General features: G+C 51.6%; 57 protein-coding genes (1 of these 57 running past the window's edge). 23 read left to right on the forward strand and 34 right to left on the reverse strand.

Annotated features, from left to right (window positions below):
- Window positions 1–474: electron transfer flavoprotein subunit alpha/FixB family protein (locus ACESSO_RS13260; RefSeq protein ID WP_373166000.1), on the forward strand; the 474-nt coding region annotated here is incomplete at its 5' end.
- A 260-nt stretch (window positions 475–734) separates the two neighbouring features.
- Here the strand turns inward: ACESSO_RS13260 and ACESSO_RS13265 are convergent.
- The 3 genes from ACESSO_RS13265 to ACESSO_RS13275 form a co-directional block, all read right to left on the reverse strand.
- Window positions 735–1,187: a YjbQ family protein gene (locus ACESSO_RS13265; protein WP_373166002.1), complete on the reverse strand. Its 453-nt coding sequence runs from the start codon at window positions 1,185–1,187 to the stop codon at window positions 735–737.
- A 15-nt stretch (window positions 1,188–1,202) separates the two neighbouring features.
- Window positions 1,203–2,060 carry a glucose-1-phosphate thymidylyltransferase RfbA gene (gene rfbA, locus ACESSO_RS13270; RefSeq protein WP_373166003.1) on the reverse strand — a complete coding sequence of 286 codons (858 nt, stop codon included), beginning with the start codon at window positions 2,058–2,060 and terminating at the stop codon, window positions 1,203–1,205.
- Between the two features lie 172 nt (window positions 2,061–2,232).
- Window positions 2,233–3,363, reverse strand: a complete 1,131-nt coding sequence (locus ACESSO_RS13275; protein ID WP_373166005.1) for a hypothetical protein — start codon at window positions 3,361–3,363, stop codon at window positions 2,233–2,235.
- Between the two features lie 256 nt (window positions 3,364–3,619).
- On the opposite strand from ACESSO_RS13275, the gene typA reads away from it, so the two are divergent.
- Window positions 3,620–5,446, forward strand: a complete 1,827-nt coding sequence (gene typA / locus ACESSO_RS13280; protein WP_373166006.1) for a translational GTPase TypA — start codon at window positions 3,620–3,622, stop codon at window positions 5,444–5,446.
- Window positions 5,447–5,477: 31 nt separating this feature from the next.
- The gene (locus ACESSO_RS13285) at window positions 5,478–5,864 is read left to right on the forward strand and encodes a RidA family protein (protein WP_373166007.1); all 387 of its coding nucleotides are present in this window, start codon (window positions 5,478–5,480) and stop codon (window positions 5,862–5,864) included.
- A gap of 56 nt (window positions 5,865–5,920) precedes the next feature.
- Here the strand turns inward: ACESSO_RS13285 and ACESSO_RS13290 are convergent, their stop codons facing one another.
- A complete protein-coding gene (locus ACESSO_RS13290) occupies window positions 5,921–6,481 on the reverse strand; it encodes a hypothetical protein (protein WP_373166008.1) in 561 nt (186 codons plus the stop codon).
- Window positions 6,482–6,605: 124 nt separating this feature from the next.
- Between ACESSO_RS13290 and ACESSO_RS13295 the strand changes: the two genes are divergently transcribed.
- On the forward strand, window positions 6,606–7,082 hold the full coding sequence (locus tag ACESSO_RS13295; RefSeq protein WP_373166009.1) for an RNA polymerase sigma factor: 477 nt from the start codon (window positions 6,606–6,608) through the stop codon (window positions 7,080–7,082).
- Complete coding sequence (locus tag ACESSO_RS13300) at window positions 7,072–8,130, forward strand: DUF4179 domain-containing protein (RefSeq protein ID WP_373166010.1); 1,059 nt, start codon at window positions 7,072–7,074, stop codon at window positions 8,128–8,130. The genes ACESSO_RS13295 and ACESSO_RS13300 overlap by 11 nt, the downstream gene beginning before the upstream one ends.
- Before the next feature lie 68 nt (window positions 8,131–8,198).
- On the opposite strand, the gene acpP is transcribed toward ACESSO_RS13300, so the two are convergent.
- From acpP to ACESSO_RS13350, 10 genes are all read right to left on the reverse strand, one after another.
- Window positions 8,199–8,426: an acyl carrier protein gene (acpP, locus tag ACESSO_RS13305; RefSeq protein WP_125115241.1), complete on the reverse strand. Its 228-nt coding sequence runs from the start codon at window positions 8,424–8,426 to the stop codon at window positions 8,199–8,201.
- Window positions 8,427–8,431: 5 nt separating this feature from the next.
- On the reverse strand, window positions 8,432–9,250 hold the full coding sequence (locus tag ACESSO_RS13310) for an acetyl-CoA carboxylase carboxyltransferase subunit alpha (RefSeq protein ID WP_373166011.1): 819 nt from the start codon (window positions 9,248–9,250) through the stop codon (window positions 8,432–8,434).
- Window positions 9,240–10,115 carry an acetyl-CoA carboxylase, carboxyltransferase subunit beta gene (accD, locus tag ACESSO_RS13315; protein ID WP_373166012.1) on the reverse strand — a complete coding sequence of 292 codons (876 nt, stop codon included), beginning with the start codon at window positions 10,113–10,115 and terminating at the stop codon, window positions 9,240–9,242. Before accD ends, ACESSO_RS13310 begins: the two co-directional genes overlap by 11 nt.
- 18 nt (window positions 10,116–10,133) lie before the next feature.
- Window positions 10,134–11,480, reverse strand: a complete 1,347-nt coding sequence (accC, locus tag ACESSO_RS13320) for an acetyl-CoA carboxylase biotin carboxylase subunit (protein ID WP_373166013.1) — start codon at window positions 11,478–11,480, stop codon at window positions 10,134–10,136.
- A 13-nt stretch (window positions 11,481–11,493) separates the two neighbouring features.
- Window positions 11,494–11,919, reverse strand: a complete 426-nt coding sequence (fabZ, locus tag ACESSO_RS13325) for a 3-hydroxyacyl-ACP dehydratase FabZ (protein WP_297275658.1) — start codon at window positions 11,917–11,919, stop codon at window positions 11,494–11,496.
- 95 nt (window positions 11,920–12,014) lie between these two features.
- The gene (gene accB / locus ACESSO_RS13330; RefSeq protein ID WP_373166014.1) at window positions 12,015–12,473 is read right to left on the reverse strand and encodes an acetyl-CoA carboxylase biotin carboxyl carrier protein; all 459 of its coding nucleotides are present in this window, start codon (window positions 12,471–12,473) and stop codon (window positions 12,015–12,017) included.
- A 3-nt stretch (window positions 12,474–12,476) separates the two neighbouring features.
- Complete coding sequence (fabF, locus tag ACESSO_RS13335; RefSeq protein ID WP_373166015.1) at window positions 12,477–13,709, reverse strand: beta-ketoacyl-ACP synthase II; 1,233 nt, start codon at window positions 13,707–13,709, stop codon at window positions 12,477–12,479.
- Between the two features lie 56 nt (window positions 13,710–13,765).
- On the reverse strand, window positions 13,766–14,494 hold the full coding sequence (gene fabG, locus ACESSO_RS13340; protein ID WP_373166016.1) for a 3-oxoacyl-[acyl-carrier-protein] reductase: 729 nt from the start codon (window positions 14,492–14,494) through the stop codon (window positions 13,766–13,768).
- A gap of 11 nt (window positions 14,495–14,505) precedes the next feature.
- On the reverse strand, window positions 14,506–15,453 hold the full coding sequence (gene fabK, locus ACESSO_RS13345; protein ID WP_373166017.1) for an enoyl-[acyl-carrier-protein] reductase FabK: 948 nt from the start codon (window positions 15,451–15,453) through the stop codon (window positions 14,506–14,508).
- Between the two features lie 13 nt (window positions 15,454–15,466).
- Window positions 15,467–16,456 carry a beta-ketoacyl-ACP synthase III gene (locus ACESSO_RS13350; protein WP_373166018.1) on the reverse strand — a complete coding sequence of 330 codons (990 nt, stop codon included), beginning with the start codon at window positions 16,454–16,456 and terminating at the stop codon, window positions 15,467–15,469.
- A 147-nt stretch (window positions 16,457–16,603) separates the two neighbouring features.
- Here ACESSO_RS13350 and fabD point away from each other — a divergent pair, with 147 nt between their 5' ends.
- The 7 genes from fabD to ACESSO_RS13385 all read left to right on the forward strand — a co-directional run bounded on the left by fabD (window position 16,604) and on the right by ACESSO_RS13385 (window position 22,417).
- Window positions 16,604–17,521, forward strand: a complete 918-nt coding sequence (gene fabD / locus ACESSO_RS13355; protein WP_302665877.1) for an ACP S-malonyltransferase — start codon at window positions 16,604–16,606, stop codon at window positions 17,519–17,521.
- Window positions 17,522–17,693: 172 nt separating this feature from the next.
- Entirely contained in the window at window positions 17,694–18,125 is a 432-nt protein-coding gene (locus ACESSO_RS13360) for a hypothetical protein (RefSeq protein WP_373166019.1), read from the forward strand.
- A gap of 31 nt (window positions 18,126–18,156) precedes the next feature.
- Window positions 18,157–18,639, forward strand: a complete 483-nt coding sequence (locus ACESSO_RS13365) for an RNA polymerase sigma factor (protein WP_373166020.1) — start codon at window positions 18,157–18,159, stop codon at window positions 18,637–18,639.
- Window positions 18,632–19,555, forward strand: a complete 924-nt coding sequence (locus ACESSO_RS13370) for a hypothetical protein (protein ID WP_373166021.1) — start codon at window positions 18,632–18,634, stop codon at window positions 19,553–19,555. Before ACESSO_RS13365 ends, ACESSO_RS13370 begins: the two co-directional genes overlap by 8 nt.
- A gap of 296 nt (window positions 19,556–19,851) precedes the next feature.
- Entirely contained in the window at window positions 19,852–20,877 is a 1,026-nt protein-coding gene (locus ACESSO_RS13375) for a methionine ABC transporter ATP-binding protein (protein WP_373166022.1), read from the forward strand.
- A complete protein-coding gene (locus ACESSO_RS13380) occupies window positions 20,864–21,517 on the forward strand; it encodes a methionine ABC transporter permease (protein WP_373166023.1) in 654 nt (217 codons plus the stop codon). The genes ACESSO_RS13375 and ACESSO_RS13380 overlap by 14 nt, the downstream gene beginning before the upstream one ends.
- Window positions 21,518–21,577: 60 nt before the next feature.
- Window positions 21,578–22,417: a MetQ/NlpA family ABC transporter substrate-binding protein gene (locus ACESSO_RS13385; RefSeq protein WP_373166024.1), complete on the forward strand. Its 840-nt coding sequence runs from the start codon at window positions 21,578–21,580 to the stop codon at window positions 22,415–22,417.
- A 70-nt stretch (window positions 22,418–22,487) separates the two neighbouring features.
- Here the strand turns inward: ACESSO_RS13385 and ACESSO_RS13390 are convergent, their stop codons facing one another.
- The 5 genes from ACESSO_RS13390 to ACESSO_RS13410 form a co-directional block, all read right to left on the reverse strand.
- Window positions 22,488–22,796: a hypothetical protein gene (locus ACESSO_RS13390; RefSeq protein ID WP_373166025.1), complete on the reverse strand. Its 309-nt coding sequence runs from the start codon at window positions 22,794–22,796 to the stop codon at window positions 22,488–22,490.
- On the reverse strand, window positions 22,699–23,856 hold the full coding sequence (locus ACESSO_RS13395; RefSeq protein ID WP_373166026.1) for a DUF2812 domain-containing protein: 1,158 nt from the start codon (window positions 23,854–23,856) through the stop codon (window positions 22,699–22,701). Before ACESSO_RS13395 ends, ACESSO_RS13390 begins: the two co-directional genes overlap by 98 nt.
- Window positions 23,853–24,176 carry a PadR family transcriptional regulator gene (locus ACESSO_RS13400; RefSeq protein WP_373166027.1) on the reverse strand — a complete coding sequence of 108 codons (324 nt, stop codon included), beginning with the start codon at window positions 24,174–24,176 and terminating at the stop codon, window positions 23,853–23,855. Before ACESSO_RS13400 ends, ACESSO_RS13395 begins: the two co-directional genes overlap by 4 nt.
- Before the next feature lie 122 nt (window positions 24,177–24,298).
- On the reverse strand, window positions 24,299–25,024 hold the full coding sequence (locus ACESSO_RS13405) for a TraX family protein (RefSeq protein ID WP_373166028.1): 726 nt from the start codon (window positions 25,022–25,024) through the stop codon (window positions 24,299–24,301).
- Between the two features lie 397 nt (window positions 25,025–25,421).
- Complete coding sequence (locus ACESSO_RS13410) at window positions 25,422–26,534, reverse strand: ABC transporter ATP-binding protein (RefSeq protein WP_373166029.1); 1,113 nt, start codon at window positions 26,532–26,534, stop codon at window positions 25,422–25,424.
- Window positions 26,535–26,651: 117 nt separating this feature from the next.
- Between ACESSO_RS13410 and ACESSO_RS13415 the strand changes: the two genes are divergently transcribed.
- Window positions 26,652–27,500, forward strand: a complete 849-nt coding sequence (locus tag ACESSO_RS13415) for a PocR ligand-binding domain-containing protein (protein ID WP_373166030.1) — start codon at window positions 26,652–26,654, stop codon at window positions 27,498–27,500.
- On the opposite strand, the gene ACESSO_RS13420 is transcribed toward ACESSO_RS13415, so the two are convergent.
- From ACESSO_RS13420 to ACESSO_RS13460, 9 genes are read right to left on the reverse strand one after another with little or no spacing between them, the layout of a single operon-like run.
- On the reverse strand, window positions 27,497–28,981 hold the full coding sequence (locus ACESSO_RS13420) for an L-fuculokinase (RefSeq protein WP_373166031.1): 1,485 nt from the start codon (window positions 28,979–28,981) through the stop codon (window positions 27,497–27,499). The two genes, ACESSO_RS13415 and ACESSO_RS13420, sit on opposite strands and share 4 nt — an antisense overlap.
- A gap of 10 nt (window positions 28,982–28,991) precedes the next feature.
- Window positions 28,992–29,852 carry a ketose-bisphosphate aldolase gene (locus tag ACESSO_RS13425; protein WP_373166032.1) on the reverse strand — a complete coding sequence of 287 codons (861 nt, stop codon included), beginning with the start codon at window positions 29,850–29,852 and terminating at the stop codon, window positions 28,992–28,994.
- Window positions 29,853–29,858: 6 nt separating this feature from the next.
- Window positions 29,859–30,869 carry an aldose 1-epimerase family protein gene (locus ACESSO_RS13430; RefSeq protein WP_373166033.1) on the reverse strand — a complete coding sequence of 337 codons (1,011 nt, stop codon included), beginning with the start codon at window positions 30,867–30,869 and terminating at the stop codon, window positions 29,859–29,861.
- 31 nt (window positions 30,870–30,900) lie between these two features.
- Window positions 30,901–32,292 carry an L-fucose/L-arabinose isomerase family protein gene (locus tag ACESSO_RS13435; protein WP_373166034.1) on the reverse strand — a complete coding sequence of 464 codons (1,392 nt, stop codon included), beginning with the start codon at window positions 32,290–32,292 and terminating at the stop codon, window positions 30,901–30,903.
- 21 nt (window positions 32,293–32,313) lie between these two features.
- Window positions 32,314–33,318: an aldo/keto reductase gene (locus tag ACESSO_RS13440; RefSeq protein ID WP_373166035.1), complete on the reverse strand. Its 1,005-nt coding sequence runs from the start codon at window positions 33,316–33,318 to the stop codon at window positions 32,314–32,316.
- Window positions 33,315–35,432: a glycoside hydrolase family 36 protein gene (locus tag ACESSO_RS13445; RefSeq protein ID WP_373166036.1), complete on the reverse strand. Its 2,118-nt coding sequence runs from the start codon at window positions 35,430–35,432 to the stop codon at window positions 33,315–33,317. Before ACESSO_RS13445 ends, ACESSO_RS13440 begins: the two co-directional genes overlap by 4 nt.
- Window positions 35,433–35,442: 10 nt before the next feature.
- On the reverse strand, window positions 35,443–36,270 hold the full coding sequence (locus ACESSO_RS13450; protein WP_373166037.1) for a carbohydrate ABC transporter permease: 828 nt from the start codon (window positions 36,268–36,270) through the stop codon (window positions 35,443–35,445).
- Between the two features lie 45 nt (window positions 36,271–36,315).
- Window positions 36,316–37,230: a carbohydrate ABC transporter permease gene (locus ACESSO_RS13455; protein ID WP_373166038.1), complete on the reverse strand. Its 915-nt coding sequence runs from the start codon at window positions 37,228–37,230 to the stop codon at window positions 36,316–36,318.
- A 28-nt stretch (window positions 37,231–37,258) separates the two neighbouring features.
- Entirely contained in the window at window positions 37,259–38,563 is a 1,305-nt protein-coding gene (locus ACESSO_RS13460; protein ID WP_373166039.1) for a sugar ABC transporter substrate-binding protein, read from the reverse strand.
- Window positions 38,564–39,015: 452 nt separating this feature from the next.
- On the opposite strand from ACESSO_RS13460, the gene ACESSO_RS13465 reads away from it, so the two are divergent.
- Window positions 39,016–40,644 carry a hypothetical protein gene (locus ACESSO_RS13465; protein WP_373166040.1) on the forward strand — a complete coding sequence of 543 codons (1,629 nt, stop codon included), beginning with the start codon at window positions 39,016–39,018 and terminating at the stop codon, window positions 40,642–40,644.
- A 217-nt stretch (window positions 40,645–40,861) separates the two neighbouring features.
- On the opposite strand, the gene ACESSO_RS13470 is transcribed toward ACESSO_RS13465, so the two are convergent.
- Entirely contained in the window at window positions 40,862–41,590 is a 729-nt protein-coding gene (locus tag ACESSO_RS13470) for a FadR/GntR family transcriptional regulator (protein ID WP_373166041.1), read from the reverse strand.
- A gap of 272 nt (window positions 41,591–41,862) precedes the next feature.
- On the opposite strand from ACESSO_RS13470, the gene ACESSO_RS13475 reads away from it, so the two are divergent.
- On the forward strand, window positions 41,863–43,185 hold the full coding sequence (locus ACESSO_RS13475; protein WP_373166042.1) for a GntP family permease: 1,323 nt from the start codon (window positions 41,863–41,865) through the stop codon (window positions 43,183–43,185).
- 16 nt (window positions 43,186–43,201) lie between these two features.
- A complete protein-coding gene (locus ACESSO_RS13480; RefSeq protein WP_373166043.1) occupies window positions 43,202–44,401 on the forward strand; it encodes a mandelate racemase/muconate lactonizing enzyme family protein in 1,200 nt (399 codons plus the stop codon).
- 179 nt (window positions 44,402–44,580) lie between these two features.
- On the opposite strand, the gene ACESSO_RS13485 is transcribed toward ACESSO_RS13480, so the two are convergent.
- The gene (locus ACESSO_RS13485) at window positions 44,581–45,384 is read right to left on the reverse strand and encodes a MurR/RpiR family transcriptional regulator (protein ID WP_373166044.1); all 804 of its coding nucleotides are present in this window, start codon (window positions 45,382–45,384) and stop codon (window positions 44,581–44,583) included.
- 341 nt (window positions 45,385–45,725) lie between these two features.
- On the opposite strand from ACESSO_RS13485, the gene ACESSO_RS13490 reads away from it, so the two are divergent.
- From ACESSO_RS13490 to ACESSO_RS13505, 4 genes are read left to right on the forward strand one after another with little or no spacing between them, the layout of a single operon-like run.
- A complete protein-coding gene (locus ACESSO_RS13490; protein ID WP_373166045.1) occupies window positions 45,726–47,033 on the forward strand; it encodes a PTS sugar transporter subunit IIC in 1,308 nt (435 codons plus the stop codon).
- Window positions 47,034–47,035: 2 nt separating this feature from the next.
- Window positions 47,036–48,436, forward strand: a complete 1,401-nt coding sequence (locus ACESSO_RS13495; protein ID WP_373166095.1) for a glycoside hydrolase family 1 protein — start codon at window positions 47,036–47,038, stop codon at window positions 48,434–48,436.
- A gap of 54 nt (window positions 48,437–48,490) precedes the next feature.
- Window positions 48,491–48,790: a PTS sugar transporter subunit IIB gene (locus ACESSO_RS13500; RefSeq protein WP_373166096.1), complete on the forward strand. Its 300-nt coding sequence runs from the start codon at window positions 48,491–48,493 to the stop codon at window positions 48,788–48,790.
- A 2-nt stretch (window positions 48,791–48,792) separates the two neighbouring features.
- Window positions 48,793–49,104: a PTS lactose/cellobiose transporter subunit IIA gene (locus tag ACESSO_RS13505; RefSeq protein ID WP_373166046.1), complete on the forward strand. Its 312-nt coding sequence runs from the start codon at window positions 48,793–48,795 to the stop codon at window positions 49,102–49,104.
- 145 nt (window positions 49,105–49,249) lie between these two features.
- Here ACESSO_RS13505 and ACESSO_RS13510 read toward each other — a convergent pair whose 3' ends face one another.
- From ACESSO_RS13510 to ACESSO_RS13525, 4 genes are read right to left on the reverse strand one after another with little or no spacing between them, the layout of a single operon-like run.
- Window positions 49,250–50,047, reverse strand: coding sequence for an HpcH/HpaI aldolase/citrate lyase family protein (locus tag ACESSO_RS13510; RefSeq protein WP_373166047.1), 798 nt, complete (start codon window positions 50,045–50,047; stop codon window positions 49,250–49,252).
- Between the two features lie 28 nt (window positions 50,048–50,075).
- On the reverse strand, window positions 50,076–51,707 hold the full coding sequence (locus tag ACESSO_RS13515; RefSeq protein ID WP_373166049.1) for an amidohydrolase family protein: 1,632 nt from the start codon (window positions 51,705–51,707) through the stop codon (window positions 50,076–50,078).
- A 1-nt stretch (window position 51,708) separates the two neighbouring features.
- Complete coding sequence (locus ACESSO_RS13520) at window positions 51,709–52,362, reverse strand: transcriptional regulator (protein ID WP_373166050.1); 654 nt, start codon at window positions 52,360–52,362, stop codon at window positions 51,709–51,711.
- Between the two features lie 19 nt (window positions 52,363–52,381).
- Entirely contained in the window at window positions 52,382–53,884 is a 1,503-nt protein-coding gene (locus ACESSO_RS13525) for a sodium:solute symporter (protein WP_373166051.1), read from the reverse strand.
- A gap of 264 nt (window positions 53,885–54,148) precedes the next feature.
- On the opposite strand from ACESSO_RS13525, the gene ACESSO_RS13530 reads away from it, so the two are divergent.
- The 3 genes from ACESSO_RS13530 to ACESSO_RS13540 form a co-directional block, all read left to right on the forward strand.
- Window positions 54,149–55,336: a D-TA family PLP-dependent enzyme gene (locus tag ACESSO_RS13530; RefSeq protein ID WP_373166052.1), complete on the forward strand. Its 1,188-nt coding sequence runs from the start codon at window positions 54,149–54,151 to the stop codon at window positions 55,334–55,336.
- 88 nt (window positions 55,337–55,424) lie between these two features.
- The gene (locus tag ACESSO_RS13535; protein WP_373166053.1) at window positions 55,425–55,895 is read left to right on the forward strand and encodes a RidA family protein; all 471 of its coding nucleotides are present in this window, start codon (window positions 55,425–55,427) and stop codon (window positions 55,893–55,895) included.
- 263 nt (window positions 55,896–56,158) lie between these two features.
- Window positions 56,159–57,257, forward strand: the 5' portion of a protein-coding gene (locus ACESSO_RS13540) for an MATE family efflux transporter (RefSeq protein ID WP_373166054.1). The gene runs 248 nt beyond the window's last position; only the first 1,099 of its 1,347 coding nucleotides appear in the window; its start codon is at window positions 56,159–56,161; the stop codon falls past the right edge of the window.

Below are 57,257 nucleotides of genomic sequence, written 5' to 3' on the forward strand. Positions count from 1 at the left end.
GTTGAGAAGGTTGACGTGCAGCTGTCCGATGCGGACCTGCAGACCAAGGTTCTGGAAGTAGTCAAGGAAGCCAAGGAGCTGGTTGACCTGACCGGCGCTGAAGTGGTCGTATCTGTCGGCCGCGGCATTTCCAAGGACGTTGAGACCGGTATCAAGCTGGCAGAAGAGCTGGCTGGCCTGTTCGGCGGCGTTGTTGGCGGTTCCCGTGCAGCAATCGACTCCGGCTGGCTGACGGCTGACCATCAGGTAGGTCAGACCGGCAAGACCGTACATCCGAAGCTGTATGTTGCGCTGGGCATCTCCGGTGCTATCCAGCACAAGGCCGGCATGCAGGATTCCGAGTGCATCGTAGCAGTCAACAAGGCTGACTCCGCTCCGATCTTCGACGTTGCCGACTACGGCATCTGCGGCGACCTGTTCAAGGTTGTTCCGATGATGATTGACGCTATCAAGGCGGCACAGGCTTCCAAGTAAAGCGCTCTCCCCCGCTGATCCCTCGGACAGCACTGATTGTACCTCCTATTCTCTGCCACGGGCCGGAGCATCCCGCGGTGTATATGATCCGCTGCAAAGCCACAGCAGATCCGGTGCTGTCTCCTTCCCGTTCAGTGTGGATTCTCTTTATAAAGGCCGCAGAGCAAATGCTCTGCGGCCTTTTTCTGCCTGTTCTCGTTTTTTACTAAGAAAATACAAAACCCGACAGCCATTCAGCTGCCGGGTTTACTTATACCGTTTTACTCACCCATCACTTGAAAAACAATATCCCGCGTGCGGTCGCGGGTATCGCACTCGACCAGCGTCAGGTTCTGCCACGGACCGATGGTGATTTCCCCTTCCACAAACGGAATGACGATAAACGGAGAAAGCAGCGCCGCCTTGATGTGCGACGAACCATTGTCATCGTGCCACGTATCATGATGGTGATAATGAATCACGCGACCGGTTTCATCCGTATAGGGCGAAAACACATCCATCGCGGCCTTGAGGTCATGATGCACCATCCCCGGCTCAAACTCTAATGTAGTCAGGCCCGCTACACCGCCGGTTGTAAAACCGGTGATGATACCGGACTTCATCCCCGTTTCGCGGCAGGCATTGTGCACCGCAGCGCGAAAATCATCGGTTACGTCGATCATACCCATATGAGCGCGAGTACGATAGGTTTTTGTTTCCGTATAGACTGCCATTATCCTTAGACTCCTTTACAGACACTGCAAATACTGTCCGTACAGTGTTTTTGCCAAATCCGACGCATGCCGCTGCAGCGTCTGGCGGCTGATATAGCCCCGCTGATACGCGATCTCCTCCAGACAGGCGATATATCGACCACTCTCATCCTGCACACGCTTGACCTCCTGTGCGGAATCGAGCAGATTATCCGCTGTGCCGGCATCCAGCCAGACGAAATCCTCGTCCAGCTTCACCACACGCAATGCGCCTCGGCGCAAATATTCCAGATTCACATCCGTAATTTCCAGCTCGCCGCGTGCGGACGGCTTGAGATTATGTGCAATTTCCATGACCGAATTATCATAGAAATAGAGTCCGGGTACAATATAATTGGATTTGGGGTAACGCGGCTTTTCCTCGATAGACACCGCACGGCCCTCCTCATCAAATTCCACCACGCCAAATGCGCGCGGATCATCCACATGATAGCCGAATACACAGGCGCCCTGCCCCAGACGCAGCGCCTGCTGCAAATAGCTCTCAAAATCCGGCGAATAAAAGATATTATCTCCCAGTACGAGGCAGACATCATCCTCGCCGATAAACTGCTCACCGATTAGCAGTGCGTCCGCGATACCGCGTGCCACCTCCTGCACTTCATAGGTGATATGCACGCCAAAGCGTCCCCCCGAACCGAGCAGCCGGTAAAACGGACCTTCCTCTCCGGGTGGGATGATGATAAGAATGTCACGAATGCCCGCCTGCAGCAGTACCGCCAGTGGATAATAAATCATCGGCTTGTCGTATACTGGTAACAACGGCTTGCAAATCGGCCGTGTCATCGGATACAGGCGTGAGCCCTTTCCCGCAGCAAGAATAATTCCTTTCATATGCTTTTCCTCTATCTATATTCTGTATTGCGAACCTATTATAGCATATTTTACATCGCGTTTCCATAGAAAAATGGCCAAATCCCCTAATATGCAGGCGGGATTCTCCCCACCCGAAACTATGCGCACCGTGCAAAGCGGCAGCTGCATCAGCAAGCCGCCGCTTTGTCTGTCATGATTCCGTATAAGGCGCATCCGTATCAATGACCACAGTCTGCAAATCACCGTTCCACTGTACATCAAAATCCAGAGCCGCGCCCAAATCACGCAGCTTAAAATAGTTGTTGCCGCCGATCTCGTAAGCGGTGAGGTTGAGCGCCGTGTCCCCCAGATAAACCGTCGCCTCGGTCAGCGCAGCTGCTCTGCTGCCCGTCGGAAGATCGGCCAGCTCGCCGCCCACCGGTGTGTAAGCCGTATCAGCCGTCAAGTCAATGCGCTGCGCCGCGCCGTTCCATGCCACCTCGAACTGTGCATCCGTGCCGGACAGCGCCTGCGCCAAATCGCGCAGCTTAAAATAATTGTTGCCGCCGATTTCATACGCTGCCAGCGATACAGGCTCACCATCGATCGTCACTTTATGCGAGGACACCACCGCTGTCGGGTTGGTCAGCGCGCGCAGCGCGGTAATCGTCTGCTGCACCGTACCCTCCACGCTGTCCTGCGCCGACGGGGTGTTCCAATAGGAATAACTCTTTTCCGTCATGCCCGTAGTAAGCTGTGCCAGCGCGGATTTCAATTCCTCACTCGAAACCGGCTGCCCATTGACCGAGCAGATATGCGCGCCCCACGTACCATCCGGATTTTCACCAATTGCATCCACATAGGTCAGCGCCGCCGTCATCTGATTGCCCTGTTTGGTCAGATATTGCACCTCGCCGCCGTTCATCACCTCATAGCCGTCCACCAAATACGCCTTATCCGCATCGATGTACAGCTGCGTGACAGGCGAAACATCCGTGCCGAAGTTGCTCACCCGCTCGGGAATCTTCAAATCCACCAGCCCACCGTCGTAGGTATACAGGTGCTGACCGCTGAAGCTGCCGCAGTACAGTTCGGGTGTGCCGTCGCCGTCAAAGTCCACCAGCTGCGCCAGCGAAAGCCCCTGCCACATGCCGCTCAGCGGACTGTCCTTCGACGCTGTTGACGCCGTACCGTATTTTTCCTGCAGCTGCACAATCGCATCCAGATATGCCCGTGCGCCCTTGGGTGTCAAATCCCCCGTCGTGCCTGCCGCACCCGCAGCACCCAGACACATTGCTCCCGTCAGCACTGCACACAAAAGCTTCTTTCCCTGTCCGGACATCAGTCATCCTCCTTTTTACATGTTCAGAATGGTTTCCGACTGCCTTTGCTGCTTTCAGTATACTGTGCCGCCCCACCGCTGTCAAGGCATCCGGACCGGACGCGCTAATTCGTGCATACAGACGCAAACGCGCCAAAATTGCCAGTTTTGTACGCATAATTGACGTGAATTTTGATGATAACACAGGTGGAAAACCTACCAAAAAGCGGGTATAATAATATCTGCACGAAAATTATCCGCAGATGGAGGAATAGATATGGTTCGTAACGATTTGCGCAACATCGCCATCATTGCACACGTTGACCACGGCAAGACCACGCTGGTCGACCAGATGCTCAAGCAGGCAGGCGCATTCCGTGAAAATCAGGTGGTGGAAGAGCGCGTCATGGACTCGGGCGACATCGAGCGTGAACGCGGCATCACCATTCTGGCAAAAAATACTTCGGTACATTACAAGGGCGTAAAAATCAACATCGTCGATACCCCGGGCCACGCGGACTTTTCCGGCGAGGTCGAGCGTATCCTCAAGATGGTGGACGGCGTTGTGCTGCTGGTTGATGCAGCGGAAGGCCCGATGCCCCAGACCCGTTTCGTCCTCCAGAAGGCGCTGGAATTCGGTCACAAGATCATCATTGCCATCAACAAAATCGACCGTCCGGACGCGCGTCTGGGCGAGATCGGAGACGAGGTGCTCGAGCTGCTTTTGAACCTCGACGCATCCGACGAGCAGCTGGACAGCCCGATCGTTTACTGTTCCGGCCGTGCGGGCACCGCATCCATGTCCCCGAACACCGAGGGCACCGACCTGACCCCGCTGTTTGAGCAGATCCTCGAGCATATCCCGGCGCCGCAGGTTGACACCGAAGGCCCGACCCAGATGCTGGTTTCTTCGATTGACTACAACGAATATGTCGGCCGCATCGGTATCGGCCGTATCGAGCGCGGCTCGATGAAGGTTGGCCAGCAGGTCACGGTCTGCGACTATCACGGCGCAACCCAGCCGTACAACGCCAAGGTTGTCACACTCTACACCATCGAAGAACTCGACCGCAAGCCGGTGGACGAGGCCAAGGCGGGCGAAATCGTATGCTTCTCCGGCATCGAGAACGTTACCATCGGTGAAACGCTGTGCGACCCGGAGCATGTTGAGCCGCTGCCCTTCGTCAAGATTTCCGAGCCGACGGTTGAAATGACCTTCTCGGTCAACGATTCGCCGTTTGCCGGCAAGGAAGGCAAGTTCGTCACCTCGCGTCATCTGCGTGAGCGCCTGTTCCGTGAGCTTCTCAAGGACGTATCGCTGCGTGTCAACGAAACCGACACAACCGATGCTTTCCGTGTCTGCGGCCGCGGCGAGATGCACCTGTCCATCCTGATCGAGAACCTGCGCCGCGAGGGCTATGAGTTCCAGGTCGGCGCACCTAAAGCACTATTCAAGGAAATCGACGGCGTCAAGTGCGAGCCGGTCGAGCGCATGATTGCAGACGTACCGCAGGACGCGGTCGGCGCTATCATGGAAAAAATGGGCAGCCGCAAGGGTGAGCTGGTCTCGATGAACCCCAAGGGCGCAGACCGCATGCGTTTGGAGTTCCTGATTCCGGCGCGCGGCCTGTTCGGCTACCGCACCGAGTTCCTGACCGACACCAAGGGCGAGGGCGTGCTCAGCTCGGTGTTCCACAGCTATCAGCCGTACAAGGGCGATATTCAGAAGCGCACCACCGGTTCTTTGATTGCGTTCGAGACGGGCGAAGCCGTTGGCTACGGCCTGTTTAACGCACAGGAGCGCGGACCGCTGTTCATCGGTCCGGGCACGCCGGTGTATGAAGGTATGGTCATCGGCGAGAATCCGCGCGGCGACGATATGGCGGTCAACGTCTGCAAGAAAAAGCAGCTGACCAATATGCGCGCCTCCGGTTCGGACGATGCGCTGCGCCTGATTCCGCCGCGCCAGATGTCGATTGAGGCTGCACTTGAATTTATCTCCGACGATGAGCTGCTGGAAATCACCCCCAAGAGCGTGCGTATCCGCAAGAAGATCCTGTCCAACACCGAACGTTTGAAAAAGGTCAAGGGCGGCAAGAAATAATTCATTTTTATCATAACAAAGGAGTTTTCCCATGTCTGTTAAGCAAGTACTGCATACTGATCTCGCACCCGCAGCGGTTGGCCCGTATTCTCAGGCCATTGCAGCAAGCAAGATGATTTTCACCTCGGGCCAGATCCCGATCAATCCCAATACCGGCAAAATCGAGGCAACCACCATCGAAGAGCAGACCGAACAGGTTATGCAGAACCTGCGCTGCGTGTTGGCTGAAGGCGGCGTTTCGTTTGACCGCATCATCAAGACCACCTGCTTCCTGGCGGATATGAACGACTTCGCGGCATTCAACGGCGTGTACGGCAAGTACTTCCCGGAAAACGCACCGGCTCGTTCCTGCGTACAGGTTGCGGCGCTGCCGATGGGCGCAAAGGTTGAGGTCGAGGTTATCGCGGTACAGGGTTAAGCTCCCTACCGCATTCAAACAAAAAGAGGACGGAATTTCCGTCCTCTTTTTTCACATCAAAAGCCTTCTTTTACTTTGACCGCCTGCAAATACTGCCACAGCAGCCATACGATGACCGCCACGATGACGATCTGCACTACGAGCGCCAAAAACGGGGACACGGCGCTCCCAATCCTATAGGCGAACCCACCGATGAGTTGCAGCCAGAAGCACCAGCGGATACGCCCCTGCGGGTAGTCATAACCACGCGGCACAATGAGTTCGTCGAGTGCGGAATAAAAATAATAATTCGCCACCAGCATCACAATCAGTCCCGCCAGCGTCACCACCAACAGCAGAATGCTCAGCGCCGACCCAATCGCCAAAATCGTCAGGAGCAAGCCGCCAAAAGTCAGCGCAAAGCTGATTAGCAGCATGCGCCATGCGCGTCCCATGCCGTCTGACACTTCTCGCATCGCGTACACCTCATACAGCTGCACGATATTCACCACCAGCGATACGATTGACACCACAATATTGTCAAACGGCATCAGCACCAACGCAATCAGCTGCACCAGCCAGTAGATCCACAGGTTGTGATAAATCGGCTGCTGATAGCTTCCCAACTCTTCATTCATCTCAATCCCTCCTTTGATGCATTCATGATACCAGACCATATTATGCTTTTCAATAAAAATCCGGTAAAATTTGTAGCGATCGCACGCTCTGCGGCGTATTCTCAGTGAAAGGAGGCGGGAGTGCATGACAGCCAAAACACCGGAACAGCTCATTTACGATTATGGAAACACCGTCTATCGGCTCGCTTACGCGCAAACGCGCAGTCAGCACGACGCGGATGATATCTTTCAGGAAGTATTCCTGCGCGTAGCGCAGAATCGACCGGTATTCGACAGTGAATCCCATGAAAAGGCATGGATATTGCGTGTGACACTCAACTGTCTGAAAAGCCACTGGCGCGCGGCGTGGCGGCGGCATGATGTGCCGCTTGATGAGCGCATCCCGTTCCCCGCACCGGAGGAACGCGCACTGGATAACGCGCTGCGCCAGCTATCCCCCAAATACCGCGCCGCGGTACATCTGTTTTACTATGAGGGCTATTCCGCCGAGGAAATTGCGCGCATGACGGGCGAAAAACCGTCCACCATCCGCACACGGCTGACCCGCGCCCGGGCGCAGCTCCGCGACCTGCTGAAAGGAGAGAGCGATGATGAACTTTGAACACACCTACCGCAGCATGAATGACCACATTGAACCGTCTGATACACTGGTCAGCGATACGCTGACGCGCATCCATCAGGGACAGCGGCCCAAACGCCGACTGCGGCGCGGATTATTCGCCGCACTGGTCGCCGCACTGCTGCTGGGCTGCATCACACCAGCCCTTGCCGCCAATATTCCCGCCGTATATCAAGCGCTGTACCTTATTTCCCCTGCATTGGCGCAAAATCTTATACCGGTTAACGAGTCCTGTGAGGATAACGGCGTAAAGATGGAAGTGGTGTCTGCTGTCATTGACGGTAATACCGCCATGGTATATCTTTCCCTGCAAGACCTGATTGGTGACCGTTTTGACGAGACAATCGACTTATTTGACAGCTACCATCTGAACTTCCCCAGCCGCACCGGTGTAACCGGGCACTGCGATTTCGTTTCCTATGACGAGCAGACACGCACCGCTTTGTTTTTGGTTACGCTGGAACAGTCGGACGGCTCGCCGATTCCCACCGGCAAATATACCTTCTCAGTGCGTCAGCTGCTCAGCGGCAAGCAAACGCTGGAAGACACAGCCATTCCACTGTCTCTTGCGGATGCCTCGATTGCACCGGAAACCCTGTGGATTAACAGCCAGTCACGCGATCCTTATATCAGCGGCGGCAGCGCTGTCGATGCCGATAGCCTGCCAGACAGCGCATGGTTTCTTGCGCCGCAGGCACCGCTGTACGAGCCAGCCGACCATCTCGCCATCACCGGTATGGGCTGGATCGACGGTCAACTGCACCTCCAGCTTCGCATGCGGCAAAAATCCACACTCGACACTCACGGATGGCTGTATCTGCAAACCCCATCCGGAGAAGTGGTCAGCTCTGCCTATACGCTTTCTTTCACCGAACACCCAGATGCCGATGACCGCACGGACTATCAGGAATTCATCTTCGATGTCACTCCGGAACAGGCTGCGGACTATATTCTGTACGGCAGTTTCTACACCGCTTCCAATCTGACCGAAGGCGACTGGCGTGTCACCTTCCAACTGGAGGACCAATAACCGCTTCAGGCACAAAAAAGGCTTCGGAATCCTGTGGTTCCGAAGCCTTTCTTCTGCTTTGCAGCAAATTAGTTCTGATGCTCCTCGATATACTTGACAATGTCACCGATGGTGCTCATCTGAGTAGCCTCTTCGTCAGAAATCGTCACGCCGAAGTTCTCTTCGAGGTCCATCATCAGCTCGACAACGTCCAGAGAGTCTGCGTTCAGATCTTCCTTTACCTTGGTATCCATAGTCATGGTGGAAGCGTCGGCGTCAAACTTGTCAGCCAGGATCTCGCAAACCTTTTCAAACATGGGAATTACACTCCTTCATTTTCATCTTGATTTATTTGTCTGAAAATCCCGATTTTGCGGAACTTTTCATACCGTTTTTGCAGCATTGTATCCATATCCGGCTCGGCAGCCAGCTCTGCAAGCTGATCGCGCAGCGCACGACCCACATTGCGGATAAGCTGTGCATTCGTCTGTCCCTCGGGCACAATGCCTTCAATCATGCCGAAATTATATAAATCCTGCGCGGTAATACGCAAGGTATCCGCAGCCTCGGCCTCACGGCTGGGATCTTTCCACAGGATGGATGCGCAGCCGCGCGGCGAAATGACCGAATACAATGCATTTTCCAGCATCAGGACGCGATCGGCCACGGCCAGCGCCAGCGCCCCCCCCGATCCGCCTTCGCCCGTCACAATCGAGATGACCGGCGTGCGCAGTTCGATAAACTCATACAGGCAGCGGGCAATCGCCTCGCCCTGTCCGCGCTCCTCCGCACCCACGCCCGGAAATGCGCCGGTCGTATCGACCAGGCATATCACAGGACGATGGAATTTCTCCGCCTGATGCGCAAGTCTCAGCGCCTTGCGGTAACCCTCCGGATTGGCCATTCCAAAGTTCGCTGCCATCTTTTCCTCGGTCGTCTTGCCCTTACGGTGGCCGATGACGGTCACCGGCATGCCGTTGAACAGGCCGATGCCCGCGCAAATCGCATGATCCTCGCCAAAATACCGATCGCCGTGCAGCTCGACAAAATCGGTGAACAGCTCACCAATATAGTCCTCGATCTGTGGACGCTTAGGATCATGAATGATGCGCATTTTTTCACTTGCAGGTTTATTCGCCATAGTGCCACACCTGCCGTTTCTTGGGTTTGGGCTGTCGATGGTGCTTCAGAAGCGTCTCGAGCGTGCCCTTTAGCTTGTTACGCGGAACTATTTTATCACAGAAGCCGTGCGAAAGCAAGAACTCGGACGACTGAAAATCGTCCGGCAGTGTCTCGCCGATTGTGCCTTCGATAACGCGCCGTCCGGCAAAGCCGATGGTCGTACGCGGCTCAGCGAGGATAATGTCGCCCAGCATGGCAAACGACGCAGTGACGCCGCCGGTGGTCGGGTCGGTCAGCACGGTGATATACAACAGCCCTGCGTCTGAGTGCCGGCGCGCCGCCGCCGAAACCTTAGCCATTTGCAGCAGAGAGAACATGCCCTCCTGCATGCGCGCGCCGCCCGAACAGGTAAACAGCACCACGGGCAGACCTTTTTCGGTCGCGTATTCAAACAGGCGGGTCAGCTTTTCGCCCACCACCGAGCCCATGGACGCCATCATGAAATGACTGTCCATCACGCCGATGCAGGTTTCTACCCCGCCGATGCGGCACACGCCGGTCTTGACTGCGTCCGGCATGCCGACCTTTTCAGCCAGCTGCGCCGCCTTGTCCGCGTAACCCGGAAAATCAATCGGGTCGGCAGGCGCCAGATCGGCATACAACTCCATAAAGCTGTCCTTATCCGCGATCTGACGAATGCGCGTGCGCGCGAGCAGCCGCCCGTACCGGCCACAATGCGGGCACACATACAGGTTTTTACCATAGGCATAGGCTTTCAGCTCTGCGCCGCAGCCTTTGCACTTGACTACCTTGACGCCCGTTTCCTCCTGCGGCTTCATCTCCATAGAGGTTTCCCGCGTTTTCTGGAATAAATCGAGCAGCATGGCGCTTCCTCCCCTCTTTTATCGCTCAAAATCTCCGTTTGCAATCGAATTGACGTTAAACTCCGCGTCCTCAAATGCTTTGGAACGCAGAATGTGCATCTGATAGTCCGTGCCGGTCACGACGCCCTCAAACAGCGTTTCCGCCAGCGCCCGACGCATACGGGCAATCGCCTGCTGCCGGTCCGCGCCGTAGACAATCAGCTTGCCTATCATGGAATCATAGAACGGCGGGATTTTATACCCCTGATACGCCGCTGTATCCATGCGCACACCCGGTCCGCCCGGCAGATGCATGGACACCAGTGTGCCCGGGCAGGGCGCGAAGTCGCGCGACGGATCCTCCGCATTGATGCGGCATTCAATCGCATGGCCGCGCAGCTCCAGATCATCCTGTGTGAAGGACAGCGGCTCACCCGCCGCCACGCGGATCTGCTCGCAAACGAGGTCAACGCCTGTCACCTGCTCGGTGACCGGATGCTCAACCTGAATGCGGGTATTCATCTCGCAGAAATAGAAGTTGCGGTCGCTGTCGACCAGAAATTCAATCGTTCCCGCGTTGCGGTAGCCCACGCGCTTTGCCAGATCCACTGCCGCCTTGGTCATTTTCGCGCGCAGCTCAGGCGTGACAAAGGCCGACGGGCTTTCCTCGATCAGCTTCTGGTGGCGGCGCTGCACCGAGCACTCGCGCTCAAACAGATGCACCACATTGCCGAAACTGTCTCCCAGAATCTGCACCTCGATATGGCGCGGATTATGAATATATTTTTCCATGTACAGGCGGCCGTCGCCAAAGTTTGCGACCGCTTCCGCCGCTGCGCTGTCGTATGCGTCCTTGAGGCCGCGCACGTCCTGCGCCACGCGGATGCCTTTGCCGCCGCCACCGGAGGCCGCCTTGAGCATGACCGGATAGCCAATGCGCTCTGCCTCGGACAGTGCTTCATCAAAATCGCGCAGCGGGCCGTCCGTACCCAACGCAACCGGAACGCCCGCCGCAATCGCGTTGCGCTTGGCCTCGGATTTATCGCCCATCAGGCGGATAGTCGCGGCGGTCGGTCCGATGAAGGCCAGACCGGCCTGCGTAGTCCGCTCGGCAAAGTCCGGGTTTTCGGACAAAAAACCGAAGCCCGGATGAATCGCCTGACACCCCGACGCAAGCGCCGCCGAAATGATATTATCCATATTCAGATAGCTGTCCGCCGCGCGGGCCGGACCGATGCACACCGCTTCGTCCGCAATTTGCGCGTGCAGCGCTTCGCGGTCAGCCTCGGAGTACACCGCGACCGAAATCACACCCAAGTCGCGGCACGCCTGAATGATGCGGACCGCGATTTCTCCGCGGTTCGCAATGAGTACCTTTTGAAACATGTCTTTCCCCGCCTCAGTCCATGATGACCATGCACTTGATCTCCGCCTCGGCTGCCTTCTGGTCGCCCACCCAGGCAACGCCCTCGGCTACCGCCATCGGGCCGCGGCGCTTGATGAACTTGACCTCCAGCCGCAGCGTATCGCCCGGCTTTGCCATCGCGCGGAATTTGGCCTTGTCGATGCCGGTATACACCGCGGTCTTGCCGCGAAACTCCGGAATGGACAGCAGCGCCACGCCGCCGACCTGTGCCAGCGCCTCCAGACGGAACACTGCAGGCATGATCGGGTTGCCCGGGAAGTGTCCCTGGAAGAAAAACTCGTCTCCCGTCAGGTGCAGCGTACCAACCGCGTGCTCCTCATCCATTTCAAGGATTTCGTCCACCAGCAGCATAGGCGGACGATGCGGCAGGATCTCCATGATCTGTTCTTTATTCAGCATATATCTTATACCTCTTTCTCATCCAGCGCAAGCGGATTTTATCAATCTAATGCTTTTTTATTCAAGACAGGGGGCTTTGAAAAGCCCCCTTAACCTCATTCAATGATAACAACCGTCTGGTTATACTCGACCATGTCGCCCGGCTGCGCCAGAATGCGCACGACCGTGCCGTCGCACGGTGCCTTGATCTCATTCATGGTCTTCATCGCCTCGATGATGAACAGCGTGTCGCCCTCCTTGACCTTCTGGCCGACCAGCACAAACGGCGGCGCATCCGGTGCGGGAGAAGAATAGAACGTACCCACCAGCGGGCTTTTGACCGGCGTGCCTGCGGGCAGCTCCTCGGCAGCGGGAGCCGTTTCGCCCGCAGCGGCAGGCGCAGCAGCAGGTGCTGCTGCAACGGGCGCGGCCGCGACCGGAACCACCGGCGCCGGCGGCGCGGATTTAATCTTGATTTTTACGTCGTCCATCTCCAGCTCAACCTCGCCCAAGCCTCTGGTCTTGAGCGCATCCATCAGCTCGATGGCAACGTCTTTGAGTTCCTTGATATCCATATCTTACACCTTCTTAATCAGGATGCAGGCATTGTGTCCGCCAAAGCCCAGCGCGTTGGAAATCGCTACATTCACCGGCATCTCGACTGCCTTGTTGGGCGTGATGTCCAGATCGCATTCCGGATCGGCCTCCTGATAGCCGATGGTCGGCGGAATGACGCCGTCACGAATTGCCATGACGCAGGCGATCGCCTCCACCGCCGCCGCGCCGCCAAGCAGGTGGCCGGTCATCGACTTGGTAGAAGAAACCTTGACTTTATATGCCTCATCACCGAACGCCTTTTTGATGGCGATGGTTTCATACTTTTCGTTGAGCGGAGTCGAAGTGCCGTGCGCATTGATATAATCCACGTCCGCCGGAGTCAGACCCGCATCTGTAATCGCGCCCAGAATGGCATGCGCCGCCGCTTCGCCGTCGGGCGAAGGGCTGGTGATATGATAAGCGTCGCCCGACGCGCCGTAGCCCGCAACCTCTGCCAGAATGGTTGCGCCGCGCGCCTGGGCATGCGACAGGCTCTCGAGCACGAGACAGCCTGCACCCTCGCCCATGACAAAGCCCGAACGGCGTGCGTCGAACGGGATGGATGCACAGGTCGGGTCATCGCCCATGTGCACTGCCTTCATATTCTGGAAGCCCGCCATCGAGATCGGAATGATACCATTCTCGGTACCACCGCAGATCACAACATCCTGATAACCGTGACGGATGGTGCGCATTGCCTCGCCGATCGCATGGTTGCCGGTTGCGCAAGCGGATACCGGGCAGAAGTTCTCGCCCTTAAAACCGAAGCGCATCGAGATATAGGCGGCCGCCATGTTGGCGATCATCTCAGGGATGCACAGCGGAGACACGCGGCCCGGACCCTTTTCGTTCAGCTTGGGAATCTCCTGCTCGGCAATCTGCAAGCCGCCCACGCCCGAACCATAGATAACGCCCGTACGGTAGGGGTCAAAATTGCCCTCCGTAAGTCCCGCCTGATCGACCGCCTGCTGGGCTGCGGCCAGCGCAAAGTGGCAGTTAACATCCATGCGGCGCGCTTCGCGCTTATCCACATACTGGGTCACATCAAAATCCTTGACCTCAGCGGCCAGCTTTACCTTAAAATCGGATACGTCAAACTTGGTAATCGGCCCAACGCCGCACTTACCGGCCTTGAGCGATGCCCAAAACGTCTCCACGTCATTGCCAACCGGCGTGATTGCGCCCATACCGGTGATGACTACTCGTTCCATCAAAGCATCTCCTTTTTTCCCTCATACTCCCTGCGACCAAAGCCTGCCGCGAAACTCATTCAAATCATACCGCCGTCGGCCACAATGACCTGACCGGTGACGTAGCTTGCCGCGTCTGACGCCAGAAACGCAACCACGCCTGCAATTTCCTCAGGCTTGCCGAAGCGGCCGAGCGAAATCTGCTTAACAGCGCCTTCCTTAACGGCATCCGGCAGCACCTGCGTCATATCCGTGTCGATAAAGCCGGGCGCAACCGCGTTGACCGTGATGCCGCGCGCGCCAAGCTCCTTGCTGGCGGTCTTGGTCATGCCAATCAGTCCCGCCTTGGCAGCCGAATAGTTAATCTGGCCCGGATTGCCCGCAATGCCGGCAACCGAAGCGATATTGATGATACGGCCCTGCTTGGCGCGCATCATCATCGCGCCGCACTGGCTGAGCATATTAAACGCACCCTTGAGGTTGGTACGAATGACTGCGTCAAACTGGTCCTCCTTCATGCGGACCATCAAACCGTCGCGCGTGATGCCCGCGTTGTTGACCAGAATATAAGGTACGCCCATCTCTTCCTTGATTTCCTTGAGCGCCACGCCGCAGGCCTCGTAATCCGAAACGTCCCACTGCTTGACGACCGCTTTCACGCCGTATGCACGGCACTTTTCCGCGACCGCCTCTGCCTTTTCGACCGAGGACGCGCAGTTGATGACCACATCATGGCCTTCTGCAGCCAACTTTTCCGAAATGGCTGCGCCAATGCCGCGCGAGCCGCCGGTAACGATTGCAATTCCCATCGTTTATCTCCTTATTCAAAACGCTTGTAAGCGTTCTTCATCAGTTGTTCCGCCTCATCCGTCATGCCGCGGATGATATCCGCGCACGGACGAAGCTCCTTGAGCATGCCCGCAATCTGGCCGGACATGAAAGTGCCTTCCTCGTAGTTGCCGTCCTGTACTGCCTTGCGCAGCGAACCTGCGGTTGCGGCCTCCAGCTCCTCGAGCGACTTATCAGTGTTAATCTTCTCCAGTTCGAGGCACTTGCGCGCCATCGGGGTCTTGAGCGAACGCACCGGATGACCGGAAGGACGGCCGGTGACAACGGTCGAGATATCGGTCGCCTTGAGGACCAGTTCCTTATACTTCTCCGAAATATAGCACTCGTCGGAGGCAAGGAAAACCGTGCCGCACTGCACGCCCTCGGCACCCAGCATGAACGCCGCCGCCATGCCGCGGCCGTCCGCGATGCCGCCGGCCGCAACGACCGGGATGCTCAGCGCGTCAACCACCTGCGGAACCAGCGGCATGGTCGTCAGCTCACCGATGTGGCCGCCGCCCTCCATGCCTTCCGCAATAACAGCGTCCGCGCCCGCGCGCTCCATGCGCTTGGCCAGCGCTACCGACGCGACAACCGGCATAACCTTAATACCGGCATTTTTCCAGTTTTCCATATATTTGCCCGGATTGCCCGCGCCCGTGGTCAGCACTTCGATTTTTTCGTCGATGGCGAGCTGTGCGAGGTCATCCGCGTTGGGAGAGAGCAGCATGATGTTCAGACCAAGCGGCTTATCCGTGATGGCACGCGCCTTGCGAATCTCGTCGCGGATATAATCAACCGGAGCCGCGCCGCCGGCAATGATGCCGAGGCCGCCGGCCTTGGATACTGCCGCCGCCAGATGATGCTCCGCAATCCACGCCATTGCGCCCTGCACAACCGGATACTCGATACCGAGCAATTCTGTAATCTTGGTTTTCATTGAACTCTCTCCTTTACAGTTTCAGTACAAATGCGCCATAGGTCAGGCCGCCGCCGAACCCGGTGCATACAATGGTCTGCCCTGCCTGCAGCAGGCCGTTTTTCCGCATTTCGTCCAGACAAATCGGCACGGAAGCGGAGGATGTGTTTCCGAAGCGGTCCATATTGACATAGACCTTCTCCTTGGACAGATGATAGCGCTTGGCAATCACGTCGAGGATGCGCAGGTTGGCCTGATGCGGCACAACCCAGTCGATCTCCTCCGCGGACACGCCCGCGCGCTGTAAAGCGGTGTCGATTGCCAGCGGCACAGCATGTGCGGTAAAGCGCACGACCGCCGCGCCCTGCATCTTGAGGAAACGCGCCTTGGGGTCCACCGGACGCTCGGCTGCAAACGGGTCCTCGACCGGCAGCGCCTCCATGTACAGATATTCCGCACCCGATCCGTCCGCCGCGATAAAGGTGGACTGGATGCCGACGTTCTCATTTTCGGTTGCGCGGTAAACCGCCGCCGCCGCGCCGTCACCAAACAGAATGCAGGTGGAACGGTCGGTATAGTCCGTGATACGATGCAGCGTCTCCGCTGAAACGACCATCACGGTTCTGGCCTTGCCCGCCTTGATAAAGCTGTCCGCAATGTCAGTTGCGGAAACAAAGCCCGCGCAGGCGTTATTGATATCGATTGCACCCACCTGCCGCGCGCCCAGCTTGTCCTGCAGGACGCTTGCGGTGTTCGGGGTGTTGGTATCCGGCGTGCAGGTGCTGACCAGAATCAGGTCCAGCTCTTCCGCCTCAATGCCCGCATCCGCCAGCGCGTTCTGCGCCGCGCCGAGGGCAAGCTCCCACGTATGGGTATTTTTCGCAATGCGCCGCTCTTTGACACCCGTGCGCTTGACAATCCATTCGTCGCTGGTATCCACCATGGTTTCGAGCATCGCATTGGTGAGTACAAAATCCGGAATGCACGAACCCGTGCCGATGAGTTGGCTGTTGATGATTTCCACGCTCCCCAAAAGTTCAAATCGCTCTCCCAAAGCGTGGAAAAGCGACAATAGTTTGATTGACAAAGTAATCCTTGACTATTATAATAAAAGGACACGAAAATGTCAACCTTTTCCGAGGTTTGACAGCGATTTTTGGAGGAACGGAACATGGAATACGGTTTTGCATTTTTCCCCGGTCAGGGCGCGCAGGCGCCCGGCATGGGCAAGGATTTGTATGAAAACTCGCAGGCGGCCAAGCTGGTTTTTGAGGAAGCAAGCGACGGCGCAGGGCTGGACGTTGCAAAGCTCTGCTTTGACAGCGACAAGGAAACCCTGTCGCGCACGGAAAACAGCCAGATTGCGATTTTCACGCACTCGATGGCGGCGCTGGCGGCGCTCACCGAGGCAGGCGTGACCTTCAAGGCAGCGGCGGGCTTCTCGCTGGGCGAGTACACCGCGCTTGCCGCGGCGGGCGTGGTAACGCTCGCGGACGGCGTTAAAATTGTGTCGATGCGCGGCAAGCTCATGCAGCAGGCTGCGGACTCCATCGACGGCGGCATGGCGGCCATCCTTGGTCTGGACGACGAGAAGATTGAAGCCGCATGCGCGGCCGTAACGAGCGGCATCGTGCGTCCGGTCAACTACAACTGCCCCGGTCAGCTGGTCATCGCGGGCGAAAAGGCCGCGTTGGCCGAAGCGGTTGAGAACTGCAAGGCGGCAGGCGCGCGCCGCGCGGTACCGCTGGCGGTATCGGGCGCGTTCCACACCCCGCTGATGGCAAAGGCCGCAGCGGAACTGCGCGCGTACGTTTCGGATTTCACCTTTGCCGCCCCGAAGATGGACATTTACTCCAATCTGGACGGTCAGGTGCTGGACTGCTCCGACCTGCCCGCACATCTGGAGCAGCACATGATCTCCCCCGTGCGCTGGACGCAGCTGGTCAAGAACGGTATGGCGGCGGGTCTGACCACCGCATGCGAAGTCGGCCCGGGCAAGACGCTGACCGGCTTTGCGGGCAAAATCAGCAAGGAGCTGACCTGCAAGTCCGTGCAGGATATGGCGGGCGTGCAGGCGGCTGCCGAGTAAATCAGAACAGACAGCCAAGGGAGGTGCTTCGGCGCCTCCCTTTTGCCCCCAAAAAAATTTTCAAAAAAATTTTTTGAATTTTGAATGGATTTTCCTTTGCCGGTCGTATTGGTAGTGAAAGGCACAAACGACAAGCCAAATTCACTGACAACAATATGTAGGAGGAATTCATATGAAAAAGATGGTAATGGGTACGATCAGCGCAGCTCTGGTTCTCTCGATGGCAGTTACGGGCGCATTCGCTGCAGGCAACGGTAATGGCAACGGCCGCGGACGGAATTTCGTCGACGCCAACGGCGACGGTGTGTGCGATAACTACGGCACGGGCCGCGGCCAGTACTTCGTCGACGCGGACGGCGACGGCGTGTGCGATAACTACGGCACGGGCTGCGGCCAGTACTTCGTCGACGCGGACGGCGACGGCGTATGCGATAACTACGGCACGGGCTGCGGCCGGTACTTCGTCGACGCGGACGGCGACGGCGTGTGCGATAACTACGGCACGGGCCGCGGCCAGTACTTCGTCGATGCCAACGGCGACGGCGTATGCGACAACTACGGCACGGGCTGCGGCCGCGGCCAGGGGCGGGGCTGCAACAGATAAGAAAACAGACGGACAATAAGAGGTTGGTACGATGCGGAGCGAACAGGAGGCAAATCGGGCGATCGAGCGGTATGCGGACACCGTCCGGCGGATCTGTATGATCCATTTGAAAAACCATGCCGACACGGAGGACATCTTTCAGAACGTATTTTTGAAATATGTGCTCAGCACCGCTGTGTTTGAAAACGAGGAGCACGAAAAAGCGTGGTTCATCCGCGTGACGATCAACGCCTGCCGGGATTTGCTCAAGAGTTTTTTCCGCAGCCGCACAGTCTCACTCGACACTCTGCTCGACCAACCCGCCGAATTGACGCAGCAAGACCACACCGTACTCGAGGCAGTGCTTGCACTGCCTCCCAAGTACCGCGATGTGGTCTATCTGCATTATTATGAGGGGTATACCGCCCCGCAGATCGGCCAAATCCTTAAAAAGAACGTCAACACGATTTATACACTGCTCACCCGCGCCAAACAGGCGCTGAGAGAAACGCTGGGAGGGGACGACGATGCGTGACGAACTGAAAACCGCGCTGGACAAAGTCACGGCGGACGAAGCGCTACGGCAGTCTACCCGTGCGTTTCTTGCACGGCAGACACACGATTACGGCACAGCGAAAGCCCGTCCACGCACGGCGCGCCGCCTTGTGGCAGCTTTCGCCTGTCTTGCGCTGGTAGTTGCCGGCGGCACGGGCTACTGGGCCTATTTCTCCCCCACCTGTGCCATCAGCATTGATATCAACCCATCGGTCGAGCTGTCGGTCAATCGATTTGATAAGGTGATCTCGGTTGACGGCATCGGCGAGGAGGGCGAAGCGCTGGCCGAAACGCTCGACGTGCGCTTTTTGAATTATGCCGATGCGCTGGACAGCCTGCTGGAAAACCAGACGATCGAGGACTGCCTTGCACGAAACGAGGTTCTGTCCATCGCGGTCGCCGGAGACAACCAGAGTCAGGCGGATGCGATCCTGGCGCAGGCGCAGACCTGCACTGCGGGCACCCAGAACGTCTACTGCCATGCAGCTGACAGCGAAGAACTTGAGCACGCGCACGAAGCCGGGCTGTCGTTCGGCAAATATCAGGCCTTTCTCGTTCTACAGTCGCTCGATCCGAGCGTCACCCCCGAGGATGTGCAGGGACTGACTATGCGCGAAATTCGCGATCGGATCGCTGCGCTTGACCCTGACGCAGCGCAAGGGCTGTACAGCGAAGGGTACCACCATGCCGGCAACGGCACAGGGGCAGGTAACGGCGCCGGCAATGGTACAGGCAACAGTTCCGGCAGCGGCAATGGCACTGGCGCAGGCAACGGTTCCGGCGCAGGCAGTGGTTCCGGCAATGGCACCGGCAGCGGTTCCGGTAACGGCAATGGCATGGGTGCAGGGAATGGTTCGGGCGCCGGTCAAGGCCACGGCCATCATGGCGCGAACTGAGTCCCGCATGCATTTTGTACCCCCTTAAGCAGAAATAACTTGACAAATCCCCCGGGATGGACTACACTAATACCACAGAGAATAAACTCTATTAAAACCGTAGGAAAAGGAGGAAGCCGCAATGCTGTCTATTCGGATGAACATGTGCATGATGTGCGGTTTTGCTCGTTTTTCTGCCATGCAGCGCTGACGCTGCAAGCTGTAAGCGGGCCGCTTTTCATGCGGCATGGCACGGTTCAGATGGAAAACGAGCGGAAAGCAGACCTTGCTTTCCGCTTTTATTTTGAAAAGGGGGAATGGACTTGGAACAGGATTTCATTGTACGCATCCAAAACCTGAATAAAACCTTCCGCGGACGGACCGGTACAGTCACCGCACTGGACGGCGTCAATCTGGATATCCGCCGCGGCGAAATCTTTGGCATCATCGGTCTGTCCGGTGCGGGCAAAAGTACACTTGTCCGCTGCATCAACTTTTTGGAGAAGCCAACCGAGGGCACGGTTACCGTGGACGGTCAGGAGCTTGGCGCGCTGTCCAAAAAGGCTCTTCTTGAAGCCCGCCGATCGATGGGCATGATTTTCCAGCAGTTTAACCTGCTGCAGCAGCGCACCGCGCTGCAAAACATCTGCTTCCCGCTCGAAATTGCGGGCATGAAAAAGGCGGATGCGGAAAAGCGTGCGCACGAGCTGCTCGAAATCGTCAGCCTGAGTGACCGCGCGGATAATTATCCGTCCCAGCTTTCAGGCGGCCAGCAGCAACGCGTTGCCATCGCTCGCGCACTGGCAACCAACCCGAAAATTCTGCTGTGCGACGAGGCGACCAGCGCGCTCGATCCGACAACAACGCGCTCCATCCTCGCGCTTTTAAAGGAAATCAACAAGACGCTCGGCATCACCATCATTGTCATCACGCATGAAATGGCAGTCATCGAGGAAATCTGTCAGCGCGTGGCAATCATTGACTCCAGCCGCATCGCAGAGATGGGCACGGTCGATCAGGTATTCACCCGCCCGCAGTCGGCAATGGCCAAGCAGCTCATCTATCCGGACGGCAAGCGGGACAAGCTGGCCACCGGCAAGCATTACTGCCGCATCGTGTTCGACGGCAACTCGTCGTTTGAACCGGTAGTGTCGAACATGGTGCTCGAGTGCAAGGCGCCGGTCAACATCATGTTTGCAGATACCAAGGATATCGATGGCCGCGCCTACGGCCAGATGATTCTGCAATTACCCGAGGACGAACGCGCGGCAAAGCGCGCGCTGGCGTACCTTGAAACCCAGAATGTGCATGTAGAGGAGGGCGACGCCGATGCTTTCACCTGAACTTTGGGCACAGAGCCTGTGGGAAACCTTATATATGGTCATCGTGTCGACCGCGGTTTCCTATCTGATTGGTCTGCCGCTCGGTCTGCTGCTGGTCGTGACCGATAAGGGCGGCATTCGCCCGATGCCGGTACTCAATACGGTGCTCGGTGTCATCGTCAATATTCTGCGCTCGATTCCGTTCCTCATTCTCGCAGTCATGATCACCCCAATGACGCGCGCGATTGCAGGCAAGGCAATCGGTACGACCGCAATGATCGTGCCGCTGACTGTGGCGGCCGCACCCTATGTTGCGCGTATGGTTGAGTCTTCGATTAAGGAAGTACCGTTTGGCGTCATCGAAGCGGCGCAGTCCATGGGCGCCAGCCCGTGGCAAATCGTCTGGAAAGTGCTCGTCCCCGAAGCCAAACCCTCTCTGATGGTAGGCGGCGCAATCTCAATCGTAACCATCCTCGGCTATTCTGCAATGGCAGGCTTTATCGGCGGCGGCGGTCTGGGTACGGTGGCCGTTAACTACGGCTACAACCGCTATAATTTCGAGATCATGCTCGTGGCCGTTATCATTATTGTAATTGTCGTGCAGATTTTTCAGGTCTGCGGCATGTGGCTTGCGCGCCATCTGGACAAGCGCAACCGTTAATTTTCCCTACTTTGTTATCAAAAAATTTGATAAAACACCCACAGAAAAGGAGAGATTCCCATGAAGAAGAAAATTGCAGCCCTGCTGGCAGGCGCACTGTGCCTGTCTGCTCTGGCCGCCTGCGGCGGAGGTAATGACGCGCAGTCCTCCGATGCCAACACCTCGGACGACAAGACCATCACGGTCGGTGCATCGCCCACACCGCACGCTGAAATTCTGAACGCCGCCAAGGACGTGCTGGCCGAAGAGGGCTACACGCTCAATGTTGTGGAGTTCACCGACTATGTACAGCCCAACACCGCACTGGTGGACGGTGACTTGGACGCGAACTACTTCCAGCATATCCCCTATCTGAACAACTTTAACAAGGAAAACAACGCTGATTTGGTTTCCGCTATCGAGATGCACTACGAGCCGTTCGGCATCTATCCGGGCAAGACTGCAACGCTGGAAGAGCTGGCCGACGGTGCGACCGTTGCGGTTCCGAACGACGGCTCGAACGAGACCCGCGCACTGCTCCTGCTGCAGGACGCCGGCCTGATCAAGCTCAAGGATGGCATCGACCCAACTTCGGACGCAACCAAGCTGGACATTGTGGAGAACCCGAAGAACCTCGACATTCAGGAAATCGCTGCTGAGCAGCTGCCGCGTTCGCTTCAGGACGTTGACCTCGCGGTTATCAACGGTAACTACGCTCTGCAGGCTGACCTGAACGCCAAGGAAGATTCTCTCATCACCGAGAATCCGGAATACGCCAAGGTTTATGTCAATGTAGTCGCTTGCCGCAACGGTGACGAAAACAGCGACAAGATCCAGGCGCTCAAGAAGGCGCTCCAGAGCGACACGGTCAAGCAGTTCATCGACGACACCTACAAGGGCGCTGTTGTTGCCACCTTCTAAAATTTCACACTAAAAAGCATCGTCCCTCTGCCGCGTTTTGCGGCAGAGGGACTTTTTCATGCGGCTATCGTTATACAGTACCCAATTTTTCACCGACAAGCGCCATTTGTTCCGCGGTCGGCGTCCAGCTGAAGTGGATTTCTACGATGCTGTCTGCATAGCACAGCAAATACCAATCGCTCGGCCCGGTGTCCTGCCAGCCCAGCTGCCATGCCTCCTTCGCCCCCCACGGCGCGGCATCACACGGCGTGCAGGTGTGCTGCAAGGCTTCCACCTTGCTGTCATCGGTCTGCTCGGCAAGGCGCTGCGCGCGGCATCGGTCGTACAGCACAGGCAGCTTGACTTCGGTAATCGTGTAGTCGAGCGACGGGGTTTCCACACCTGTGCCCCGTTGGATGTGCCCACTCTCGGCCATCGTACACGGCAACAAGTGGCGAGACGTCTCCTGTCCAGTCGGACTGATATGCCGCCTCTGGCAGTTCATCGCCACATAGATCGGTGAGCGTCAGCGGCGGTTCATCCGCAGGGGGATTTCTGTCCAGCCAGCCGTTTTGGGTTGCGCGAATCGTGCCGAACACGATGACAGCCATCATCGCAAACGCCAGCACCACGTCCACCGCCAGCGTAACCGCGCGGTTGACTCCGCGTGACACCTTTCTGCGCTTGAGCAGCTGCTTGACGCCTTGCACTGCCAAAGTCAGCACGAGCATATACAGCACCATTACAATACTAACCACGCGCAGCAACGGCGAGCCGGTGGTCACATTGTAGAGTATCTGCACTGCAAACGCTGCCATGCACACCGCAAATATGACGCGCTGGAATGGGCGTGTGGTGGGTGTATCGACAAACTCGCCGCGCACCGCCGCTTTGCGTGCGCGGGCGCGCCAGCACAGATAAGCGATAATCTCGACGATACACAGCAACGCGAGCAGCGGCCACACCACCGCCATAAACAGATTGGTCACGCTGGAAAACAACCCAATCGGGTCATCCCCTATGTCATGCACCAGCATCGCGCTCCACAGCAGCCCGATCGCCAGCAGGATGCCGTATGGCAGCAAAAATCCCTTGACCATGGCGGCATGGATATTTTCCAGTTCAATCTCCGGGTCGGTCTCGATCGGCACGGCATCCGGCTGGTCGGTGCAGAAAATCTGCATCTGCGCCCAGCTGCACACATACTGCCAGCCCGCGTGCGCGCTGAACGCATGGTACACCTGCTGGCCTTCGGTCGGGCCGGGGTCAAAATCGGATGCTTTGGGATAATAGGTAACGGAAAAATGCAGTTTTTTCGGCTCAATGCGGCGATAGACCCAGCCAAGGCCGGTCACGCGGTCGAGCATCCAGCCCTTGGCGGCCATTTTCTCCAAATGCCGCTCGACACCCGTGCGGTCGTAAAAGGACAGCGTTTCCATTCTGCGTTTGGTCTTTCTCATCGCGGCGCCTCCTTTCCAAAAGCCCGTTCGTAGTCCGCCACCTGCGCACACAGCCGCTGATATTCCTGTTCAAGTCTCTCCCGCCCCTTGTCGGTCAGCAGATAACTGCGGCGGCGGCCGTCCACATTCACCTCCCGAATCATCTCCGCTTCGAGAAACTGCTCGAGCAGATTGTACATTGTACCCGATCCGACCGTGACGCGCCCCTGCGTCATGGCCGACACCTTATCAAAAATATCAATGCCGTAGCACTCCTCCCGCAGGCACAGCAGCACATAAAACATCTGCTCGGTGAGCGTCTGAAACTTGGCTCTCGGCATGGCGTATCACCTCAATCTCGAATATCGAGTTTCTGTGCTTTCATTATATCTCGAATATCGAGAAAGTCAAGCGCAAATCGATATCCTCTGTAAAATAAAAGCCTCTGTATGCGCAGAGGCTTTCAAATGCACATACTCACCAGCCCGATAAGCAGCAGATGCACCGGATAAAACCAATAAAAGAACTGTTTGAGGTTTTTCTCTCCTCTTGTCCCGTTATAGGCAACCAGAAACGGTATGGCCAGCAGACTGAATATCTGAATACCGCCGATTTGCAGAGAAAGCACCAGCAGACCGACCGAAAAGCCGCACAATCGAATCCAATCCCGTTTATCCCCTGCACCGGAATATTTCTCCCAGATGCACGCGGGCAGCTCGGCGAACAGCGGCAGCATCACGCCATAGAATCCGTAATCAATGACAATCCAGTCACAGATGATCCAGATACCGCCCATACAGCCCAGCATCACACCGACACCGGCCAGCCGCACGGCAATTTTGTTCTGCGCCCAGCAAGTCTGCAAATACTGAAACGCATATAATACACATAGCGAAAGCGAAAATGTGATCAGAATATTTCCGTAAATCGTTCGGGTATACGCATAGTAACCTGCCACACATAGCAATCCCATCCCGAACAATCTGAGCAAATATCGCCACGGATGATGCGTCCGGCGGCTGCCCTCACAAATGCAATAGGAAAACACCGGAAACGCCAGCCGACCAATAATCCGCAAAATCGTCCATTGCGGAAGCAGTTCCATGCCAATATGGTCCAACGCCATCGCAGCTGCGGCAAACAGCTTGATTTGATTTTGTGATAATCCCATTGTCGATTTCTTCTGCATGCTGACCCCTTCCGGTACGCATTCCATCCGTATTCCGTCTGCGAACTTCTACTGATTCAGCATCAGTATAGCACCAATCCACTTGGAATACAACGCAAGGTCCTTTCCATGCGTCATGCCGCACTCCCGTTTTCTCCAAAGCAAAACCTCCGGCAGGGTGTCCATGATAACACCACGTCGGAGGTCTACGCGAAAGAAAAGGCAGTTTTCCAGTGTGATTCTGTGCTCAACAGTCCACATTGGTTGCTTGCATCCCATGTTTCAGTTTTTTATTTTCCATTGGCCAATTCTATATGGTGGAGCGTCCCATGGATTGAGGTTGAACTGGCTGGGAATACATTTTGAACCTCGGAACCTATCACTACCACTGTCTGGAATGCCGTTCCGCAAAGGGAATTTATAGAATCACATTCGTCGTTTCCGGATCGAACAGCTTCATTTTATTGCTATCCACCGCCAGACGAATTTTTTCTCCCGACTTTGCCATAACTCGAGACGGTGTGCATACGATTATAGGCTTTTCTGCACATTGGCCATGCAGATACATTTCCGAGCCCATCATCTCAACTACTTCAATATCTACTTCAATCTGTTCTGACTCGTCCACTGCGTTGAGGAATACCGGCTCTGCATGCATATCCTCCGGGCGAATGCCACAAATGACCGAACGATTCACATACTCCTGCAGATTGGAACCCTCCATGCGTCCTTCAGGAATGACAATCTTATACGGTCCGATTTCAACATAATATGTTTCCGCCTGCCGCGAAATTGTACCCTCCAAAAAGTTCATCTGCGGCGAACCAATGAACCCCGCAACAAACATATTGCACGGATTGTTATATAGGTTTTGCGGTGTATCCGCTTGCTGAATCACGCCGTCTTTCATGACCACAATGCGATCGCCCATGGTCATTGCCTCGGTTTGATCGTGCGTTACATAAACAAAGGTCGTATCTAACCGTCTGTGCAGTTTGGTAATTTCCGTTCTCATCTGTGTGCGCAGCTTTGCATCCAAATTGGACAGCGGCTCATCCAGCAGGAAAACCGCAGGGTCACGCACCATGGCCCGCCCCAACGCAACACGTTGACGCTGGCCGCCCGACAGAGCCTTGGGCTTACGGTCCAGCAAATGTTCCAAATCAAGAATTTTTGCTACTGCGCGAACCTTTTGATCGATTTCCTGCTTATCCATCTTGCGCAGCTTTAAGCCAAAAGCCATATTTTTGTATACCGTCATATGCGGATAGAGCGCATAATTCTGGAATACCATGGCAATATCACGATCCTTCGGCTCTACATCGTTTACCAAACGGTCGCCGATATACAATTCTCCGCCGCTGATATCCTCTAAGCCCGCGATCATACGCAGTGTGGTGGACTTTCCACAGCCGGAAGGCCCAACCAGCACAATAAATTCCTTATCTTTAATTTCCAGGTTTAAGTCATTGATAACCTCTACCCCACCGGGATAGATTTTTTTGATATGGCGCAATGAAATACCAGCCATCGCAACCGCTCCTTCCTTTATTATCCAGAGGCGCTATGTGTTCATATTGATTGCTTTTCAGTTTTTTATTGTGATATAATGATATAAATTATACCCCATTGCCTCAGGTGATTCTTTATGGCCAATTTAGATATCGAAAAACTGAAAAAATTGCTGCAAAGCTTTCATCACTTGACCGGTCTGCGCATCGTCATATTCGATCGTTCTTTTCACGAGATACTGGGGTATCCAAGCGAGCATTGCAGATTCTGTTCCTACATTCGTTCCAATGAAAAGGCTTTGCAAAAATGCTATGCCTGTGACGCAGCTGCCTGCAAAGTTTGCCAACATACCAACGAATTGTATCTGTACACTTGTCATGCCGGCTTATCCGAAGTTGTCTCGCCGATCTACTACAACAATACGATCATTGCATATTTGATGTTTGGCCAAATATGCAATTATCCGGACAAAGAAGCCATCTGGCCGTTTATCCGCGAACGCTGCAAAGATTATGTGAGTGATATCAACGCCTTGAAAAAGGCTTTTTTTGAAAAATCATATGTCTCACTCGAAACGCTGCAGGCTGCCGCCAATATTATTGAAGCCTGTACTGCTTATATCCATCTTTCCGAGCTGATTCGTCAGGATTCTAATGATTTACCCTCTCAGATCAATCAGTTCATCACATCCAATCTGGATAAGGTGCTGACTGCCGATTCGATTTGTCAGACGTTCCATATCAGCCATTCCCGGCTTTACCGGATTTCCGAACAGCTTTACGGATGCAGCATCGGCAAGCAAATCAAAAAGCTGCGCATTCAAGCTGCACAAAAGCTGCTGCGCGATTCTGATTTGAATATCAGTGAAATCGCAACGCGCATCGGCATTTATGATTATAATTACTTCACCAAATATTTCAAGCAGGCCACCGGTGTCACTCCCAGCTTATATCGTGCATCCAGCAGCACAAACGCCGGCTCTTAAATGCCGATTTTTTTGGTCGCAGCATAGATTTTCTTATATACATTATAGTAATGCATATATATTTCATGTTGTTCCGACCGCGGATAGTATTCTTTTCCCAATTTGACCAGTTTCTCCTGTGCCTGCTGCACATTCTCATACAGGCCGCAGGCTACACCTGCCAGCATGATGCATCCCAGCGTACCCGATTGTGCGTTGCCCAGCGTTATGATTTTGCAATTCAAAATATCCGCTTTCATCTGCAGCCATACTTCCGAAGTGGCTCCGCCGCCGGTTGCACGCAGCTCGGTGATATAGACGCCGGCCTCCTGCAGCCGTTCCAGATTCAGCAGCATTTCGTAGGTTACGCCTTCCATCAAGGCCCGATAAATTTCTTCCGCTGTGGTATCCAGCGTCAATCCCAGAATCGCGCCCTTTGCATCAATATCCATATAGGGCGTAGCTGCGCCCGCAAAGTACGGAAGCACCAGCAAGCTGGAAGGCACGTCTCCTAGCTTTTGATTCATGTGCTCGTAGAAGTTCAGGCCACGCTGTTTTGCGACAATGGTTTCCAATGTGCCAAATTGGTCCCGATACCATTTCAGCAATGCGCCGCCCGTGAACGAAAAAGCATAGCAAACATAGCTATTGGGCAGAACATAAGGAACAACGGCATAGTTGCTTTTTTGCAGTTTGGATGTATCCGGTTTTCTGCTAAACATTGAAGTGATGCATTCAACAGTCCCCGTGCCGTCAACTGCCATGCCATCCTTCATAATACCAGTCCCTAAACTGGCTGCTATTTGATCATGGCAGCCTGTTACCACCATGATTTCCTGCGACAATCCCAATTCCGCTGCAACAGACTTTCGAATCACTCCCGCCTTCGTGCCGCTGGGCACTGTGGGCGGGAATTTACTTTTTTCAATGCCGGATTGCTCCAGAATTTCATCACACCAGTCCAGCTTATGGATGTCAAAAGCCATGGTGCGCGCTGCCAGCGAATAATCCATCTGTGCCACACCACTGAGCATGTACACAATATAGTCCGCAAAGAGGAAGACTTTTGATACCTTTTTACCCACTTCAGGCTGATTCCGGAATACCCACATCAGTTTGCAGATGGAATACATGGAATGCGGTGCAGTGCCTGTCAGCTGCGCGATGCGGTCCTCTCCAATTTTGTCGACCAACTCCTCGCATTCTGCCTGTCCCCGTGTATCCGTATATAAAATCGTCGGCATCACCGTACGGTCGTTTTCATCCAGCAGCACAGGTGCCTCTCCAAAAGAGGTTACGCCAATCGCTTGCAGCGGAAGGCCCTTGGCCGCAGAGGCAAGAACCTTTTTGACGCTATGCCAAACCACTTCCGGTTGGAGCGAACCATAGGAACCCTGCACATCAGCAAAATACTCATCATAGCATTCCGCCAGAATATTGCCATCGATATCACAAACCGTGCATTTGCAGCCCGTGGTTCCAACGTCAATGCCAGCTATCATATTTTCACCCCTATCGCTCAACCTTCTGCATATTAAACACCTGCAGCGCACGTTTTACATCCTGCTTCATGCCGTCTATTCCCCAATTTACGATGTCATGGAAATAAACAGTCTGCCCATCCGAATGCAGGATTTTTTCTCTGACCGCTTCTCCTCCAGCCTTTGCCATATAGGTGTAGTAATTGATTTTACGCACGCCTCTTGCAATTACGGCCCGATAATCCTCTTCGCTGACGCCAGAGCCACCGTGCATAACCAACGGAAGCGACACTCTCTGCCGCACCCCTTCCAAAACGCCCATATCCAGCTGGGGCTTCTTTAAGTACAGGCCGTGCGCGGTGCCAAACGAGCAAGCCAGTGCATCAATGCCGGTTGCTTCTACAAATCGCTGCGCATCTTCCGGATTGGTATAAATCTGCACGGAATCCTCGCTGTCCAGTCCGCCGCCTTCGCGTTTGCCCAATGTTCCAATCTCTGCTTCCACAGAAGCATGATATTCCTTTGCCATGTCTACAACCTTGCAGGTATTGGCCACATTCTCATCAAACGGAAGCAGTGAGCCATCATACATCGCCGATGTAAAGCCCAAACGGAAGGCGCGTGCTATATACTCAATGCTCTCACCGTGATCCAGATGCACGCACACCGGAATCCGTGCCTTTTCTGCTTTTTCCAGCATGACCGGTCCGATTACGTCAAGGGGCATGATTTCTTCATGCACTTGCGCATGCATCAGAATAACCGGCACATTCAACTCCTCCGCGGCGCCAAGAACCGCTAAAATACTCTCCAAATTCGGGGTATTAAAAGAGCCGACTGCGACCTGTTTTTTCTCTGCATCCTTCAAAATTTCTTTTAATGTTACTAACATATTTCTTCACTCCTGATTGCTGGGGGCAAAACTGTTTCGCCACTCCGTTTTATCACGGAAGAACTGCAGATTGACGCAGTACGAAACTTCTTCTCCCGGTTGCAGCTGTAACAGCGTCCCGGCCTCCCGCATTTTGTCTCGTCCATCCGGATGGCAGTTTGCCGGCTCTAATCCCATCACATACTCCCGTTGGCCCATCATTTTCCATTGCACAAAGTAAGGCAGTTTTTTCGCATCGTAAGAAATACGAATTCCTTTTCCAATTGCTGCGTTATAAATACCCGCCTGCCCTGTTTCCGAAAAGTGATGATAAAAGCATTCTTCCTCGAATTGCGGCTGCGGCTTTGTGATCTCCTGCCAATGTGAGATTGCTTTTGCCGCCTTCTCTGTTCTGGGTGAAACCTGCTCGGAAGGGATATTAAGCTCTGCGGTTTCGCTGAGCAGCGGATAACCCATGTTGAAATGGTATAAGACCATACACGGACTGATACGATCTCCTTCATTCACGATCCTGTCCTGAAGAGAAATGCGGTTTTCCTGCAGGGAACAGGTAATCGTTCGATACAGGACCAGCTTTCGTCCGAATACTTCCGATTGATCTATTTTCGCGTGTATCACAATCGCATCGTCCGTCTGCTGTGTCCCAATCGACTCCGCAGGCGTGTTGCCTACGGATCCATGCAGCGGCGTGTCCTCTCCATCGTCATTACATGGCGTCCCGACCGCATAAAGACCACAAGTTGTCAGAAAACCGGCTGTAAAGGATTTTAAAAAGCCGTTTCCGACACTGTCGTAATACGCTGGAGCAACATATCCCACAGGAGAAAAGTATCCCAGATTTACTCCGTCAAAACTGAGACGGGAGATATCCGAACACCGGTCTGCGGACAGGGTAAACTCCAACCCTTTACCGTTGCGCACCTGAAAAAGACGCATACCGTCTCCACGGCCTCCCACCAGTCGGTGCTCTTCCACGCCATACAATTGACTGATGTGACCGATATAAGCTTTATCCAACAAGCTCACTCCCTTCCGCGCATATTCCCGATTACAGGCGCTTCACCTCATAGCCCAAGTATGTTTTCATTGCCTCTTCAATCGCGTCGGCGTAATGCCCTGCGCTGATCGTGGTGTGATGCCGGAAGCCATTTCTGCCCATATAAATGATTTTCTTTTGCAGGTCGCTGATTTCCGCGACGCCTGCACAGCCGAAATACTCTTTTTCAATCGGCTCGCCCGTCATTCTGCCTTCATCCACATAGGTATAAATCAGGCCGTTCTCCGTTCTGGCGCTGGCATACGTCATCGGCATAGCCGCGATGCGGCCTTCATTGACGCCCCAGCCATAATCCGGACCGTTGCCCTTTGCAAACATCTTATGTACGCCGACAACACCCTTGTCCTCCATCAAACCCTGCGCCGTGGAACCACAGTGGAAAAGGATGCACTTGTTTTCGTCGTCCCCATAATTGTTATTCCAGTCCAGACAAGCTGCCGGCTTCTGGGAAGCCTGCGCCAAAATCTCCATCGTGATGGTATTGGCGACATCCATCTCGCAGGAAGCAACGATGCCACGATCATTCAGTTCGCTGAGCAGCACGCAGGGGGCGATACCAAATTCCTGGTGCATTTCATTCCAGCAGCGGATCGAAACACTGTCAAAATGATATTGCTCAATCATATCGTCAATTGCAACCGACATCTTTGCCAGAACCTGCATTTTCTCATCCGGCACCTTGCAGAAATTGCAGTATTGCTTGAGATGTTCCACCTTATCCTTGACTGCGCTGCGCGTTTCCGGCATACTGCGGATTCTGGAAAACAGCTCGCTCAAATCATAAGATTCATAGGTGACGCCATATCTTTGCAGCGCCAGCTCATCAAAGCGCACGGTTTTAAACAGCGTTGTTCTTGCACCAATTCCGCCGATCGTGTATCGTTTCATCCGTTTTACAATGCGGCACACCGCGGCAAAGTCTCTCAGATTCTTCTGAAATGCATCCGAGGACGGGTGTACGACATGCGGCGGGAAAATCGTATAGGGAATCTTATACTGATAAAACATATCCTCAATGCTGAACTTACCGCAGAAAGCATCCCGTCGATTGGCAAAATCCATTTTACCAAACTCATCCGGATACGCCTGCAGGAAAATCGGAACACCCGCATCCCGTACCGCCGGAATTGCGCCGTTTTCATCGCCAAAGTTCGGCAAACTCATGATAACGCCGTCATATTCTCCGCGATGGGCTTCCAGAAAGGCTGCATACTTTCGGCCTTCGTCCACCGTTTCCACCGCGCCAAACCGGGTTGCATCCGGGTCCATCTCTATATAGCTGTGTCCGGCCTTTTTGACCGCTTCTTCCACCTCTACCCGTGCGCTTGCAATCAGCGATTCCGGGAAAAAGCCTCTATTGGCAAAATATAGTGCAAAAACCATTGATTACGCCTCCGTTTTTATTCATTTACCAAATTTCTTTACAAATGCTTCATCCATTGTCAATTCACTTGCGCTTACCAAACCAGCTACCTGTTCCGGTACGTCCACCGAGGACAGCGCAATCACCTGGAACGGCTGACTGAACAGATAAGCGATCGACAACGCAAACAAGGACGTTCCTTCCTCTGCATGTCTCCTGCACAACTCTTCATAAATCAAAAGATTCCGTTCGTTGAGAAATTCATCCAATAACGGTTTCGGAAGATTGATTTCTCCGGTCGGCTCTATCACTTTTCCGTTTTTTGCAACCACACCGGCTTGATAAAGTCGGTCGAACAGCCCAGAGGCGGTAGACGAATAAGGAATCAGCGGCATCCCTGTATGTACATGCCATTTGTATTCTTCCTCACTCGCTGCAACTGTTGTTCTGTCATCCCCTACGCCATATGCGCTTTTTTTCCTTGCAAGGCTCCATTGATTGGATACTGCACAGAATCCCTGCACATGATTTTCCGCAGCGCATTTTTCAAACTCCTGCAGGCGCTCGAGCGTAAAATTGGATGCGCCATAATAACGAATCTTACCTTCCTCACGCAGCTTTTCCAGCCATGCCAGAACATCCTCTGCCGGAACCGTCGGATCATCCCGATGCAGCCAATACAAATCGATGCAGTCCCGCTGCAGGGTTTGCAGACTCTCTTCCAGATCCTTTCGAATCTCATTCTCCTTGATGCGAGACACCTGCGGCGCTGCAAAATCATAATGTCCGCCCTTTGTCGCTACAATGACTCGGGAATTGTCGACCGTTTTAAGCCACTCGCCTAAGATTTTTTCTGCACAGTTGCCCGCTCCGGGAATCCACTTGCAATATGCATTCGCCGTGTCAATGAAATTTCCGCCCAGCTCACAATAGCGATCCAGTATCTCGAATGCTGCTTTTTTCTCAATTCGCTCCCCAAACGAGCCTGTACCCATGCAGATATTGCTTACACGCAGGTCGGTATTTTTTAAGGTCACATATTTCATGCGTCATCCTCCGCATCTAACCGCTCTAACATGAATATTCTTGCAGAGACAGAGGCCGGAAGCACCGCGCTCAGGCTACCTGTTTCCTGATTCCATATACACTTGGAAGGCAGAGATTTGGGATAAAAGCATCTTGCTTGGGCCTTTCTCCCCTTCCACTGTGGAACAGGCAGCGAAATTGTCTCTGTTTTGCTGTTGCATCTCCATACGGCAATGAAGATGCGATTTTCCGCTTCCATTCCCAAACTAATCCATTCGTCGCCCAATGCGGATAATCCAATAGGCCAAAACGGCAGGAATCCCGACACCTCATCACGCATTTGCTTGTAGCAATCAATGCCTTCCTTGATGATCGCAAAGCATTCCGGCGCAATGATATCCGGTCGTCCGCTTTGATGAATGCGCATCAGAAGCGCATTTACCATATTAAATGCGGTTTGTTCCGCCGTGCTGTCCGCCAGTGGATAGGACCATACGCCGGCCTGTTCCGGCGTCACTGCCGTCGGCGCATTTGCTGCGATGGATGCCGTATAGATATAATCCTCCTGATCGCTGGTTGACTGCAGCGGATAGCGTGCCAGCATGGCATAATCCATGCGCAGCCCGCCGCTCGAACAATTCTCAATCACCAGATTCGGATAACGCTCCATTACGGATTCCAGCCAGCGCAGATAAGCACGATTATGGGACAGCAGACCATCGCCAAAGCTGTCGGCGTCCGTTTCCGTACCGATGCCTGCTTCAATATTGTAATCAATCTTGAAATATCCTACGCCGTATTCTCGAATCAAGCGGTCGATAGTTTCATCCATATAGCGGATAACTTCCGGATTTCTGTAGTCCAGCTGATACCGTGAGCGCTCCTGTATGTTCTTCCCATGCCGTGTGAAGAACCACTCCGGCTTGGCCTGCTTGACCACGGGGGAATGGATACCCAGGACTTCCGGCTCTAACCACAGGCCGGGAATCATGCCTTTGCTGCGAATATAATCCATCACCTCTACCAGACCATTGGGAAAACGCTCTTTGCTTTCCTTCCATTCGCCAACACTGTCCCACCAGTACCCGGCGGAATACCATCCGCCGTCTACCACATAGTATTCGCAGCCCAGTTTTGCCGCAGCATCAATCATCTGCTTTTCTTTTTCTGTGGTCGGATCTGCAAACAGACAGTTCATATAATCATTGAAAATAACGCTTGCTTTCACGTTATCCGAATGGTTGCGGCGAATCTTGCGTCTGTACTTTGTCATTTCTCCCACGGCTTGTGAAAAAGTGCCGTTAATCACGGAGATTGCTGCCGGAACCGAAATAAATTGCTCACCCGGCTTGAGTCGTTTCCACCAGTGGCTGTCGCTTTCGGTTGGACCGGACAACAGCAAATAGTAGTGACCCGTCTGATCCCCGATCTCCCAATGCCAGGATCCGTTGTTTTCGATCTGCCAAAGCAGTGCAGCGCCGGTTTCCGTATTCTCCAGATATCCCATCGGAAGATAGGATTTGGTGGACCATGTGCCGGTATTCCCAACGGACAGCGCCGTTGCAGAATGCTGCCGCTGTCGAATCTGGCTGCTCGTGAGGCCTACCTCCGGGAAAGAATATGTCTTCCACTGTGCTTCGCGGCACCATGTGTTATGCGGAATCCACACACGCATTTTGTCCTCCGGTGCAGACAATCCGCCTCTCTCCACGCCGGTCAGGGCAAAAGAGGAAACATACTCGATTCCAAGCTCATCGGTTCCCGTGTTTTCCAGTTCCGCCCAAGCACGCACGGTCTGAATGCCGTCATAGAACTGGTAAATCTGCCGTGCCTGCAATCCCATTGCAGGCTCCTGCATATAAAACGTAATGCGACGTCCTTCTTCATTTCTTTCATCCGTGTGACGGATGTACTGCATCCGCCATCCTGCACTTGTTACGGCATGACGGATACCATTTCTTTCCGGCTCACAGTTTTCCCCTGTAACCTGCACCTCCAGCGCATAAAACCCCTCTTCCGGCATTTCGTTTTCCGGACAGGCCTGCGCCGAAAAATGCAGCAGCTGGAGACGCAAATCATCACAGACTTGCCAAACCGCATAAATACCATTTTCGCACAGCTCAATTTGATTCATATCCATCACCTCAGAGCTTGCCGCCGGAAGTCGCAATGCCTTCTACAAACTGCTTCTGGAAAATCAGATAAATCACAATCATCGGGATACATGCCAGCAAGGATGCCGCCATCAGCTCCGGATAATTAGACGAGAAGGTACCCTGCAGCTTTGCCAGTGCCGAAGCCAGCGGCATCGTTGCCTGATTGGTATTGACAACCAGCGGCCACATCAGGTCCTTAAATGCAAACAGCGCGGTGAAGATGCCCAGCGCCACCATGCCGGACTTTGCCAGCGGCAGCATGATAAACAGGAAGGTCTGTCCTATATTGCATCCGTCCAGCCGTGCGGATTCTTCCAGCTCCTTGGGCAGATTGATGAAGTTCTGCCGCATCAGGAACGTGCCGAATGCAGTTACCAGACCGGGGAAGATCAGCGCGAAGATGGTATTCTGCGCGCCGAGTGCGTTAATCATCAGGTACTGCGGAATGATGAAAATCTGCGTCGGAATCATCATCTGGAAAATAACCAGCGTGAACAGGAACTTTTTGCCCTTAAATTGCAGCCGCGCAAATGCGTATCCTGCCATTGTCGCCGTCAGCACGGCACAGACCACACGCCCTACAATCATCCAGATGGTATTCCAATAGAGCCGCGGAATATCCATCTTGGCAATGGCGCTTTCAAAGCCATCCAGCAGCCACTTCGACGGGAATATCACGAAAGGATTTACCTGCGTTGCCTCCGTAACCGATTTGAATGCAGTTAGAATCATCCAGATAAACGGAACCAGCATCACGACGGCGCCAATGGAGAGCAGGCAAATCGCCAATACATTTTTGCTTCGTTTTTTGCTCATAACGTCTCCTTTCTCCAAGCTCAACAATAGGAGAAAACTTCTTTATTAGTTGTAATGCACCCATTTTTTCTCCAAATAGTTTTGGAAAAACGTGATGACCATAATGATCATGAGAAGCAGAATGACAATCGTCGAGCCATAGCCCTTATTGCCTTCGATGAAGGAATAATTATAGAACAGATAGACCAGCGATTGTGTCTCTTCCAATGCAGGATTGCTCAAATCCATCATCATATAAATAACGTCGAACACCTGCATCGCTGCAATCAGACGCGTAACCAATACGAAGAACAAGGTTGGCGAAAGCAGCGGAATGGTAACATTGAAAAACTGCTGCACCGTGCTTGCTCCGTCAATTCGTGCCGCTTCATAATAATCTTTCGGTATTTCCTGTAAACCTGCCAAAAACAGCACCATATTATAGCCGATAACCGACCAGATGCCGACTACTGCAACCGAGTAGATTGCGATTTTGGGATCAGAAATCCAATTCACCGGACCGAATCCGAAAATACTCAGAATATGATTGAGCAAGCCGAACTGGCTGTTATACAACCACCGCCAAACCATTGCCACGGCAGCCGGCGCTGCAATCATCGGCAGAAAATAAATCGTACGGAATGCCACCCGGCATTTCATCTTTCTGTTCAAAAGCACCGCAAGCAGCAGCGCAATGACAATGGAGATCGGCACTTCCACCAACGTATACCGAATTGTATTCCATACGGCTTGCCAGACGGAAGAATCGTGAATCAAGTCAATGTAGTTTTCCAGCCCTATGAAGATATTTCCTTTGCCGAAATCACCTGTTTTGAAAAAGCTCTGATAGATTGTTTGAAAAATAGGAATGATATTCAGAACGATTAAACCAAGTATGGTGGGGAGCACCATAAGGTATCCCCACCATGCTTCATTACGCTTTTTCGCAGAATATCTTACGGTTTTATTTTTTCCGCTCATAGTATTCCTCCTGCGAATCGCATTGGTTTTAGTTGGTTTCTTCCAGAATCTGATTCATCTGCTCGGCAATGTTTTTGCAGGTCTCTTCCGGCGTCTTTTCACCCGTGAAGCCGGCGCCAATCTCTTCCTTAATCATATTGGCCCAGTTTACAGTACGGCGGGAGTGCGGGAAAATCACCATCGTGTCATTCATGACATCCAGATATGCCTGCAGATTGAATTCAGGATGCGCATTGATCCAGTTGTCGGAAGTGCCTTCCCAAGCCGACATCATAACACCAAGATCGGACTGCATCTGCTGTGCTTCCTGCGAGCCAAGATACTCAATCACCTTCCAAGCCGTTTCCGGATCATCAGAGTTTGCCGGTGCTGCCCATGCAACGCCATTATAGATGGTGGTACGGACATTGTTCGGACCCATTGGCTTGATGACGACATCGCAGTTTTCCTTGACATAATCGTTGTTGGTCAGATCGTTTACCTTCCACGAGCCCTGCAGCGTCATTGCTACCTGACCGGACATGAACAGTGTGCAGTCGCCGTTCTCAACCAGCGTCGTATAGGGAGGCATATAACCGTTTTTCTCCATATCCATCAGGACGGTCAGACCTTCAATCGTGCCCGGCTGATCAAAGCCAGAGGTCTGCTGATCATCAGAAAGCACATATCCGCCGTAATCATAAATGATATTGTAATAGCCGCCCTGGTCATTATCCGGGCTAACCGCGAAACCATACTGGCTTCCGTCGTCCTTGGTCAGCTTTTGAGCTGCTTCTGCAACGTCTTCCCAGGTCCAGGTATCATCCGGATACGCCAAACCTGCTTCATCAAACATCGTCTTGTTGTACCAGAGCGCTACCGTATCAATATCCTTCGGAATGCCCAGCTGCGCGCCGTCCTCATTCTGATACAGGCTTACGATATCCTGCGGATACTTGCTCATATCAATTTTATCGCTCGACGCAATATAATCGCTTAAATCGAGCAGCATGTCATTTTCCGCATACTTGGCAATTTCGTTGGAATGCATAATGAAAACGTCCGGCATGGAACCACCGGTTGCCGCAGCCTCCAGCATGGTCCAATACTGATCCCAAGGAGTGACCTCAATTCTGGTTTCAATGCCAGTTTCCTCGGTGAATTTCGCAAGAATCTCGGTAAAACCAGGCTCCTGCGGAGAATCCCACATTGCAACAGTAATCACATCACCGCTGCCGCCGGTTGCAGATTCATCCGTATTGCTTGTATCCTGTTCCGTTGTGGTTTGTCCACACCCAACCAATGCTACCAGCATTGCTGATAAAAGCGTCCAGCTAATCAGCCTTTTTTTCATTTCGAAACACTCCTTTTCAATTCTTTTCAATTACCTCGTCGCTCTTCCGTCAATAGGAATCATATCCCTAACGACAAATGAATCTTATCACAAGAGTTTTTTTCGGAATAGTCATTTTTCAGCCGCGAATAGCAAATTTGTTTCATATGAGAATTTTCCATTTTCCTCACAATTTTCGCATTTAATTTTGTCTATTTTAGACAATCCCTGTCATAATCATGCCCAATTTTCTGCAGCATCGCATTATTTGCGTAATAAAATCCGCCGATTATTAAAAGGCAGACCGGCAGATAGAAACAAATTTCTGCTGTCTTTCTGCTTCATTGGCAGATATGGAGGCAGTCAAATGTCATCCGGATGCCATATTTTCTCCTGACGATCCGATACGGAAATTGAGTCGCTTCTTTCTACCGAGCGCGCAACACGAAAAGAAAGGTGCTGTCATGAAACGCATGAAGAGAATATTCGCTGTCGGCCTCTTATGCAGCCTGCTGCTATCCGGCACCGCGTACGCTTCTGATTCTTATCAGGAAATCACAGATGAAATGTATGCTTTTGGATTGGGTGATTACATCGCCTACAAAAACATGGATGATCTCAAATTTCATATTTTTTCTGTCAATCACGGAGAGGTTACGGAGTTTCTCACAGCCGACAGCGCGTTGCCGGACCGGGATGCACTTTCCCTGTCAGATGTAGACACCGGAGACTATTTTGCGGCTATCTTAGACGGCAAATATGCTGTTTTTACCCATGCATTCAAACAGCTTACACCAAACAAATATACATGGATAACCTTTCGGGGCGATTTTGCAATCGGAGAAATCGCCGATCCCATGGTGTCGCCCAATGATAACAGTCAGACAACCTATGAGCTGATTGAGCTTGCATCCGGAAAGGTTTTTCTTTCGGTAACCGGTTCACGGATACGCATTTCAGACGACGGTCAGTATTTTATAACCGATAAAGGCATTTATAACAACACCGGACAGCTCCTGTTCCAACCGGAAGCGGCACGCATTTTCTCCGAGGATGTCATTCCATTATCCGATGCTGAATTTCTCTGGATCGGTGAAACGAACCAGCAGTATGCCCTTTTTCAATCCAACACGCAAAAAAGCGAGTGGTATGACGAAATCGATCCCGTATTTATGCTCTGGACACAGCTGTTTACAGCCAGCAAAGACGGAACTTCTTTTTTGTTGGATTCAACCGGGAAAATCGTGACTGAAACCGACGGCTCCATTTCTCTGCTTGCAACCGATGTTGCTGCCATCACAGAAAACAATACGGTTACGTATTGGAATCATAATGGGGAAATCGACTTTTTGAATTCATACAGTGCGGTACAAGCGCTGAGCGGCGATTCTCCTGCCAGAATGACCAATTTGCTTGTACAGAATGCCTCCGATCACAAATGGGGCGTCATCCGTCAGGACGGCACCGAGCTTCTTCCAGCCATCTATGACCTTGCAGAAAATGTCACGCAAAGCAATGACATTTATCGAACCGTGCTGAACGGGACCTCACAAGTTTGGAATTTGAGCGCAGGGAAACCACTTCCAATCCCATATCATGACGGTTTGCAATCCAGCACATACGTCGGCGACAAAGCAGCCGAATGGATCGCATCGCTGAAAGAGCTTGAGAACGGTATCGCAATCGCCGATCTGTATGATACAGACGGCAATCTCGTATACGAAAATGTCCGTCAAATTTTCTATCTAAATGGGCAGAAGTTCTATGCCAAAGCAGTTTCTACCGAAAAAAACAATTATCAGGAAGTACTGGAAACAGAGGACGGGCGCCGTTTATTTTCCGCCCCACTTAATGAAATCATCAGTCTGGTATCCAGAGCTGTCATTCGCACCACCCCCTGCACGGAGGAATACGGCGAAAACGCCCGCTGTTTTCTGGATACTTCATTCCAATCCGCCGAACCCCAGTTTTCTTATATCCGATATTATTTGCTGCATTTGGGTATCAAGGGCTGGGTTTTATGCGGCGGAATCGTGCTGGTTGCTGCTGCATCCGGAATCATCATACATCGCAAACATGCAGAAAAAAGAGCCGTCAAATGACGGCTCTTTTTTTAACCTTCTGCAATTGCACATGGATTCTGCTATCAATCCATTACCATCGAATCGGGTTTTCTATTTTCCGTAATCCACGTTGATGCTGTTTTTCTCAGAATCGAAAACGCATCGAAAATCAACTTGTCATGAGTGGTTCTGCCGTAATCTGCCGATGACGCTGCTCAAAAGCGGCTAACACTCATATAATCTATACCAAGCACAATCACAGTTCAATATTAAAGTCTATCATATCATCATAGAGCTTCTTACATTTTTCAAAATCCTGCTCCCTCATCGCATCCAGAATTGCGCGGTGCCGGAAATCGCCTTCGAACAAAGTCACGCCTTTTTCTCGCCAACCGGCAACTCGTTTCTTCAACGTCAAATAAACATATTTTTCTATGGTGTTTTTCGCCATTGCAAAACAGTAGCTGTAAAGCGTATTATGTGACATCAACCATATCTGTTCATGAAATTTGACATCGTAACGCGTCATTTCCTTCATTTGTTCCTCATCAATGGGCAAAACCGTATTTCTTTTTACTGCTTCGTATTCCGTACAAATACGGTCCAACTCATCAAACTCTTCCTTGGTTGCGCGGATAATTGCCAACCGGGCACATTCCACTTCAATCAATTTGCGAAACTCACACACATTTTCCATCAGCTTCGGTTCACTGAAAAGATCCTGCACCGCATTGATATAGTCGGAAAACTCGAACTTTTTGACGTACGTTCCATCCCCCACTCGTGTTTCCACCAGCCCGATTGCATTCAGACGTTGCAGAGCCATACGCACCGTCAAACGATTCACGCCATAAAGAGCCGCCAATTCTGTTTCTGATGGGAGTTTTTCGTCGGCCTTCCAACGCTGCGCGACAATATTTTCGCGCAAATTCTGATAAACCTGTTCTCCTGCCGTTATTTTTTCAACCTTCTTAATGGTTGGCATACACTCTCATCCTTTACTATTTGTTATGCATCCGCACAAACGCTTCTATCATGCCCTCAATTTCCTTATGACCATTATATCAGATTTGTCGAAAACACACAAACAAATTTAATATTTTTCTTATTTTTAGCCAAAATGTCTAAGTTGCAAAAAAATTCCCTTGACTTCATATGTTTCTTGTATAATAATTTAGTTGTAAATCAGGCGAACAGGTAACCTGATAAAGGATCGATCTTTTAAACAACGCAAGCACAAATAAGGGAGGGAAAATAATGATTCTTTTGTGGTTCGTAATTTCAATCGCACTGCTGATTTTGATGATCTCCAAGCTGAAAATTCATGCATTCCTCACACTGCTGATCATTTCATTATTCTTTGGTGTCTGTGCAGGAATTCCAATCCATGAATTACCCACGCTCATTGCCAGCGGTTTTGGCAATACCATGACAAGCATCGGTATTGTCATTGTGTGCGGTGTTGTTATTGGCACATTCCTGGAATATACCGGCGGCGCACAAAAAATTGCAGATGCCATTTTAAAGCTGATTGGCATCAAGCGAGCAACTTATGCAACTTCCATCACCGGTGCATTCGTATCCATTCCGGTTTTCTGTGATTCCGGTTTTGTTATTCTCAATCCGATCATCAAGGGTCTTTCCCGACGTGGCCGTATCTCTTACGCTTCGCTTGTCGTTGCACTGATGGCCGGTCTGCTTTGCACCCATTCCTTCATCCCGCCAACACCCGGACCGGTCGCTGCTGCCGGCCTGTATGGTGCGGAAATCGGCCAAGTCATGTTTTATGGCCTAATCGTATCCATTCCGGTGGTCATTGTATGCTCCATTTGGGCAAATTCCCGTTTCGTCAAAGGCGCATTCCCCGAGGTTGCTGCGGAAAACGAGCTGGATGCGGAGCAGGAAAAGGAATTTCAAAAGGTTGTTGAGCATGCGCCTTCGACGCTGATGTCGTTTATTCCAGTGGCGCTCCCTATCGTTATCATCATCTTTAAATCGTTTTTCGGTAACGCAGAGGGAAACATGCTTCAGCGCATTCTGGATGTTGTGGGCACTCCTTGGATTGCACTGCTGATTGGTACCGCAATCTGCTTCCTGCTGCCGACAAAGCTGAACGAAACCGTAACGAACGAATGGGTCGCCAAATCGCTGAGCGGCGCCGCAGAAATCATGTGCATCACCGCAGCAGCCGGCGGTTTCGCTGCAGTCCTTCAGGCAACTACCATTGGCGATACTCTGGCAAATTTGGTACTTGATGCAGGTCTGCCGGCAGTCTTTGTTCCCTATTTGATGGCTGCTTTGATTAACCTTGCACAAGGCTCGGCCACTGTTGCTCTGACAACAGTAGGCGGTATTCTGGCTCCGATGCTGCCCGCGCTTGGTTTGAATCCAATCGTTGCCACGCTCGCAACAGCAGCCGGTTCCCTGTCCTTCTGCCATACAAACTCTTCGTATTTCTGGTGCGTAACCAAACTGGGTAATCTGAAGCTAAACCAAAGCTACCGTTTGATCACATTAACATCCGTAATGATGGGTCTAACCGCAATGGTTGTCATTTGCATTTTGAATCTGTTTCTATAAATAGGAGGCGCTACATATGAAAATTACAAGTGTGGATATCATTAAGGCATTCAAAACTCCATCGGTTGCGGCCGAAGTTGCCGTAGGCAATGTTCCATGGCATCCGGTTTTTGTCCGTATCAATACGGATGAAGGTATTAGCGGCTATGGTGAAATCGGTGTAGCCTATGGCAATGCACAGAGCGCCGGCTTCGGCATGGGCGTTGACTTCGCAAAGTGCATTATCGGTCTGGACCCGATGAACAGTGAGGATATCTGGAATCGACTGCATCGTCTGACCTTCTGGGGCATGGGTAATGGTGGTGTCATCATGGCTGGTATCTCCGGCATTGATATTGCACTCTGGGATATCAAGGGTAAGGTGTTAAACGCGCCGGTATATCAACTGATGGGCGGCAAAACAAACAGCAAATTGCGCGCCTATGCCAGCCAACTGCAGTTTGACTGGGGTAAGGTAAGCCATTCCTTGGCAAAGCCGGAGGAATATGCGGAAGCGATGCGCAAGGCCATGGCTGATGGTTTTGACTGCGTGAAGGTTGATCCCGTCGGCTTCGATGAAAACGGCGTATGGATGGGACGCAGCAGCCGCGGCATTTTGCAGCGTGACCAGTTAAAACTTGCCGTCGATCGTGTGGCAGCCATGCGCGAAGTTGGGCCGGATGTCGATATCATCATCGAACTGCATGCGCTGACCGATGCGACAACGTCCGTACAATTGGGCCGTGAGTTACAGAAACTCAACTGTTTCTACTATGAAGAGCCTACACAGCCGCTCAACCCGAACCTGTTTAGAGAAATCAGCAGCAAAATCGAAATTCCGGTCGCAACAGGCGAACGTGTATATACCCGTTGGGGATATCGCCCCTTCTTCGAGGATCATTCTATTGGTATCATCCAGCCCGATCTTTGCAACACCGGCGGCTTAACCGAAGGCAAAAAGATCTGTGATATGGCGCATGTGTATGATATCGGCGTGCAGGTCCACTGCTGCGGCGGTCCGATTTCGGCTGCTGCCGCACTGCAGCTGGAAGCGGTTATTCCGAACTTTGTCATTCACGAGCTGCATGCATCTGCCCTGATTGAAGATAATATCAATCTTTGCAAATATGATTATGTTGCTAAGGATGGTTATTTTGAAGTGCCTGATCGCCCCGGCATCGGTCAGGAACTCACCGATGAAGCCATCGCCAATGCCGAAGTCGTAACTGTAAAATAACGCCCCCTCACTACAGAAGGTCCGTGTTTCTGCTTTAGAAACACGGACCTTGCTTTTATGGAATTATGGTAGGTCAAATTGCAAATACAGCAATCGTTAAGGTCATCTCCCACCGCTTTTCCATGACATAGCTCCTATTTTAAGACTCTAAAATATAATGCAGAGCCTTGCATTTTACCTTATCTATCCGTTAATATATTTTCGCTCTTTTCTCTCAGCATCTTGCCGAAGTGCATGGTGACAAGATTCGTAAAAATCTGCATGGACATTGGCTGACTGGCTGTATTATTGTCGCTGGGGATAATAAAAATCTTGTCATAAGGCCTGCTTGCCTTGAGACGCTGATTGTTTGTGACAAGCACCAAATAGGGACGATTCGGTTTGTTGTAATCAAAATAACTTTGGAAATCCTCAAAATAGCGACCGCTGCTTGAAATTACAATGATTAACGTCTCAGATCCGCATTGTTGTATGAAACTCTCCTGCTCCGGCAAAATGTTAAAACAATTTGCAATTTTGTCATAAGAGGACAGTTCCATCTGAAAATTCAGTGCAATTGGATATGCATGCATTTGGGCACAAAGCCCGATATTTTCATATTTCAGCAGCAGATTGGAAAACTGCTCCAATACTTCATCCGTCGCATATTCACGCACGACATGCAGCATCTCCACATGCTGGCGAAAGTATTCGTGTGTCATATCCTCTTTGGGCAAGGCAAGGTACTCATCGTATCGGTGATACCGTCCGGTCAATGCCACATGCATCGTTTGCCGCATGGACTGATAATCCTCATAACCCAACCGCCGGCAAAAGCGGGAAACTGTAGATTTGGATACGAAACTTCCTTTGGCGATGTCTTCCACTGAAATTTTTTTGAGCTTATAGATATTACTGATAAGGTACTTTGCAATACGATAATCAGAAGAATCCGAACTGGTAGAATTAAGAACTGCGTAAAGTCCGTTGCGCAGTTTTTTCATGGTTGAACCAACCTTTCAACGCAATGTAAATGGTGCGGCATCATGCTTGCAGATATGGAATGTGCACATATTTATTATAACATAGAACCCAGTAATATTTAAGTAGCGATACGCATTTTCAACAGGAACGAAAAGAGTTTAAAAATCAAAATCATGTAAATAGCACAAAATATCTCGACTTTTTTCAGCAAAAAGAGAATAAAAAAAGTAAAAATGTTTCATTTTATGAAACAATATTCAGATAGTTGAATTGCCCGAAATTGCAGGAACGGTTGTGCTATAATTTGGTCAATCCAAACAAGTGCACTGTTTAAAACACAACAAGGAGGCCCGTACTACGCATGAGTACATTTGAGAAATTCAGATCAAAAATGGAAGAAGTCATCGCAAGGTTTTCCTCAACAACAGCAATCAATGCTTTGAAAAACGGCATGCTGGCAACATTGCCGCTGACAATGCTGGGTTCCATTTTCCTGCTTGTAGCAAGTTTCCCAATCGATAATTGGTCGGAAATTATGACCGGTCTGCTCGGCCCGAATTGGAAATATCCGTTTACACAGGTTTCAAGCAGTACCTTTGACATTATCGCGCTGGTTGCATCCTTCAGTATCGCTTATCAGTATGCACGCATTAAAAAAATCGAACCGTTCGCCTGCGGTATGATTTCGTTGGTTAACTTTCTTGTACTGATTCCGTCCGTTGTTGTACAGGATGGTGTTGAAGTCGGCAGCATTATTCCGAAAACATGGGCAGGCGGCAGTGGTATGGCAACCGCAATTATTGTGGGCCTTATCACAGGCTGGCTCTATACCGCTATTCTAAACAAGGGCTGGCGCATTCAGATGCCTGCCAGTGTTCCGGAAGGGGTAGCGAACTCCTTTAATGCGTTAATCCCCGGCTTCCTGACGATTCTGATGGCCTTTGTGGTCTGCGCAATTTTCCGCATTGGACTGCAAACAACACTGTCGGAGTGCATCGTAGCAATTCTGCAAATTCCGCTGCAATCCGGTCTTGGTTCGCTGCCGGGTTACCTGTTGTATACCATTCTCATTTCCATCTTTTGGATGTTTGGCATTCATTCGTCTGTGCTTAACTCGATCGCAAACCCCTTTCTGCGTGCGAATGGTCTGGCCAATCAGGCACTTCTGGATGCAGGCGTCGCGCTCACCGCATCCAATGGTGCATACCTAATTACGTTTCAGTCGCGGTCCAATTTCATTACGATGACAGGCGCCTGCATCACGGTTGGTTTGGTGTTGGCCATGGCTTTCCGCGCACGGTCGATGCGTTACAAGCAGCTGGGCAAACTTGCACTCATTCCGACTTTCTTTAATGTCAATGAGCCGGTTTTGTTTGGTTTCCCGATTGTGCTGAATTTTGCAATGCTGATCCCTGTGCTTCTTGTGCCGATTTGTGCCGCACTGACTGTATACTTCGCAACTGCGATCGGCTTTATGGCGCCTTTCGGTGCAATTGAAGTGCCGTGGACCACGCCTCCGCTCATCAGCGGTTTCATCCTGGGCGGTTGGCGTGCTTCGGTAGTTCAGTTGCTCATTATTCTGGAGTCCTGCGTGATTTACTATCCATTCTTCAAAAAGCAGGATGCATTGGCTTATCAGGAAGAACAGGAAGGAGCAGAAGAGACTTGAATATCGAAAAGCAGTTTCCGGAGGGCTTTCTCTGGGGCGGTGCAGTAGCAGCAAATCAGTGCGAAGGCGCTGCCTTTGAAGGTGGAAAAGGCCTTTCTGTAGCAGATATTGCGCCCAAGGGTGTTCGTGGACCGTATGACAGCGCAATTGATCCGAATAAGTACTATCCACATGCACAAGCAGTGGATTTTTATCACCGATATCCGGAAGACCTTGGTTATATGAAGGAACTCGGCTTAAAATGCTTCCGTACATCTATCGCATGGTCACGTATCTTTCCGAAGGGCGATGAGACCGAGCCAAACGAAGAGGGGCTGCAGTTTTATGACCGTCTGTTTGATGAGATTCGCCGGGACGGTATGGAACCACTGGTGACAATTTCGCATTATGAGACACCGCTGTATCTGGTAGACCATTATGGTGGTTGGCGCAACCGGGAGATGATTTCATTCTTCCTTAAGTACTGCAAAGTCATTTTCCAACGCTATCACAGCAAGGTCAAATACTGGCTTACCTTTAATGAAATGAACAATGTCCACAACTTCCCCTTTGTGGCAGGTGGCTTCCGTGTAGCGGAAGGCGAAAATGAAATTGAAGCGCTCTATCAGGCATCACATTATATGTTTGTTGCAGCGGCGCAATCCGTCGCGCTGCTGCATCAGATTGACCCTGCCTGTCAGATTGGCTGCATGATCAGCACCAGTACGCTATATCCAGCCACCTGCCGCCCAAATGATGTTTTCGGCGCCTATACCGGACAGCGAAGAAAGTACTTCTTTGTGGATGTGCCGGTCAACGGCCGCTATCCGGGTTATATCAAGCGTGTATGGCGTGAAAATAACGTGCGTCTGGAAACTCGGCCCGAAGATTTTGAGGCGCTGAAAAACACGGTGGACTTCATTGGCTTCAGTTATTATCGGAGCAGCACCTACGAGGATGGCAAGCAGCTGCACAGCGACACCGGCGGTTTTATCTCCGACCCCAATCCCTATCTGAAAAGCACAGATTTCGGATGGCAGATTGACCCGATGGGTTTGCGCTTGGTGTGCAACGAACTGACGGATTTGTTCCACAAGCCCTTGTTTATTGTCGAAAATGGCATCGGTACGCGGGAAACACTCGTTAACGGTACGGTAGAAGATGATTACCGCATCGACTTTGTGCGGCAGCACTTGCTGGCAGTGTATCAGGCAATTTTAGATGGATGCAATATTATGGGATATACCTATTGGGGTCCATTTGATATCGTGTCTGCAGGCACTGCACAGATGGAGAAAAGATACGGCTTTGTCTATATTGATAAAGATGATAACGGGAACGGTTCCCTCAAACGCTATAAGAAAAAATCCTTTACGTTTTATCAACAGGTTATCGCAACCAACGGAGCGTGCCTGTTTGAATAAAAGCAACGGCCTAATATGGGGAATATCAACATCACAGAAAGCGAGGAATATACGATGAGAAAAATTATTTTATTGTGTTCGGCGGGTATGAGCACCAGCATGCTGGTAGAGAAGATGAAGCAGGCAGCACAAGCGGAGAACTACGAATGCACCATCAGTGCGCATGCAATTGCAGAGGCTGCTGAGTATGGTGCAGATGCAGATATTGTCCTGCTCGGGCCACAGGTACGCTTTAATCTTTCTAAGGTGAAAGGGATAGTGTCCTGCCCGGTGGAGGTCATTGACATGGCCGCATATGGTCTGATGGATGGTAAAAAGGTCATTGCGTTTGTAAAGAAAGTGCTGGGTGATTAATCATGCAGGAAATGGAAGCCATTTGCTTTCAAATGATTAGCGCCGTTGGTACGGCAAGATCGATGTACATTGAAGCGATTCATTTGGCAAAGGCCGGTGAATTTGAACAGGCGCAGGAGATGATGCGACAGGCGCAACAGAATTTCGTGGAGGGACACCATGCGCATGCCAAGCTCATTGAAAACGAAGCTGACGGCAACCAAACGCCTTTCTCGTTAATTCTGATGCATGCGGAAGACCAAATGATGAGTGCGGAAGCCTTTGGCATTCTTGCCGAAGAATTCATTGACATCTATCAGGAAATAAAACGGTAACTTGCCGGAAAGATTATTATAGAATTACCTACCACATCAGATATTGTTGGTTTATAGTCGCGTTTTATTTTCTGCAGTTTGTATTTTTTATCTTGAAAAAAAGAGTTCTTCTATGACTAGATTCTATCATAGAAGAACTCTTTTATCATATAGTTACAGAAACAGTGCTGCACCACCCGCAGAACTGCTCTTTTAGGGTTTTGCATGCCTCATAGAAGATTCCCATATCGACAGAATAGGAAATATACTGCACTCCTGCTTTCGTCCACATCTCCATGGTCTCCTTGCTGTCTGTGAATGTTCCGACCACCGCGCCTCTTCTTTTCGCAGCTTTCACGATTTGATTCATCGCTTCCACCACCAACGGATGAGTCACTTGACCGGGGACGCCCAGACTCTGGGACAGATCATATGGTCCGATAAAGAAGATATCAATTCCTTCCACTGCCAGAATATCGTCCAGATTATCTATAGCTTTCTGTCCTTCAATCTGTGCGATGACAATTGTCTCATTTGCACCTTCAAAGTATTTTTCTTTATCCAGTGCAGAATAGTGAGCTGCCCGCACAAACCGGCATACTCCCCTTTCTCCCATAGGGGAAAATTTAGCCAGCTTTACCGCTTCCCTTGCCTGTTCCGCCGTTGTAATCTGCGGAATCTCGACTGCTGCCGCGCCGATATCCAGCGCCTTTCCAATTGCTTCCTCGGCAATCGCAGGAACCCTTACCACCGGGAGAATCCCGGATACCTGAGCAGCCCGGATATTATTCTGCATATTCTGAATGCTGATGGGACCATGTTCCATGTCCAGGATGGCAAAATCCATTCCTGCGTATCCTGCTGCCTCCACAAATCCAGGGTCGCAAGTCTTCATAAATGGACCAAAGACTGCCTTGCCAGCTTTTAATCTCTCATTAAATTTCCGAATCAGCGCTTCGTTCATCGCCATTTCCTCCACAGAATTCTAATCGCTATTCATCTGTGCGACGCAGATTCTTTCCACATGCGTCATTGCATAGCTTCCCATCTTCCCATGCGAGTTTTCCGTTAACAAAGCATTTCGCAATACCGCTAGCAAGCTGTACTGGTTTTTCAAATGTAGCATGATCCTTTAATTCCGCGGGATCAAAAATATTGATATCCGCATAGTATCCTTCCGCTATCTGACCGCGACGCGCTATGCTCATCCTCGCCGCCGGCAGGCTGGTCATCTTCCGGATTGCCTCCTCCATCGTGTACAGATGGCGCTCCTGCACATATTCCCGGATGATTTTCGGAAACGCGCCATACATCCTCGGATGAGGTGTATCTGTCACTGCATAGATAGAATCGGAGATCACATTGGAATACGGAAGCTTCGCAACTGTATCGATGTCATCCTGACACATACTCATATTGATGATAGCGACTTTGCCTTCCTCATCATGCAAAAGCCACGCTACGAACGCACCGTCGCTCTCGAACCCATATTCTTTTGCCGCATCAGATACCATCTTGCCGACAAATTTTTGATTGCTCTGTTTGTGCACACCGGAAATGAGGATCCTGTCCCATCCAAGCGTGATCGCGAAGTTGTCCCAGTCATCATAGTTAATCTCCAAAGACTTGCAGAACTCTTCGACGCCTTCTTTGGTCCCCATTCGCTCCAGAGCACGGTTCATATCTCCGTCCACAAATGCAGGCGGTACCATGGTGGTAAGCGAGGTAGAACCTCCTTCATATGGATAGAAGTCGCAGGTCACATCCTGTCCTTCTTTTCTCGCCTGTTCAATCAGCTCGATGGCACGATGGATCTCTTTTCTCCAGTTTGCCATACCGCAGGATTTAAAGTGACTGATTTCCACCGGACAGCCAACCTTTTTCCCAATCTCGATGACCTCTTTTACGCTGTCCACCATACTGTCGCCTTCTCCTCTGATATGCACACAAAGCGGAGTATGATATTTCTCCATAGGCGCCAGCATCTTTGCATAATCATCCGTGGAATTATAGCACTCAGGCAGATACATAATACCCGCGGACACGCCGACCGCACCCTTTTCCAGCGCATCTTCGATATAATCAGAGGCTTTCTTCATCTCTGCTTCGGTAAACGGTGTATTGGAAAATCCTTTTACCGCAATCTTCACTGTACCGGAACCAATCATTGACGCAAAGTTCAGCGGCAGCTTCAGTTTATCCAAAGCGTCCATGTATTGGCCATATGTATGGATGCCGCGGTATGCAGGTCCCACGACAGGCTCCGCAAACGCGAACATCTCTTCTGCCTTCGCCTCATCTTCCGGAACCGGAACCATGGAAAATCCGCAGTTCCCTGCAACCGTTGTCGTAATCCCTTGTGCCAGCATGACCTTTCCAAAGTCTGTGCCGTAAAACGGCTGTATGTCACAGTGTCTGTGGATGTCGATGAATCCCGGTGTTACTGCCTTGCCCTGCGCATCCACGATTTCCGCCTCTTGCGTAATCGTCTCTAATCCGGCTGTGTCTTCTCCGTCACGGAATACTTTCTTAATTACTTCATCTTCTATATAAACCTTGCCTCTAAATGGTGCATTTCCTAAGCCGTCGTAAATCACGCCGTTTGTGATCAGTAATTTGGCCACACTATTTTGCCTCCTCTTGGGCTTCATTCAGATAATTGTAAACGGTAAAACGGGAAATACCCAAAAAGTCTGCCACCCTTTCCGCAGATTTTTTGATCAGGAATACTCCCTTGTTATCCAGATAGCGCACAACCGCAACCTTGTCGTCCTTATCCAGTTCATCCAACGTATGACCGGTGTTCTCCACCGCTTCTTTCATGAGAGTTTCCAGCAGTTCATCGATGTTGCCCGTAAAGACTTCCCCTTTGTTTTCCTTTTCGTCAGGGCTCGTGAGCTTCATCATCGCCGTCTGTCCTGCCAGCAGTGCTGTGATATCATAATTGATGCAAAGGCTTCCTACCACATTTCCCTTTTCATCCAAAAAATATTTGCTTGAGGAGCGCAAAATGCGCCCCTCTTTTGTTTTGTTGATATAGCAATATTCATCTTTTGGCTGAGCGGTTCCGCGTAAAATAGCCAGTCCTGCATCCGTCCCGCCGTCTCCAACTTTTCTTCCGGTCACATGACCGTTCCAAATTCCTACAATGGTATTATCGTAGTCTCTTGTCAGATCATGCAGAACAACCTCGCAGTCATCACCAAACTGTCTGGCAATACATTCGCATATCTCACACAACATCTTATAATTATCAACTACAAAACTAATGTCTGCCAACCTCCCATACGTTTCATTTTTATTGGACTGCGCCGCGGCTTTCGATTACAAGTGCCATACGTTCTTCCTCTGACATCTCCACCTTCTTTGTGCACAGAGATACCACTACTTCAGCAATCAGAGCAATGATGGTAGCCGGAATAGCCGGACCCGTGAAGATACCAACAATCCAGTTCTGGAAAGCAGGTACAAACAGGTAGAGGATGCCAAATAATGTACCAACTCCTACGCTGGCCAGACCACCTTGCCATGTCGCACGTTTCCAGAGCGCACCAAGTACCATTGCGATCGATACACCGGGGATAATAGAACCGATTACATTACTGATGTAACTGATAACGTCCTGAGCAAACAGTGTTGCACAGAAAGCCAGCAGCAGCGTAACAACTGTCATGATGCGCGACCATTTTCCCACCTTCTCCTCCGGCAGGCTCTTGCCTGTAAAGATAGGGTAGATATCCTGAATGGCAATCGTAACACCTGCGATTGCATCGGAATCTCCCGAGGACATTGTCGCAGAAAGACCGGAAATCATAAACAGAAGTCCAAGCATCGGCCCCAACGCGGTGGTCGCGATATAAGTAAACGCAAAGTCCGGATGCTCCAGAACAGATGTAGCATTATTTTTTGTAGCAATGGTAAATGCAGCCATACCAATGATAGCCGGAAGCATAGAGAAGCCGAGGAGCAAAAGACCGGATGTCTTCAGTGCGTTTGTTGCTGTCTTGTTGTTCTTGGCGGTGTAAACTCTCATACGGTAGGTCGGTGTTCCCCAGCAGGGAATGAAAATGGACCAGATTAGTGATATCAGCGCCATCACGCCCATGGTTCCTACGCCGTAGAAAGTCAGGTTGCCTTCCATGCCCGCTGCGGTGATAGTCTCTGTGATACCGGCCCAGCCACCTGCCATCGGAACACATACCGCTGTAATAGCAATAAATCCAACAACCAAAATTGTAAGCTGAATGAGGTCTGTCCAGACAACCGCCAGATAGCCGCCGATAATAACATATACACCAAATGCAAGTACTGCTATCGCTTTGGCTGTGACCAAATCCAACCCGGTGACATAGCTCAAGTAAGTAGCGCCACCATTTACATGGTTACCCAGCCATACCACTTCAATAATATACATCATGATACTCATGACACTTTTCACAAGCTTATTTCCATTATAATGGAATTGTGCTTCTTCCGCCATAGTTACGAAATTTTTTTCTCGTAATTTCGTCTTTTGGGCGATCCATGCCAGAGTCAGTACGCCGAGTGCGGCGCCCAGTCCATATGCAGCGCCTCCGAATCCCATTTTGAAGCCATTGGCTGTCGCCCCGATTGAAGATCCTGTACCAATCAGCGTGGCGCCCATTGTCGCGAAGATCAGGAAGAACGGTAACTGTCCTCCGCCTGTCAGGTAACCTTTTCCTTCGGATTTTCCTTTACTGCTTATATATCCGACGATAATCATCAGAACGACATAAACTGCAAAGCCAACCAGAAAAAATGTTCCAAAGTTTCCTTCCATTTTCTTTCCTCCTACATTCTTTATTTAACATTCAACAAAATGTTTAACTTGATTCTAGTTTTATTTCAACAGATTGTCAATAGTTTTTTGTGGAGCCTTCTCAATATCTATACATTATATAATTTTTTATGTCTAATATTGTCTAATTTAACAGTTTTCTTGTTTTTCTTCCTTGTAAATTGACTATTTCAACATTTTGTGTAAAAATATAATCAGCAGTTGCGATTTCAACAATTTATCAACCCTCTTGAATGTTAATATATCATGCACTATAGTATTCAGAGGATAAAGGAGGCAAAAGAAAATATGGAAAAGTCTTACTCTTTCAAAGGAAGCGAAGCTATTATCAGTCCCGCGCTTGTTTATTACCGAGATCTTCTTCGCAGCAATTTGGAAAAAGCGATTGAGACCGCGCATGGCGCAGCGCATCTCTGGCCTCACGTGAAAAGCCATAAGATATCACATATCATTCGTATGTCTATGGAATACGGTATCCGCCGTTTCAAGTGCGCAACCATCGCGGAGGCAGAAATGGTCGCCTCCTGTGGCGCAGAGCATATTGTCCTCGCCTACCCGCTGGTAGGTCCGAACATAAAACGCTTCATCAAGCTGTCCGAGGCATTTCCAGACACGCATTTTTATGCTATCGGAGACTGCCTTGATATGCTTTCCCGTCTGGGTGAGGCAGCGCAATCCTCTTCTCTCGGGAACGTAGATGTTCTGGTGGATGTCAACATGGGAATGGATCGCACCGGAGTTCCTCTCTCGGAACTGGTCAGCTTCTGTGACTCATGCGCTTCCATCGATGGCATCACTTTAAAGGGGCTGCACTGTTATGATGGACATCGCACCGAACATGATTATCATGACAGAAAAGCGCAGTCAGACCATGTTGACAGAGAACTCAAACCACTGTTAAAATCAATATGCAAGAACCATCCGACCTGCTCATTGGTCATTATCGGCGGTTCTCCGTCCTTCCCCTGCCATGCAGATTTCATTCTCACAGACGGAGAAGAGACAAAGAACGCGGAAGTTTATTACTCCCCAGGAACCGTGTTCGTATATGATTATGGATACAGCAAAAAATTCCCAGATCTACCTTATATACCAGCAGCGGCTATTCTCACGCGTGTTATCAGCAATCCCGGCAGAGGCATTTTCTCCCTTGACCTCGGTTACAAGGGAGTTGCAGCCGATCCGGAGGGTATCCGCGGTCAACTGTTGGGAGTGGAGCACTGCGAGGAAATGTTCCAGAGCGAAGAACACTGGACCTTCCGCATGCAACCGGGATATGAGGATACATGTCCGAAGGTTGGTGAAGAATTTTTTGTCATTCCGACCCACATCTGTCCAACAAGCGCACTTTATCCTTCCGTCACAGTTGTAGAAAACGGTGAAATTGTCGATGAGTGGGAAGTAACCGCGAGGAATCGAAAGATTACATATTGACAAGGCAACCGAGAATCGCATATGCAGATTCTTATCTACAGATTTACTATCGTTAATCCACATTTTTATGTATAAAGGAGAGATTAAAATGAACATTTATGACGTATTGAAGGAAAAAGGAATTACATTACCGACTCCTCCCCCAAAGGGAGGCGTTTATACTCCGGTACAGGAATTTGGCACAAATCTTCTGTACTGCTCCGGCTGCGGCCCGGATCTCGGCAACGGAAACAATGTTATCGGGCGTGTTGGAGAGAACCTGACACTGGAAGAAGGACAGAAAGCAGCTTACAACTGCATGCTCAACCTTCTTGCAAATCTGGACGCAAAGACAGGGGACTTAAACAAAATCAAAAGGTTTGTAAAAGTACTGGCTTTCGTAAACAGTGCAGATTCCTTCGATCAGCAGCCGCAAGTCGTAAATGGCGGGTCCAATTTGCTGGTAGATATCTTTGGCGAAGAAATCGGCATGCCCGCAAGAACAGCTATCGGCGTAAATACACTGCCGGGTGGAATTGCTTGCGAGATCGAAGTTCTCGTAGAGCTCAAAGGAGACTAACTTCTGTCTCTCAAAAAAGATACGACAGAGCACAAATAAGCACACAGCAGAGTATAGCTCCTTCCAGCCTGAACCGAACTGTAAACAGCCTCAATTTGTGCGAACAATCCCACAGAGTAAGAAAGCATTGACAACGATACGCAATTTCTGCTATAATCCCTTTGTTCATCGGAGGGTGAGCAACCACAGAAGTTGCGAGCTGGATAAGATGACGGGTGAAATTCCCGTTTTCTTATCCAGCTTTATTTTTTAGGAGCGGTATTATGAACAAAAGAACGGAACAAAACCTGGTTCAGGGAAATATTTTGCGCACATTGCTTTCCTTTGCTGTTCCAGTGCTGCTGGCGCTTTTTTTGCAGGCCATGTACGGAGCTGCCGATCTGATTATCGTCGGGCAATTTGCCGGAACCAATGAGCAGTCCGGAGTGGCCTCCGGCAGTCAGCTGTTCAACATGGTCACAATGGTCATCACCGGATTGACGATGGGTGTAACCGTGTTTGTCGGAGATGCGATTGGTTCTGGAAAGCGAGCGAAAGCCGGACGAGGGGTTGGCTGTGGCATTGCCATTTTTGCGGTAGCAGCGATCCTCGTGACCGCTGTTGTGGTTCCGTTCAGCGACCAGTTAGCGCTATGGATGCATGCGCCTGCCCAAGCCTTTGCGCAAACCAGTAATTACGTGCGCATTTGCGGCATCGGTACCATTTTCATCACCGCATACAACGTCATCGGGGCGGTTTTTCGCGGCATCGGCGATTCCAAAACCCCGCTGGTCACTGTTGCAATTGCATGTACCATCAATATTCTGGGAGATCTGCTTCTGGTTGCCGTCTTTCACATGGGAGCCGCAGGTGCTGCCATTGCTACGGTAACGGCACAGGCAGTCAGTGTCGTCTGTTCGTTGTTTTTGATTCGCCGGAAACAGCTGCCCTTTGACTTTTCTCCGCGCTGCATCCGGTTTGAGCGAACCTGCATCCATCGGATTTTACGGATCGGCGTTCCGATTGCGCTGCAAGAACTGCTGGTGCAGTTTTCCTTTTTGTTTATCCAAGTTGTGGTCAATGGAATGGGTGTGGTCCAGTCCGCAGCAGTGGGAGTGGCAGAAAAGGTATGTGTGTTTCTGATGTTGGTTGCCTCCGCCTACATGCAGTCCATCTCCGCCTTTGTTGCCCAAAATAATGGGGCAGGATGCTGGGAACGGTCCAGACAGGCGCTGTTTTACGGGATCAAGACCGCACTGGCAGCAGGAGCTGTGATGGGCGCACTGGCCTTTTTCGGAGGTTCGGTTCTGTCCAGCATCTTTTCGAATGAACCGCTGGTCATTGCCAACGCCCATGATTATCTCAAAGCCTACGCCATTGATT

The organism is Agathobaculum sp. Marseille-P7918, from assembly GCF_964248325.1.
In the GTDB taxonomy this organism is placed as follows: Bacteria; Bacillota; Clostridia; order Oscillospirales; family Butyricicoccaceae; genus Agathobaculum.

What these genes read in the sequence shown, in the direction of transcription:
- ACESSO_RS13380 (WP_373166023.1), top strand. Translation starts at nt 20,864, where the DNA reads ATGCTTTCACCTGAACTTTGGGCACAGAGCCTGTGGGAAACCTTATAT.
- ACESSO_RS13265 (WP_373166002.1), bottom strand. Translation starts at nt 1,187, where the DNA reads ATGGCAGTCTATACGGAAACAAAAACCTATCGTACTCGCGCTCATATG.
- ACESSO_RS13295 (WP_373166009.1), top strand. Translation starts at nt 6,606, where the DNA reads ATGACAGCCAAAACACCGGAACAGCTCATTTACGATTATGGAAACACC.
- ACESSO_RS13460 (WP_373166039.1), bottom strand. Translation starts at nt 38,563, where the DNA reads ATGAAAAAAAGGCTGATTAGCTGGACGCTTTTATCAGCAATGCTGGTA.
- ACESSO_RS13440 (WP_373166035.1), bottom strand. Translation starts at nt 33,318, where the DNA reads ATGAAATATGTGACCTTAAAAAATACCGACCTGCGTGTAAGCAATATC.
- ACESSO_RS13530 (WP_373166052.1), top strand. Translation starts at nt 54,149, where the DNA reads ATGCACTATAGTATTCAGAGGATAAAGGAGGCAAAAGAAAATATGGAA.
- ACESSO_RS13285 (WP_373166007.1), top strand. Translation starts at nt 5,478, where the DNA reads ATGTCTGTTAAGCAAGTACTGCATACTGATCTCGCACCCGCAGCGGTT.
- ACESSO_RS13505 (WP_373166046.1), top strand. Translation starts at nt 48,793, where the DNA reads ATGCAGGAAATGGAAGCCATTTGCTTTCAAATGATTAGCGCCGTTGGT.
- ACESSO_RS13395 (WP_373166026.1), bottom strand. Translation starts at nt 23,856, where the DNA reads ATGAGAAAGACCAAACGCAGAATGGAAACGCTGTCCTTTTACGACCGC.
- ACESSO_RS13485 (WP_373166044.1), bottom strand. Translation starts at nt 45,384, where the DNA reads ATGAAAAAACTGCGCAACGGACTTTACGCAGTTCTTAATTCTACCAGT.
- fabD (WP_302665877.1), top strand. Translation starts at nt 16,604, where the DNA reads ATGGAATACGGTTTTGCATTTTTCCCCGGTCAGGGCGCGCAGGCGCCC.
- ACESSO_RS13470 (WP_373166041.1), bottom strand. Translation starts at nt 41,590, where the DNA reads ATGCCAACCATTAAGAAGGTTGAAAAAATAACGGCAGGAGAACAGGTT.
- ACESSO_RS13425 (WP_373166032.1), bottom strand. Translation starts at nt 29,852, where the DNA reads ATGTTAGTAACATTAAAAGAAATTTTGAAGGATGCAGAGAAAAAACAG.
- ACESSO_RS13535 (WP_373166053.1), top strand. Translation starts at nt 55,425, where the DNA reads ATGAACATTTATGACGTATTGAAGGAAAAAGGAATTACATTACCGACT.
- accD (WP_373166012.1), bottom strand. Translation starts at nt 10,115, where the DNA reads ATGCTGCTCGATTTATTCCAGAAAACGCGGGAAACCTCTATGGAGATG.
- ACESSO_RS13300 (WP_373166010.1), top strand. Translation starts at nt 7,072, where the DNA reads ATGAACTTTGAACACACCTACCGCAGCATGAATGACCACATTGAACCG.
- ACESSO_RS13370 (WP_373166021.1), top strand. Translation starts at nt 18,632, where the DNA reads ATGCGTGACGAACTGAAAACCGCGCTGGACAAAGTCACGGCGGACGAA.
- ACESSO_RS13290 (WP_373166008.1), bottom strand. Translation starts at nt 6,481, where the DNA reads ATGAATGAAGAGTTGGGAAGCTATCAGCAGCCGATTTATCACAACCTG.
- ACESSO_RS13385 (WP_373166024.1), top strand. Translation starts at nt 21,578, where the DNA reads ATGAAGAAGAAAATTGCAGCCCTGCTGGCAGGCGCACTGTGCCTGTCT.
- ACESSO_RS13360 (WP_373166019.1), top strand. Translation starts at nt 17,694, where the DNA reads ATGAAAAAGATGGTAATGGGTACGATCAGCGCAGCTCTGGTTCTCTCG.
- fabG (WP_373166016.1), bottom strand. Translation starts at nt 14,494, where the DNA reads ATGGGAATTGCAATCGTTACCGGCGGCTCGCGCGGCATTGGCGCAGCC.
- ACESSO_RS13420 (WP_373166031.1), bottom strand. Translation starts at nt 28,981, where the DNA reads ATGATAGCTGGCATTGACGTTGGAACCACGGGCTGCAAATGCACGGTT.
- fabK (WP_373166017.1), bottom strand. Translation starts at nt 15,453, where the DNA reads ATGAAAACCAAGATTACAGAATTGCTCGGTATCGAGTATCCGGTTGTG.
- ACESSO_RS13310 (WP_373166011.1), bottom strand. Translation starts at nt 9,250, where the DNA reads ATGGCGAATAAACCTGCAAGTGAAAAAATGCGCATCATTCATGATCCT.
- ACESSO_RS13410 (WP_373166029.1), bottom strand. Translation starts at nt 26,534, where the DNA reads ATGGCTGGTATTTCATTGCGCCATATCAAAAAAATCTATCCCGGTGGG.
- ACESSO_RS13445 (WP_373166036.1), bottom strand. Translation starts at nt 35,432, where the DNA reads ATGAATCAAATTGAGCTGTGCGAAAATGGTATTTATGCGGTTTGGCAA.
- typA (WP_373166006.1), top strand. Translation starts at nt 3,620, where the DNA reads ATGGTTCGTAACGATTTGCGCAACATCGCCATCATTGCACACGTTGAC.
- ACESSO_RS13455 (WP_373166038.1), bottom strand. Translation starts at nt 37,230, where the DNA reads ATGAGCGGAAAAAATAAAACCGTAAGATATTCTGCGAAAAAGCGTAAT.
- ACESSO_RS13450 (WP_373166037.1), bottom strand. Translation starts at nt 36,270, where the DNA reads ATGAGCAAAAAACGAAGCAAAAATGTATTGGCGATTTGCCTGCTCTCC.
- ACESSO_RS13275 (WP_373166005.1), bottom strand. Translation starts at nt 3,363, where the DNA reads ATGTCCGGACAGGGAAAGAAGCTTTTGTGTGCAGTGCTGACGGGAGCA.
- ACESSO_RS13405 (WP_373166028.1), bottom strand. Translation starts at nt 25,024, where the DNA reads ATGCAGAAGAAATCGACAATGGGATTATCACAAAATCAAATCAAGCTG.
- ACESSO_RS13415 (WP_373166030.1), top strand. Translation starts at nt 26,652, where the DNA reads ATGGCCAATTTAGATATCGAAAAACTGAAAAAATTGCTGCAAAGCTTT.
- ACESSO_RS13510 (WP_373166047.1), bottom strand. Translation starts at nt 50,047, where the DNA reads ATGAACGAAGCGCTGATTCGGAAATTTAATGAGAGATTAAAAGCTGGC.
- accC (WP_373166013.1), bottom strand. Translation starts at nt 11,480, where the DNA reads ATGTTTCAAAAGGTACTCATTGCGAACCGCGGAGAAATCGCGGTCCGC.
- ACESSO_RS13525 (WP_373166051.1), bottom strand. Translation starts at nt 53,884, where the DNA reads ATGGAAGGAAACTTTGGAACATTTTTTCTGGTTGGCTTTGCAGTTTAT.
- rfbA (WP_373166003.1), bottom strand. Translation starts at nt 2,060, where the DNA reads ATGAAAGGAATTATTCTTGCTGCGGGAAAGGGCTCACGCCTGTATCCG.
- ACESSO_RS13475 (WP_373166042.1), top strand. Translation starts at nt 41,863, where the DNA reads ATGATTCTTTTGTGGTTCGTAATTTCAATCGCACTGCTGATTTTGATG.
- ACESSO_RS13365 (WP_373166020.1), top strand. Translation starts at nt 18,157, where the DNA reads ATGCGGAGCGAACAGGAGGCAAATCGGGCGATCGAGCGGTATGCGGAC.
- accB (WP_373166014.1), bottom strand. Translation starts at nt 12,473, where the DNA reads ATGGATATCAAGGAACTCAAAGACGTTGCCATCGAGCTGATGGATGCG.
- acpP (WP_125115241.1), bottom strand. Translation starts at nt 8,426, where the DNA reads ATGTTTGAAAAGGTTTGCGAGATCCTGGCTGACAAGTTTGACGCCGAC.
- ACESSO_RS13400 (WP_373166027.1), bottom strand. Translation starts at nt 24,176, where the DNA reads ATGCCGAGAGCCAAGTTTCAGACGCTCACCGAGCAGATGTTTTATGTG.
- fabZ (WP_297275658.1), bottom strand. Translation starts at nt 11,919, where the DNA reads ATGCTGAATAAAGAACAGATCATGGAGATCCTGCCGCATCGTCCGCCT.
- ACESSO_RS13375 (WP_373166022.1), top strand. Translation starts at nt 19,852, where the DNA reads ATGGACTTGGAACAGGATTTCATTGTACGCATCCAAAACCTGAATAAA.
- ACESSO_RS13480 (WP_373166043.1), top strand. Translation starts at nt 43,202, where the DNA reads ATGAAAATTACAAGTGTGGATATCATTAAGGCATTCAAAACTCCATCG.
- ACESSO_RS13465 (WP_373166040.1), top strand. Translation starts at nt 39,016, where the DNA reads ATGAAGAGAATATTCGCTGTCGGCCTCTTATGCAGCCTGCTGCTATCC.
- ACESSO_RS13490 (WP_373166045.1), top strand. Translation starts at nt 45,726, where the DNA reads ATGAGTACATTTGAGAAATTCAGATCAAAAATGGAAGAAGTCATCGCA.
- ACESSO_RS13435 (WP_373166034.1), bottom strand. Translation starts at nt 32,292, where the DNA reads ATGGTTTTTGCACTATATTTTGCCAATAGAGGCTTTTTCCCGGAATCG.
- ACESSO_RS13500 (WP_373166096.1), top strand. Translation starts at nt 48,491, where the DNA reads ATGAGAAAAATTATTTTATTGTGTTCGGCGGGTATGAGCACCAGCATG.